The sequence below is a fragment of the Providencia sp. wls1943 genome, from assembly GCF_009706275.1.
Lineage (GTDB): Bacteria > Pseudomonadota > Gammaproteobacteria > Enterobacterales > Enterobacteriaceae > Providencia > Providencia zhijiangensis.
In genome coordinates this window covers 228,176-285,846 of the sequence record NZ_WLTU01000016.1, presented here as the reverse complement: position 1 = coordinate 285,846, position 57,671 = coordinate 228,176, and the positions used below count along the sequence as shown (strand labels likewise).

Genomic DNA, 57,671 nt, shown 5'->3' with positions numbered 1-57,671 from the left:
AATATACCCTTGAGCGCGTTGGGATTGAGGTGTTTAAGGCTGAAGTGGAAAAACGTGCCGGCGTGCAGTTTGAGGCGATTCGCCCTTACCAATTTACGGAGCGTGGCGATCAAATTGGCTGGCTTAAGGGGATTGATAACTGCTGGCATTTAACCTTGTTTGTGGAGAATGGGCGCTTAATCGACTTAGCGGATAAACCGTTAAAAACTGGCGTCGCCGAAATCGCTAAAATCCATAAAGGGGATTTTCGCCTGACGGCCAATCAGAACTTAATTGTGGCGGGGATTGCGGAAGAAGACAAAGCGATAATAGAGAAAATTGCCATTGAGCACGGATTGATGAGCAGTGAAGTGACGCGCCAGCGTGAAAACTCGATGGCGTGTGTCTCTTTCCCAACCTGCCCGTTAGCGATGGCGGAAGCGGAGCGATTTTTGCCGGAGTTCGTCACGCAAGTTGAAAACATCATGGCAGCGCATCACGTGGCGGATGAACATATTGTTTTACGGGTTACGGGCTGCCCAAATGGCTGTGGTCGCGCGATGCTGGCGGAAGTGGGATTGGTGGGTAAAGCCCTCGACCGTTATAACTTGCATTTAGGTGGAAACCGCATCGGTACGCGTATTCCTCGAATGTATAAGGAAAATATCAGCAGCACAGAAATTTTAGCCATCATGGATGAGCTGATTGGTCGCTGGGCCGTTGAGCGTCAACAGAATGAAGGTTTTGGTGACTACCTGATCCGCGCTAACGTCGTGAAGCCGGTACTCAACTCAGCTATCGATTTTTACGAGGTTAAGGAGGCGGTATGAGCCGACTTCAATTAGCGCAAGTTCAGCCGTTAGATAAACAGGCTCAAGTCGCTTATTTAGCGGAATTCAACACGCAACTTGAAGAGATGACCGCGCTAGCCCGCATTGAGTGGGCAGTGGAACATCTTCCGACTGAATTTGTGTTGTCATCAAGCTTTGGCATCCAAGGTGCTTTGGCGCTGCACTTAGTCACGCAAGTGGCGCCAAATATTCCTGTGATTCTGACGGATACGGGTTATCTATTTCCCGAAACGTATCAGTTTATTGAGCAGCTTACGGAACGCCTGAATTTAAACTTGAAAGTGTATCGAGCGGCGACGAGCCCTGCATGGCAAGAAGCCATTCATGGGCAGTTATGGACTCAAGGGATTGAGGGCATTGAGCGGTATAACCAATTGAACAAAGTGGAGCCTATGACGCGGGCGCTGCATGAACTGCAGGCGCAAAGCTGGTTTTCAGGATTAAGGCGGGAACAATCGGCGAGCCGTTCTGAGTTACCCGTACTGAGTATTGGGCGCGGGATCTTTAAAATTCTGCCGGTGATTGATTGGAGTAATAAAGATGTATATCAGTACCTGACCAAACATAATTTACCCTACCATCCATTATGGGAAAAAGGGTATTTATCAGTGGGGGATACCCATACCAGCCGTCCGTGGGAGCCGGGAATGAGCGAAGAACAGACCCGTTTCTTTGGCTTAAAGCGAGAATGCGGGCTGCATGAAAATTAATGCTTTTTAAGAAAACTAAAGACTTCATTTAAATAATTAATTACTTGCATTACTAATAAGTAGAAAGTTAATTTATTTGTGTAATAACAAAGGGATACCTTTATCTAAATTAAGGGTGTCCCTTTATTGTTTATTTATACAAAATCGCGGGAGATAGGCTTAATTTACTGGGTTTTCCTCACTTTATTTAGCTTATGCCTTTCTGTTCCTATTCATGCTTTTTTGTCATTTCAAAGTGACCAATTCAGGCCATATAGTCAATTTCATTGCTCTTATAATTAAAATGTTGGATGGAAGCGATATATGGATTACTTACCCTTATTTGTGAGTGTGCGAGAAAGACAAGTTGTCTTGATTGGCGGCGGTGTGGTCGCGGCACGTAAAGCCGAATTATTATTGAAAGCCCATGCCTCGCTGGTGGTGATTTCCCCTGAACTTTGCGAAAGCTTACAGTTAGCTTATCAACAAAAACAATTGCACTGGGTGCAGCAGCCTTATCAAGCTTATCACCTTGATGATGCTTACTTGGTGATTGCTGCTACGGATGACCAAGCGCTCAATGAGAAAGTTTTTCATGATGCGCAACAGCGCCATATTTTTGTCAATGTGGTGGATGACCAGCCCCTATGTTCCTTTATTGTGCCTTCGATTATCGACCGTTCTCCCATTATGGTGGCGATTTCATCGGGTGGAACCGCACCTGTCTTAGCCAAATTATTACGAGAAAAACTGGAAACCTTGCTGCCGACATCGCTGGGCAAAATGGCGGAAATTGCAGGGCGTTGGCGTGAGCGCGTTAAGCAAAATTTGACTAAGCTCAGTGAGCGTAAACGTTTTTGGGAATTGAGTTTTAGCGGGCGCTTTGCCTCTTTAGTGGAAAGAGGACAACTGGATGATGCCGAGAAGCAGCTTGAGCAACAGTTAGCAACGCCGGATAACCAAGGGGAGCTAACCTTAGTGGGGGCGGGGCCGGGTGATGCGGGGCTATTAACACTCAAAGGGCTGAGAGTACTGCAAAACGCGGATGTGGTGCTGTATGACCATTTAGTGAGCACGGAAATCCTTGACCTTGTTCGCCGTGATGCAGACAAAGTCTGTGTAGGTAAACGAGCAGGAAATCACAGCGTTTCCCAAGAGGAAACCAATCGGTTGATCGTCAACTATGCCCAGCAAGGCAAAAAGGTGGTGCGCTTAAAAGGCGGGGATCCGTTTATTTTTGGTCGTGGTGGTGAAGAGTTGCAAGTTGCTGCCGAGGCTAACATCCCTTTTCAAGTCGTACCTGGCATCACTGCCGCTATTGGTGCGGCGGCTTATGCAGGGATCCCGCTAACCCACAGAGAACACGCGCAGAGTATCACGTTTATTACCGGACATTGCCGACAAGAGGGGGCTGAGTTGGATTGGCAAGCATTAGCACGCGGTCATCAAACACTGGCTATCTACATGGGCACTGTGACAGCTGCCAATATTCGCCAGCAGCTTATTCAATATGGGCGTCATCGAGATACCCCCGTTGCGGTGATTGGTTGTGGGACTCGGCAAAATCAAAAAGTGATTGTGGGGGCTTTGCATGAATTGGAGTCATTGGCTCAGCAAGCGCCAGCCCCTGCATTAATCGTCATTGGTGAAGTGGCGGCATTACATCAACAGCTGGCGTGGTTTGGTCAGCAACCCGAAACCATCCAATGGCGCTCAGCCGTGCTGGAATTGGCTTAATCGAGGAGTAAATCGTGAACGAAAAAAAATTAACCCACTTACAGCAATTAGAAGCGGAAAGTATTCATATTATTCGTGAAGTGGCGGCGGAATTTGCGAATCCCGTGATGCTCTATTCCATTGGTAAGGACTCATCCGTGATGCTGCATTTGGCTCGAAAAGCGTTCTATCCTGGCACGATCCCTTTCCCGTTGCTGCATGTGGATACTGGATGGAAATTTCGTGAAATGTACCAGTTCCGTGATGAGACGGCGAAAAAATACGGTTTTGAATTATTGATCCACCGAAATCCTGAAGGGGAGCGTCTCGGCATCAACCCGTTTGTTCATGGTAGCGCAAAACATACCGACATCATGAAAACCGAAGGATTAAAGCAGGCGTTAGATAAATATGGTTTTGATGCTGCGTTCGGTGGGGCTAGGCGTGATGAAGAAAAATCACGCGCAAAAGAACGAATTTATTCATTCCGTGACCGCTCGCATCGCTGGGATCCGAAAAACCAACGACCGGAGCTTTGGCACAATTACAACGGACAAATTAATAAAGGGGAAAGCATCCGCGTTTTCCCGCTATCCAATTGGACTGAACTGGATATTTGGCAATATATCTACTTGGAAAACATCGACATTGTCCCACTCTATTTTGCAGATGAACGCCCTGTGATTGAACGAGATGGCACCTTAATCATGGTGGATGATGGGCGCATAGAGCTAAAAGCGGGAGAGGTTATTGCCAAGAAAAAAGTCCGATTTCGCACATTAGGCTGCTGGCCATTGACGGGAGCTGTGCCGTCGAATGCCAGCACGCTACCGGAAATTATCGAAGAGATGTTGCTATCCACCACCAGTGAACGCCAAGGGCGTTTGATTGATAGTGACCAATCGGCCTCTATGGAGCTGAAAAAGCGCCAAGGCTATTTTTAATTAATCGGTGAGGAGAGCAACATCATGGCTGAATTCGTGTATAACGACGCAATGGCGCATCAAATTCAACAGCAAGGTGGCGTGGAAGCTTACTTGCAGGCTCAGCAACATAAGGGGTTATTGCGGTTTCTCACCTGCGGTAACGTGGATGATGGGAAAAGTACCTTGATTGGGCGCTTGCTGCATGATACTCAACAAATCTACCAAGACCAATTATCCGTTTTACAAAGCGACAGTAAGCGAATTGGCACTCAAGGTGAGAAATTAGATCTGGCTTTGCTGGTGGATGGATTAGCCGCTGAACGTGAACAGGGGATCACCATCGATGTGGCATATCGCTATTTTTCGACGGAAAAACGCAAGTTTATCATCGCGGATACTCCTGGACATGAACAATATACCCGCAATATGGCGACAGGCGCATCAACGTGCTCGTTATCTATTTTGCTGATCGATGCTCGAAAAGGCATTCAAGAGCAAACGCGACGCCACAGTTTTATTAGTACGTTGCTGGGGATCCGCCACTTGATCGTCGCGGTGAATAAAATGGATCTGGTGGATTATAGTCAGTCCGTGTTTGAGAAAATACAGCAAGATTACCAGCAATTTGCTCAGCAACTTCCGGTCGATTTAAACGTCTGGTTTGTGCCGATTTCGGCACTGGATGGGGATAATATCGTCTCTCCAAGCGAGAATTTGCCGTGGTATCAAGGGGAAACGCTATTGTCGTTGCTGGAAACGGTGAAAGTCACTCAGACGGTCGCTAAGCAGCCGTTACGCTTCCCAGTGCAATATGTGAATCGCCCAAACTTAGATTTTCGTGGCTACAGTGGCACCGTATCATCGGGGGTTATACAGGTAGGGCAACGAGTGAAAGTACTACCTTCAGGAAACGTTTCAACCATCAAAGAGATTGTGACATTTTCCGGTAACCCGACTTCAGCCATTGCGGGTGAGGCGATTACTATAGTACTGAACGATGAAATTGATATCAGTCGTGGCGATTTAATTGTCGCTGAAAACGAAGAGTTACTTGCTAGCCAGCACGCCTTAGTGGATGTGGTGTGGATGTCAGAGCAGCCTCTGGTGCAAGGGCAACAAGTGGATATTAAAGTGGCAGGTAAGCGCAGCCGAGGCAAAGCTGAAAACATTCAATATCAAGTGGATGTGAATAATTTAACTCAGAAAGTGGCCACGGAGCTGCCATTGAATGGCATCGGTTTGGTGGAATTTTCATTCGATGAGCCGTTACTACTGGAAAATTACCAAAATAATGGAGATACCGGTGGGATGATTTTAATTGATAGGCTAACCAACGTAACGGTAGGGGCAGGGCTAGTTCGAGAAGCGCAAGCTGAAGAAACGGTGCACCGTGGTGAGTTTAGCCAATTCGAAATTGAACTTAACCAACTAATCCGCCGCCACTTCCCTCATTGGGGTGCTCGTGATGTGCTAGGTGGGAAGTAACGTTATGGATACACTGAAAAATGGCCTATCGGAGAATATTGTTTGGCATTCCCATAATGTGACTCGGCAATGGCGAGAGCAGCACAATGGTCACAAAGGCGCGGTGCTGTGGTTTACGGGGTTATCGGGGTCCGGAAAGTCCACTTTGGCGGGGGCGATAGAGACACAATTGGCGAGCTTAGAGATCAAAACTTATCTTCTTGATGGGGATAATGTTCGTCATGGATTATGTCGTGACCTCGGGTTTAGTGACGCAGATCGACAGGAAAATATTCGGCGGATTGGCGAGGTTGCCAAGTTAATGGTGGATGCGGGGCTGATTGTGGCTACGGCGTTTATTTCGCCCTATCAAGAAGATAGACAGCGAGTTCGCGAACTATTTGAGCCCGATCAGTTCTATGAGCTGTATGTGGATACGCCTATTGAGGTTTGTGAAAAGAGAGATCCCAAAGGGTTATATCAGCAAGCACGAGCAGGAAAAATTACCCATTTCACGGGGATTGATTCGCCTTATCAACCACCACAAAATCCAGAATTACACCTTGATGGTCTGCGCCCTATCCATGATTCTTTAGCGCAGGTGATTCAACTGCTGCAACAGCGAAATATCATTTCTATAGCAAATTGATTTTACTTAAATATCATCCTTTTCTACATTTATAGGGAATTGGATGATATTTAATTTCTTCTAGCGCGAACAATTCTGACTTTTTTAGACAATATTTGCATCGCAGTAGCGTCACGCGCTCAGTTATGGGATGATTAGCAAATCATTTCAGGGGGCAAGATGGGTAAATTAACGCTACTATTAATTGCGATATTAGCTTGGTTACAATATTCCTTATGGTTAGGCAAAAATGGCATCCATGACTATGTCAAAGTCAAGGATGATGTTGCTGCGCAGGAAATTGTGAATACGCGTTTAAAACAGCGTAATGAGCAGCTATTTGCAGAAATCAATGACTTGAATGATGGTCAGGATGCAATTGAAGAGCGCGCACGTAGCGAGCTAGGCATGTTAAAGCCTGGGGAATCATTCTATCGAATGGTCAAAGATCGTAATAATCCACCGTCATCTCAATAATCATCGTGTAGGGTAGACCACACCCAAGAGCCTGATAATTTCTGATGTAAGATTCGAATCATGATAAATCCAAGAATATCCAGCGCAGTACCGATTGTTGCGCTGATACCCGCTGCGGGAGTGGGCAGTCGTATGAATGCGGATTGCCCAAAGCAATATTTGTCGGTCGCAGGGAAAACCATTATTGAGCACACCATTGACGCCTTATTGCGTAGTGGAGACGTACAAAAAATCGTGGTTGCATTAAGTGCCGAAGATGATTATTTCCATCACCTCGATATAGCCAAAGACCCTCGCGTCATCACAGTTATCGGGGGGAAAGAGCGTGCAGATTCAGTATTATCAGGATTAAACTATCTGGTTTCGCAACCTGAGTATGATGATGCTTGGGTATTGGTGCATGATGCGGCGCGTCCATGTCTGCATTTAGATGATTTAAATACTATTATTCAATTAGCTACTCAGAATGATTGTTGTGGGGGCATACTGGCGGCTCCAGTTCGAGATACGATGAAGCGGGGCGTGGAGGGAACGCAAAGTATTTCCCATACTGTTGAGCGAGAAGCGCTCTGGCATGCCTTAACACCGCAGTTTTTCCCATTAGTATTACTACGTGACTGTTTAGATAAAGCATTGAAAGAAAATGCAGTAATCACGGATGAGGCTTCCGCACTTGAGCATTGCGGTTATCAACCGATATTAGTATCGGGACGAGCTGATAACCTTAAGGTGACGCGGCCAGAGGACTTGGCGCTGGCGGAATTTTATCTTTCAAGAATGAAATCATAAGGAAAAAAAATGAGAATCGGACACGGTTTTGATGTGCATAAGTTTGGCGGAGAAGGCCCTATCGTTATTGGTGGCGTTCGCATTCCTTACGAACAAGGTCTTATCGCACATTCGGATGGTGATGTGGTCTTACACGCGCTGACAGACGCCATTTTAGGTGCTGCAGCACTTGGGGATATCGGAAAATTATTCCCAGATACTGACCCTGCTTATAAAGGCGCGGATAGCCGAGTATTACTCAGAGAAGCCTTTTGCCAAGTACGTAAAAAAGGGTATTTAATTGGCAATATCGACGTCACTATCATGGCGCAAGCACCAAAAATGTTGCCGCATATCCCACAAATGCGCGTGAATATCGCCGAAGATCTCGAATGCCACATGGACGACGTCAATGTGAAAGCAACCACCACAGAACAATTGGGTTTTGTGGGGCGAAAAGAAGGGATTGCTTGCGCCGCTGTGGTTTTACTTATCAAAGATAATAGTAATGAAAGTTATGAATGTTCAGTACCTGCATGGTAAACCCCTCTCTTCAGGGACATTAAAAAGTATTCCTGAGGATTTCGTGGTGAAAGAAGATTTGGGTTTTGAGCTTGATGGTGAAGGCGAACACGTTATGGTTCGCGTCGAAAAAACAGGCTGCAATACATTATTTGTTGCGGAACAACTGGCAAAGTTTGCTAAAATTTCAGCAAGAGCAGTCAGTTATGCGGGACTAAAAGACAGGCATGCGGTGACGGAGCAGTGGTTCTGTCTGCAAATGCCGGGTAAAGACACGCCCGATTTTTCGGCTTGGCAGCTTGAAGGGTGCCGTGTGTTAGCGGTCACTCGCCAGAAACGTAAATTACGCATTGGTTCCTTAAAAGGGAATCAATTCGAAGTGACATTGCGGGATATTACGGACGCCGATGATGTAGAACAACGCCTACAAAAAGTGGCTGATTTAGGTGTTCCGAACTATTTTGGCGAACAACGTTTTGGTCGAGATGGGCAAAACTTGGTTCAAGCTCGCCGCTGGGCAAATCAAGAAATTACAGTACGTGAACGAAATAAACGCAGTTTTTATCTCTCTGCCGCGCGAAGTGCTATGTTTAATGATATCGCCAGTGCGAGAATTGCGAATAATACGGCGCAGCACGCGATGTTGGGAGATGCCTTGCAACTCACAGGGAGAGGAAGTTGGTTTGTGGCGACGGCAGAAGAGTTAGACTCTCTGCAAGCGCGTTTACAATCTGCTGAGTTAAGTGTGACAGCGCCGCTTCCTGGGGATGGCGATTTAGGCACTCAAAATGATGCCTTAGCTTTCGAGACTCACTGTTTACAAGATTATCAGCCATTTATGGCACTAATGAAAAGTGAGCGAGTTTCTCCAGCGAGACGAGCTGTACTGGTTAAGCCGCAAAATCTGCAATGGCAGTGGCTAGACTCGTCAACCGTAAAGCTGTGCTTTTTCCTGAATTCAGGCAGCTTTGCCACGAGTGTTGTACGCGAAATTATTAATCAGGATTGTATTGATGCTGAACATATTATTGAGTAACGATGATGGCGTATCGGCGCCGGGGATTCAAACTCTGGCAGCGGCATTGCGCCAACATTATCATGTGCAGGTGATTGCACCCGATCGCAACCGTAGTGGTGCTTCAAATGCATTAACCTTGGATAGACCATTAAAAATCCAAACATTAAGTAATGGTGATCTCGCTGTACAAGAAGGCACTCCAACGGATTGTGTGTATATCGGGGTGAATAAAGTTGTGCGTCCTCGCCCTGATATTGTGGTGTCTGGAATCAACTGTGGCCCAAATCTCGGGGACGATGTGATTTATTCTGGTACCGTTGCGGCGGCAACAGAAGGACGTCACTTAGGTTTACCGTCTATTGCGGTTTCATTGGATGGCGATGTGCATTATGAAACGGCGGCCAAGGTAACGTGCGATATCCTCACTATGCTGCAAAAAAATCCATTGCGTGCGGGCAATATCTTGAATATCAATGTGCCAGATATTCCTTATGAGGAGCTAAAAGGAATTAAAGTTACCCGCTGTGGCAGCCGTCATGCGGCATCTGAGGTTTATAATCTAGAAGATCCTCGCGGTAATATGCTGTATTGGTTAGGGCCGGTTGGGGAAATTCGTGATGCAGGCCCGGGTACGGATTTTGAAGCGGTACAAAATGGCTATGTTTCGATAACGCCGTTACAAGTGGATTTAACGTCTTATAAAACTCAGGCTGTATTAGAAGAGTGGCTAGATAAGTCAGGAGTGAAGGCAAAATGAAAATTGGGCTCATGAAAGAACTGCTGGCACAGTTGCGCCAACAGGGAATTCACGATGAGCGCCTATTAGACGCGCTCGCGCTAGTTCCTCGCGAACGGTTTGTTGACGAAGCGCTCTCTCATAAAGCCTACGATAATATCCCATTACCAATTGGTCATGGACAGACCATTTCACAGCCGTATATTGTTGCAAAAATGACTGCATTATTGGCGGTCAAACCGACGGATCATGTGCTGGAGATTGGCACGGGATCTGGGTATCAAACGGCGGTTTTGGCTCATCTTTGCGAGCATGTGTATTCAGTCGAAAGAGTTAAAAGCTTGCAGTGGACGGCAAAACGTCGCTTTAAGTTGTTAGATTTACATAATATTTCTACTCGCCACGGTGATGGCTGGGAAGGCTGGCAATCGAAAGGCCCTTTTGATGGGATCATTGTTACCGCCGCACCTAGCGAAATTCCGTCATTGTTACTTAAGCAGTTAAAAGACGGTGGGCGCCTCGTGCTCCCTGTCGGTGACAAAGATCAGGCTCTGAAATTAATTACCCGTCGCGGTAATGACTATCACACTAATGTGATTGAAAAAGTGCGTTTTGTCCCTCTTGTTGCTGGCGATTTGAGCTAATAACCCTTTAAGTTATTTTGAATTAATGGGTTATTTCGCTCAAACTGTTAAGTGATAATCTCAATTTGTTATACTTTTGATACATTTAACTTGTCCATTATTTTATATTTCTGCTTTAATAAGCGAAATATTTTAAGATACTAATATTCAATAAGCATTAATTGCATTCTAACCCTTTAGTATCAGGTCAGATTTTTCTTCACGGGAGAAGAAATATGAAAATTGTTAGCCCAATAAACAGAATTCGATGGGCGGTTATCTTTTCATTTAGCGGTGCTTTATTAGCAGGATGCTCAACGCCTTATCATCCCGCAGCACCGATTTCGAGTGTGAATGATGGAGGTTCATCTAGCCAACAATCCGCACCAAGAACGGTGCCGAATCCTCCGTCCAATACTGGAATGAGCACGGCGATGCCTTCGGACAGACCTAATTTGTCGTCTAATAGTTCGATGGGAAATAATACCTCTAGACCTGTTTCAACCAGCAGCGATGGACGTATTGTTTATAACCGAGACTATGGCCGCATTTCTAAAGGAAGTTATAACGGAAATACCTACACCGTTCAGCGCGGTGATACTCTGTTCTATATCGCCTATATAACGGGTAATGATTTCCGTGAGTTAGCATCGAAAAATAACATTTCTGAACCATACAGCCTGAATGTAGGTCAGGTGATAAATATTGGTAATACAAATGTGAGCTCGATCACACAAACTGCGTCAAATAGTCAACAGCGCCCGGTTGATATTCAACCAACTAATGGGTATCCTGAAAATAGTAGCGGGCAGAATTCAGGTAAGATGTTGCCGAATAACAAGAAACCAGCCTCAACGGTTTCAACGACAACAGCGAGCCCAACCACTACGACTGCAACAGCAACAACAGGAAGTAGCACCAATAATTCGTCAATTAAATGGCGTTGGCCAGCTGATGGGAAGATGATTGAAGGCTTCTCTGATGCGCAAGGTGGAAACAAAGGTGTTGATATTGCTGGTTCTCGCGGTCAATCTGTTATTGCAGCTGCTCCTGGTAAAGTCGTATATGCTGGCAATGCACTGCGCGGATATGGAAATCTCATAATAATAAAACATAATGATGACTACTTAAGTGCCTACGCACATAACGATACGTTACTTGTGCGTGACCAACAGGATGTTGCTGAAGGTCAAAAAATAGCCACTATGGGTAGCACCGGAACAAGTTCTGTTCGTTTGCATTTTGAAATTCGTTATAAGGGAAAATCAGTAAACCCGTTGCGTTATTTACCGCAGCGATAAACTGGGCGGAGTGACACATTCCGTCCTCATTATCTTGGGTCGGAGTCACTGATGAGCCAAAGTTCGCTGAAAGTTAACGAGTTGTATAATGATCTCGATGAAAATGCGATGGATGAAGCATTTGATGAGAGTCAATTCAAAGAAGAGGATCTAGTTTCAGAACTGGATGAAGAAACGGAATTACTCCAAAGCGTGAGTCAACGCGTTTTGGACGCAACCCAAATTTATCTCAGTGAAATTGGATTCTCTCCACTCCTCACCGCAGAGGAAGAAGTTTTCTATGCTCGCAGAGCCCTTCGGGGAGATGTAGCATCGCGTCAGCGCATGATAGAAAGCAACCTTCGCTTAGTGGTAAAAATATCTCGCCGTTATAACAACCGAGGTCTTGCCTTACTCGATTTGATCGAAGAAGGAAATCTCGGGTTGATTCGTGCAGTTGAAAAGTTTGATCCCGAAAAAGGCTTCCGTTTTTCAACGTATGCGACTTGGTGGATCCGTCAAACGATTGAACGCGCTATCATGAATCAAACCCGAACAATCCGCCTACCGATTCATATCGTCAAAGAACTCAATATTTACCTTCGTACCGCCCGTGAACTTGCTCAAAAGCTCGATCACGAGCCAAGTCCTGAAGAGATAGCTGAGCAATTAGATAAACCTGTTGAAGATGTCAGCCGAATGCTACGTTTAAATGAGCGTATTACATCGGTTGATACGCCTATCGCAGGCGATTCTGAGAAGTCACTGCTGGAAGTATTATCGGATGATAATGATTCAGGACCTGAAAACACTATCCAAGATAACAACTTAAAAGAAAATATCGTTAAGTGGTTATATGAACTCAATCCGAAGCAACGTGAAGTTTTAGCGCGCCGTTTTGGTTTGTTGGGATATGAAGCGGAAACTCTGGAAGAGGTTGGGCGCGAAATTGGGCTCACTCGTGAAAGAGTTCGTCAAATTCAGGTAGAAGGTTTAAGGCGTTTAAAAGATATTTTACAAGGTGAAGATTTAACGCTGGAAGCGTTATTCAATATGTAATCTGCCGTGTTAAAACACATGAAGCCCCTGTTGTCGTTGATAACAGGGGCTTTTCTTTTTAGTTGCTGTGGAATTAATTAATCGGTACGCCGCTGTGGAACTTAAAGTCCTCGTCAGGCATTAAAATCAACTTAGCCTCAACTTCCCCATAAAAACGCACACGCTCAGTGATATCTGTTTTACTAATCAACTGAGCAAGTTGCAGATAATCCTGATAATGGCGCGCCTCTGAACGCAGTAATGAGGTATAAAAATTGGCAAGTTGCTCATCCAAGTGTGGCGCCAATTTAGCAAACCGCTCGCAAGAGCGCGCTTCAATATAAGCCCCAATAATGAGCTTATCTACCAAAGTTTTCGGATCATGAGGGTCTAAATGACTGAATAACCCTTTCGCGTAGCGACCTGCGGTGATCCCATCATACGCAATGTCCCGCTGATGCATAATCTCTAGCACTTGGTAAAAATGGTGCAATTCTTCTTTGATTAACAACACCATTTTATCAATCAAATCTTGGCTATATGGAGACTGTTTTTTCGCTAGGATCTGTTTTGATATTTGGTTCTTATTTTTCAATGTGTGAACATCACCAATGCGATCATACGCAAAGGCTTCATAGGGTTGGAACCACTCTAATAAAATCGCCGCACTTTCTTTATCTACTGCATATTTGCGAATTAAAAACATGGCACTTTGCGCGGCTTTTAATTCACACAGCAGATGATCCTTCAAAATCGTTGGTAAATTCTCTGACTGACTGGCTTTGTGGATCCACGCATCGGGCGTTTCACACTGCAAAAATTGTTTAATTGGCGCTAGTAATTCAGCGTACTCATCCATGCTACTTATCCATTTCCTTTAAACGATATAACCAATCAAGGGCTTGGCGCGGAGTTAGTTTGTCAGGGTCGATTTCCTCTAAAGCGGCTAATACTGGGGATGGTTCTTCTTCCACAGTCCCTAAGAAGCTCAGCTGAGCGCTATCCACATGACTCGCATTGGCATTATTGGAGATAACTTCCAGCTCTTTGAGTTTTTGCTTCGCGCGTTTGATCACTTCTTTTGGAACTCCAGCTAGTGAAGCCACGGCTAAACCGTAACTCTTGCTTGCTGCGCCATCTTGCACATTATGCATAAAGGCGATGGTATCACCGTGTTCAATCGCATCGAGGTGAATATTGACCGCACCTTCCAGCTTTTCCGGTAAGGTGGTTAATTCAAAATAGTGAGTTGCAAATAAGGTCATCGCTTTGATGCGATTAACTAAGTTTTCAGCACATGCCCACGCTAAAGAAAGTCCATCATAGGTAGATGTACCGCGACCAATTTCATCCATCAACACTAAGCTGTGTTCAGTGGCATTATGCAGAATATTCGCAGTTTCAGTCATCTCTACCATGAAGGTTGATCGTCCTGAAGCGAGATCATCGGATGCACCGACGCGCGTAAAAATACGATCAATAGGCCCAATGACGGCTTTACTGGCTGGCACAAAACTCCCGATATAAGCCAGTAAGGTGATCAGGGCAGTTTGGCGCATATAGGTACTTTTACCGCCCATATTGGGGCCTGTAATGATCAGCAAGCGGCGTTGTGGAGAAAGAGACAGCGGGTTAGAAATAAAAGGCTCACTAAGCACTTGCTCGACAACAGGGTGACGACCTTCAGTAATTTGAATACCGGGCTTGTCTGTTAATTGAGGACAGGCATAACCGAGGGTGTCTGCACGCTCTGCGAGAGTGGAAAGGACATCCAACTCAGCCAGCGCTTCGGCACTGGTTTGTAACGCGGCTAAATGTGGTAGCAGCATATCGAACAGTTCATCATACAAGGCTTTTTCGATAGCGAGCGCTTTGCCTTTTGATGTCAGTACTTTATCTTCATACTCTTTCAATTCAGGGATAATGTAGCGCTCCGCATTTTTCAGCGTTTGGCGACGAACATAATGAATTGGCGTGAGGTGGCTTTGTCCACGACTCACTTGAATGTAGTAACCATGTACCGCGTTATAGCCTACTTTTAGGGTATCGATACCCAGTTTTTCACGCTCACGAATTTCTAAGCGATCGAGGTAATCTGTTGCACCGTCTGCCAGCGCTCGCCATTCATCGAGTTCGCTGTTGTAACCTGGGGCAATGACGCCACCATCACGAACTAAAACTGGAGGAGCATCAACAATCGCTTTTTCGAGCAAGCTTTGCAGCTCATCGAATTGACCAATGCGTTGCGTTAGTGCAGCCAGGTAGCCGCAATCTGATTGCGCTAGAATTTGGTGAATATCATGATATTGCTGGAATGCATGGCGCATACGCGTTAAGTCGCGAGGGCGCGCTGAGCGTAATGCGAGACGAGCGAGTACACGTTCTAAATCACCAATCTGGCGAAGGAACGGTTGTAGCTCAAAGCCGTATTGTTGCAGTGCACCAATGGCTTGCTGGCGGTTGTTCAACACGGTGAGGTTACGCAATGGGGTATGAAGCCAGCGTTTTAGCATACGGCTTCCCATTGGGGTGACACACTTGTCCAAAATCGCGGCAAGGGTGTTTTCGGTGCCCCCAGCAAGGTTTTGGGTTAGCTCTAAATTTCGGCGAGTTGCAGCATCTAAAATTACATTATCTTGTTGTTTTTCCATGATAATGCTACGGATGTGCGGTAATGCAGTTCGCTGAGTATCTTTTACATATTGCAGCAAACAACCTGCCGCGCGTAAGGCTTTGTGGGCATTTTCAACGCCAAACCCGATTAAATCTTTGGTGCCAAATTGCAGGTTTAATTGCTGTTTTGCCGTGTCTAATTCATATTCCCATAATGGGCGGCGGCGTAAGCCTTTATTCAGTTCAATCAATGACATGCTCGCGAAATCTTCAGGATAAAGTAATTCCGCTGGGCGGGTACGCTGAAGCTCGGCTTTTAATGACTCTTCATCATCAATTTCACTGATGATAAAGCGACCGGATGTGATATCTAAGGTCGCAAAACCATAGCCTTGAGATTCTTGCCATACCGCTGCCAGTAAGTTGTCTTGGCGTTCATTGAGTAAGGCTTCATCGGTGATGGTACCCGGTGTTACGATACGTACCACTTGGCGCTCAACAGGGCCTTTACTGGTGGCAGGATCTCCAATTTGCTCGCAAATGGCGACAGATTCTCCCATCTGTACCAATCGGGCTAAATAGTTTTCGGCTGCATGGTGAGGAACGCCCGCCATCGGGATAGGTTGACCGGCAGATTGACCACGCTTGGTGAGAGAAATATCCAGTAACTGAGAGGCTTTTTTAGCATCATCAAAGAACAGTTCGTAAAAATCCCCCATACGATAAAACAGCAAAATATCGGGATGTTGAGCTTTGAGTTTTAAGTACTGCTGCATCATCGGCGTATGGGATTCGAAACTTTGATTTTCTGTCATGTTTTTAACTTGTTGAATATTTGATGTATTTATGGGCTTTTGACTTTCGGCGTAAACGCTATTTTATCTTGTTGTTAGGGTGAATTCGCGGAAAGCTGAAAGGGCGTTTGCGACCCTCATAGTAGCCCAGTTAAGGGAAAACTTGTACTGCTAATAACGGGGAATTTACCTCGCAATGTTATTACGTGATGAGTTGAGTTACATGAGTGGGAACAGTTACGCCAATTAGGTTGATGCCCGGTCACGGAGCTAAAAGAATAAAAGTAATATAAAAAGCAGGGTATTCTGGCGTAAACTCTGAATGCAGGCTTAATACGGTTTTATCCCGAGCCGTTAGCTGCAACTTGAAAGCTCTAGGGTATATGGTATCGTACGCGTCAGAAATACCTTTAAGAGAGCCCGTCACGGTGGAAAAAAAGAAAACCTTCCCGCAGCAGAAAAGCGGCTTGCACCCGCGTAACCGTCATCGCTCGCGCTATGATTTCCCGGCCCTGATCGCCAGTTGCCCTGCACTGGAGCCGTTCGTCAAACCGAACGCCTGGGGCGACATCTCGGTAGATTTTGCGGATCCTACGGCGGTTAAAATGCTCAACCGTGCGTTGCTGCAACATTTTTATGGCATCGAACACTGGGACATTCCCGCCGGTTATCTATGCCCACCGATCCCCGGTCGTGCCGACTATTTACACCATCTTGCTGACTTGCTGGCGACCAGCAACGGCGGTGAGATCCCTCGTGGTAAAGGCGTGGCTATCCTTGATGTGGGCGTTGGTGCCAACTGTATTTATCCGATCATTGGTCTGCGTGAATACGGCTGGCGTTTTACCGGTTCGGAGGTTGAACCAGTATCACTGAATGCGGCCAAAATGATCGTGGAGATGAATCCGACGCTGAGAAACGGCGTGCGTCTGCGTTTGCAAAAACAACCTGAATCTATTTTGAACGGCATCATCGGCGTGGCGGAGAAATTTGATGCCACACTGTGTAATCCACCGTTCCATAGCTCTGAACAGGAAGCACAAGCCAGCACCCGCCGCAAACTGCACAAGTTGGGTAAAGGTGAGGTAGCCGACACGCCGGTACAGAACTTTGGTGGCAAAAATAAAGAGCTATGGTGTGAAGGCGGTGAAGAAGCCTTTGTACGTAAAATGGTAGAGGAGAGCGTTAGTCTAGCGCAAAACTGCCTGTGGTTTACCTCGTTGATTTCTAAAAGCACGACACTGCCTTCGATTTATCATGCATTGAAGCTGGTGGGTGCGGCCGAAGTCCGTACCATTGAAATGGCGCAGGGGCAAAAAATCAGTCGCTTCGTGGCCTGGACTTTCCACGACGCACAACAGCAGGCCGCCTGGGCAGCAGAACGCTGGCGTTAATTTCTCTGGTGTCGGTTATTTAACTGGCACCGATAAAATTTCGCATTTCTTTTTCAATTTCTGCATGTTGCGTTATTCTCAACATATCTTCCTAAAACAAGCTTGTCTAACTTAAAAGTGTCTATCAAGTCGATGGCTATTCAGTTGTAACTCATTATAATTGTTCATAATGATGAAGGTATATTCAACATTTTCAGCGCTAACTTGATCCATGCCGTAGCCCGACGACTTGGATGGGATTCTTTCAACGTTGCTAGAGCCAGCTCATAAGCTAGAACAGGCTCCGTCACTGGAATAATGGAAAGCCCCTCAATATGATTCTTTTTCCACATACTTTCAGGGAGTAAGGTGATACCAACTCCTGCGCGCACCATCGCCATCACAAGATCTAAATGCCCACTGCGTCCTGCAATAATTGGTTTTTTGCCATAGATCCCGCACGCACTAACAACTAGCTCATTAATTCGAAAGCTATCTTGAAAAAAGATAAATGGCTCATTCAGAAGTTCTGCAAACTTAACGCTATTTTGAATGGCTAATGGGTGTTTTTCATTCACGAGTAGCATCAATCGGTCAGTAGCAAATCGATATAAATTAAATCGTTGTTCGTCAAATGGAGACATTACCGCTGCCGTTTCTACATCTCCTTTGAGCATGGCATTCATCATATGGTTTGAACTTAATTCAATGATCTGCAATTCGACTTGTGGATATTTCTGACTAAATGCCATGATGATATCGGCAAAATAGGTTGAAGCGATGACAGGGGGTAAACCGACCTTTAAGACCCCTATGAGTGGGCCTGATTTATCTTTTAATGCGTTATTAAGACTGTCGAATTGCGCCAAAATTTGCTGAGCATGGCGGAATAAAATCTCACCATCATCGGTAAGTTTCACGCCGTCGGTTTCGCGGAGCAGTAGGGTTACTTCAAGCTCTTGTTCTAATTTTTGAATGCTGCGGCTGATTGCTGGCTGGGTGACGTATAATTTATCCGCTGCTCGGCTAAAGTTATTTTGTTGTACTACTTCGACAAAATAGCGTAATCCTCGAATGTCCATCGTGACCTCTATGACATTTTGTTATAGCGATAATGATTATAAATAATTTCCGTTAATGCAATATTAGGACTAGTAATAATACAAAGCTGAATAATCAGCATAAATTATTATTAGGAATTACATTATGAAAACGGTTATCGAATATGTTCTGGAACGCTTGCAAGCACTGGGTATCAACGAAGTTTTTGGGGTCGCAGGGGATTACGCTTTTCCGATTGAAGATGCCGTTTGTGAAAGTGACTCATTGCGTTGGATTGGTAATTGTAATGAGTTAAATGCCGCTTATGCCGCGGATGGTTACGCAAGAATCAAAGGTGTTGCCGCACTTTCGACAACATTTGGCGTGGGGGAACTCAGTGCGTTGAATGGTCTTGCGGGGTCTTATGCTGAGCATTTACCTGTCTTCCATCTGGTGGGCATGCCAGCGAGTGGTGTTCAGAAAAACCATCGTCTTGTTCACCACACTTTAGGCAATGGTGATTTTGATGTGTTTTATCAAATGAGTCAGCATTTGAGCTGTGCTTATGCGATATTAACCCCTGAAAATTGCATTGATGAAACCGAGCGATTAATTGCAGCAGCCCTAAAAGAACGTCGCCCTGTCTATATGGGGTTCCCATCTGATTACGCGGTGATGCCTGTCATTGCTAATGGGAAACATAAAAAAGCTGAGTCACAGAAAAGTGATGCGCAGTCACTCAATGCCGCAGTGAATGCCATTTTAGAGAAGCTCAATGCTAGCCAAAAAGCCTGTATTATTCCGGGGATTTTGACTGCGCGGTTAGGCTATTCGGATGATGTGCAGGCAATTATTGATAAGACAGGCCTGCCGTATGCCACGATGTTTATGGACAAAAGTATTGTGAGTGAATCTAACCCGACGTATATGGGAATTTATAATGGCAAACTAATGAATGTCCAAGTGGGCGAATTTGTTGAAAGTTGCGACTGCATTTTAGGCATTGGCGCGGTATTAACGGATTTTAACTCAGGCAGTTTTACGGCATCTATCTCCCCTGAGCAACGTATTAATATTTTAGCAGATCAGGTGAAAGTGGGTTCAGCGGTTTACCCAAATGTGATGATGAAAGAGGTATTAGATAAACTGCAAACATTAGTGCCTTCGTTAAAGCATCAAGGTATTGCGGCTCAAGGATTGGGTGAGCCTCGACAAGGTGATAACGGTCAAATTACCGCACAATATCTGTATCCGCGCTTAGAGAAAATGTTCAAGGACGACGATATCGTGATTGCTGAAACAGGGACAGCATCAATGGGCTTGGGTTTTGCTTTACTGCCTAAAGATGCTCAGTTTCATAACCAAACATTATGGGGATCAATTGGTTGGGCAACGCCAGCAGCATTTGGCGCAGCAATTGCAGCACCTAATAAGCGGGTGATCTTAGTGACCGGTGAAGGCTCCCATCAATTAACCGCGCAAGAAATTAGTCAGTTTGCACGTTTTGGATTAAAACCGATTATTTTTGTGCTCAATAATGATGGTTATTTAATTGAACGATTATTATGTAAAGAGCCAGAAGCTTACTACAACGACTTACCGCAGTGGAATTATGCACAATTACCTGCAGCATTAGGTTGCACTGATTGGTATTGCCAAAAAGTCACCACTTGCGATGAATTAGACGCTGCTATTAAACACGCTGAAGTGACGGATTCAGCCGTCTATATTGAGATGGTTATGGATAGATATGCAGCTTCAGATCTGGCCAAAAAATTAGGTAAGTCTGTGGCATCGTTATATTCGTTTTAACATCAGGCTGAGCCATATTTTTAGTGCTGATTTAAAACGTTAGAAATAGCATAAATAAAAGCAATTTATGCTAATTTTCGCACGATATTAAATTTGATATTCATCGCTACATTCTTTATTTTAATAGGTAAATATAATCTTATATTATCAGGTAAATAATATTCTTTTAACGATGCTCATAATTTAATTTTCTAAAAAAGAATGTATTTAAATGATGGCGTTATTTTAATAAGAGGTGATTTTGATGAATAAATTAAAAATAGCATTGGTTTCTTTGATGTTTTTAAGTCCATTTGCGATGAGTGCAACTGAGATTAATTATGTTCAGTCCATGGAAATGAAATTAGTTGGTAACATTAATATCGTAATGAATGCAGCGACAACAACGGATTATGTGAATGCAGTTTCACAAAAAGCGGATGAAGCGGGCGCAAAATACTTTATTATTACCTCAGTGAACTCTGAAGGTGAAGGTAACGATATTTCAATCAATGCTAGCTTATACAATAAATAGTCTATATTTATATTTTATGCGTCGTGATCCCCTGCACTTAAGTTGTCGTTAAGTGCAGTTTTTTTATACGCCATTCATTTTAGCCGCAAAGCTCCCACCTTATTGAATTACCAAGAATACAAACAAAAATTTAATTTTATCTGTGTTAAGATTTTAGCTAAAGATATCCATTATCAGTTGTTCAGGAAGGGATCTCAGTCTTATGTCTGAAGTATTAACTCAGTGGTTAATGGAATATGGCTATTGGGCTGTATTTCTTGGCGCGATGCTTGAAGGGGAAACGGCAGCTTTTCTATCGGGAGTGGCCGCACATAATCAATTACTCTCTTATCCTTTGACGATGTTATTTGCTGCGCTTGGTGGTGTCGTCAGTGACAATGTGCTTTTTTTTGTCGGGCGTTATGCGGGAGCGCGGGTATTGCCTAGATTTCAAAAACATCAAAGTAAGATTGTACGGGTTCAGCAGTTAATACAACGCCATGAAAATTGGATTATTATTGGGATCCGTTTTGCATATGGAATGAGAACGGTTGGACCGATTATTATTGGTGCTAGTAAGGTAAATCCGCTCAGATTTTTTGTATTAAATATCCTTGGCGGCGCGATTTGGGGATGTTTGATTGTTTCTATCGGATACTTTATCAGCTCACTTGTCTTAGCGCTCCCATTTCACCCACATTTCTCTTGGCTAGCTATCATTGTTTTGGTAATTGTTGGTGTTTGGTGGATCCGCCGGAGGCGACGCTGAGGCTCTTGTTGTTGATGATTGTGAGCCACCGTGGCCTAGGGTGGCTAAGCGTCATTATTTAAGATGTTTTGGTGTTTCTGCCCTGATTATCTTTCCCATTGCTTGCAGCAAATCTGAGGCTTCATATCTGTCGGTTACGATTTCAATATAGGCGGCAGTATCTATTCTTTCGAGTGTATTGAGAACTCGATCGAGTTCATCGCAAGTGGTGATTTTCTGACAATACCAATTTTTGCATCCAAGGGTTGCGGGAAGCTGAGCATAGTTCCAAGGGTGGACATCGTTGTAATAGGTCTCGGGTTCATGGCAGAAAAGGCGTTCAATTAAATAGCCATCATTATTGAGCACAAAAATAAGTGGTTTCAGCCCCCAGCGAGCAAATAAGCTAATTTCTTGCGCGGTTAATTGATGGGAGCCTTCGCCGGTAGCAAGGATCACGCGGCGATGAGGCGCTGCAAGTGCTGCACCTAGTGCCGCAGGGGTTGCCCAGCCAATCGAACCCCATAGGGATTGAGTTTGAAAAGACACTTCTTTAGGAAGAAGTGCAAAGCCTAATCCCATGGAAAATGTTCCTGTGTCCGCTATAACGATGTCATTTTGCTTAATAAATTGTTCAAATCGCGGGTATAAATAATCACTGGTTATTTTTCCGTTAGCATTACTGATTGGTTCACCTAGGCCGTGAACTTTTATTGAGTTGCTCGGAATAAATGTCAGAATATCTCTTAGCTCAGCAAGTAGTTCATAAATATAAACATCGGAATATCGAATTGCATCGATAACGACATAATTATCCATTATGTGGATCATATTATTTGTATCAAGATCTGCAGTGAAACACCCTGTGTTTACATCACTCATCATCGCGCCAATATTGAGAATACAATCGCAGCCTTCAATAAACTCAGCAATGGCTGGGTTCATTAAATGTCCACTGTACATGCCTATATATTGTGAGTGGGTTTCATTTAAAACACCTTTATCCATAAACATTGTGGCATAAGGTAAGTGAGTGATTTTAATCAGTACTTCTACTTCTTTGACTAAGTCAAATCGTGATATGAGAGAACCCAGTAAGGCGCATGGGGATTCACTGTGGCTGAGTTTATTGACTATCAAACTGAGGACTTTTTTTAAGGTATCAGGACGACTACTTGGTAATGTGAACGGCTTGATACTCTGTACTACGATGCGTTTCACGGCATGATCAGCAGGTATGCCAATATAAACAGGGCGCCTTTGAGCAAAAGCCTGAGCGATTAAACGGGTCATTTCACTGACACAGTTTTCTGGTGTCAAAATCGCGTGAGCACACGAAAAGGATTGAGCAACTTTATAAAATACCTCGAAATCACCATCACCTAAAGTATGGTGCATAATAGGTTGATTTTTTTGGATATGGCTGGCAGGCATTCCGACTAAATGAAAAATAGGTAATCTTTCTGCATACGCCCCTGCAATGCCATTTAATGCACTGAGTTCTCCAACTGCGAAGGTTGTTGCGAGTGCCGCAAACCCTTTTACGCGAGCGTAACCATCTGCGGCATAGGCCGCATTTAATTCATTGCAGTTTCCTACCCAACGTAAATTTTGGGAGGCACAGACGGCATCATTAATAGGAAAGGCATAATCACCTGCAACACCAAAAATATCATTAATACCGAGTGCTTGTAATCTGGATAAAACATGTTCAATAACAGTTTGGATCATGTGATTTCTCCATATTAGAATCATTCAACAAAATAAAAAATAAATTTATTTTTAATTTTTAGGTGATTATTTTATTTTTGTATACTGATAATAGTAGCTGGAATATCAAATGTGGGAGTGTTTTTTTTATAAGAAATGATAATAAAAAGAATATTGACGCAGTGAAATGTACGAAAAGGATGTAAAAAAAGATAAAAAAGGCATCCAAGAGAATAAATTTAATCTTTTGAATGCCCTAGGTGAAGCGAATATTAGCGTTGTGCTGCGGTCACCATCACTTCAACGAGTACTTGCTCACGTGCCATATTCGCTTCAACAGCGGCGCGAGCAGGGCTAAATTCAGCTGGCATCCAAGTTTCCCAAACGGTATTAAAGTCAGCAAAATCACGCTTCATATCTTTTATCCACACTTGAGCAGATAAAATACGGGTTTTGTCGCTATTACTAGCGGCTAATAATGCATCAATTTTGTTTAATACATCTTGGGTTTGAGCGGTAATATCCCCGGTTAAATCCGTAGGCACTTGTCCAGATAAGTAAACTAATCCAGCATATTCAACGCTGTCTGCTAAGCGTGGTTTTGGGTTATTACGTTTAATGGACATTAATTACCTCGTTAATCCTTCTAGTGAAATAGGGGAGCGTTGCTGGGTAATGAGCTGAGTTAATATCTCTGCGCTACCCGCTGCTAATGTAAAACCTAAACTGCCGTGACCCACATTGAGCCATAAGTTGCTGTGTGTAGTTTTGCCTAACATTGGCGGTCCCTTTGGTGTTGACGGACGTAAACCGCACCATGTTTCTGCTTCATCAATTTTAGGTAAATTCGGGAATGTTTTTTTAATAATGTTTTTTAATGCAGAAATTCTGTTTTCTCGTAATCCAAATTTGTCATAACCAATATCGACCATGGCCGCGATGCGTAATTGATCATTAAGTTTGGCGTAGACAATTTTATTGCCATAGTCGGTCACGCTAAGTTTAGGAACAATATGTGCCATTTGTGGATATTCCACACTGAGGCTGTAGCCTTTTAAACCGAGAATTGGCACATCAATGCCAAGGGGCTTTAATAACTCACGGCTACCATTGCCTGCGCAAATCACCACATCATCCGCTTGAATTGTGCCTTGATTTGTTTCTACACCCGTAATGGTATTGCCATGCTTAATAAAGGATTTGACCGAGTGCTCAAGACACAATGTAAATTGTGGCTGTGTTGATAAATAAGCCAGAATATTTTTGCAGAATAAATAACAATCAGCGGTTTCATCATCGGGCGCGTAAATCGCGCCAACTAGTTGTGATTGGATATTCTTTAATGCAGGCTCTAATTCAACGATTTCATCCGCATTCAGGACTTTTTGAAATTCCTTATCCACGGTTTCACTGGCTTTTTTAAAGCTAGATTGCTCGCGATGGATAATTAATTTTCCTGATTTTTCCCAAGCGAAATCAGCAATATCACCATTCGTACGCCAAGTATTCATGACATTTTGACTGAGTAGTGATAATCGTAATAAATGAGCGCCATTAATTTTATTGGTTGTGCGGTTACAGGCTAAGGTGAATTGGGTCATCCAAGAAAGCTGCTGTAATGTAAAATCGATTCTCAAATTTAATGGGGAATCATTTTTACCCATCCAGCGTAAGCCTTGTAATGGAACGCCTGCATCTGCAAGTGGCGAAACATAGCGATAACTTAATTGTCCACCATTGGCAAAGCTGGTTTCCATGCCAACGTCAGAATCAGATTCAATTAATGTGACGGTTTGACCTGCTTTAATTAAAGCATATGCAGTACTTAATCCAATCACTCCAGCACCGATCACTACCACATGTTTAGTCATAATATTCCGCAACCAATAATAACGTAGGAGTTATCATTTAACGGCGAATAGTCAGACTAAACAATTGAGTTTTCATCACTGGAGTATAACTTTTGGTTAACTACTGCGTTGCGTTTTTTTAGTATTAATGACAAGGTGTTTACATAATTTTGTGCGGCTTTTGTGAGCGGTCTATCCGCGCGATGGAAAACGGATACAGCTAAATGCAAGTTCTCTTTAAGCGGGTAGATCATCGATTCTGGCAAGGTATGTTCCGCAGAAAAAATGTCGGTAATACTGCAACCTAGGCCAGCACGAACGAACTCCGCCGCCATGTGGTAGGTGTGTACGCTGATATTGGATTCTTGGAACTCATGTCTCTGCTGTAGCAGTTGAGAGAGGGAGTCGGAGCCTGGGTGGATCCAGCGGTCTTGATCAATATCCACCAGTGAAACGGGAGATTTTACGGGAGTCTGGCTATCCACATAGACGAGTGGAATATCAGCAACAGGCAATACGGTGATCCCACCTTCAATCGCCAAATTAAATGCAATACCGATATCAAGATCTTGCTGCGTTAATAATTGCAAAATATCCGTGGTGTGATGGGTTCCAATAGTGAGTTTTATATTCGGGTGTTTTTTAATAAATAGCGCGGTGACTTCAGGCACTAGGTTAAGGCCAAGACTAGGTAAACAGCCAATCGCTAATTTCCCTTGTGGGTTTCTGGATAAATTCTGTGCCAAAATTCTGAGTCTATCTAAATTCTGATAAACCTCTTTCGCCTCTTCAAATAATAAATTGGCTTCATCTGTTGGCAGTAATTTCCCTCGGATCCGTTGGAATAAAACGAGCCCCAATTGCTGTTCAGCATGTTTGAGGGCTTTACTCGCCGCTGGCTGGGAAATATGCAGAACTTCTGCTGCGCGAGTGAGTGAACCGCAGGTCATCACTGCATAAAAGATATCAAGGTGCCTTAACTTCATTATTGGTCGTCCATGGTTAGAACTTGGTAATACTTTGCATTTTTTCTTATTCTACAGAAAAAAATGCCATGGATCCGATATCGAGGTCACTTACCAGAAATGAAAAATGCCAGCTCATATACTTTTGGTTATGAGCCGGCATGTGCTATCAAGGATTATGCGATGGCTGCGCCTAATTCAATATATAACTTGATGATGATACTGTTGGTGATATCCACCAAGAACGCACCGACCATCGGTACCACTAAGAAGGCTTTGTGTGATGGGCTGAATGCACGAGTAACGGTCTGCATGTTAGCGATTGCCGTTGGCGTTGCCCCCATCCCGAACCCACAGTGACCCGCACTGATAACGACAGCATCATAGTCACTGCCCATCATCTTGAAGGTGACAAAGCAGGCGAATAACACCATCACAACGGTTTGTACCGCAATAATGATTAATACTGGACCCGCCATGCTAGCTAATTGACCAAACTTCAATGACATTAGCGCAATAGCAAGGAATAACGAGAGCGCCACGCTACCTAAAACGTCAACAGTCGGCTCGAAAACTTCATGTTTAAACACGTGAGTTAAGACGTTACGGATGATGATACCGACAAATAAACACCAAACGAAAGTCGGTAAGTGCATTGGCGTATCTTTTACTAACTCACTGATATAGCTACCCGCAACGATACAGATAATCAGCATTGAAATGGTTTCAATGATGTTATTGGCGTTGATTTTTCTTTTTACCGTTGGTTGTTCAAATGCTTCAAGGATGGTCTCTTTTTCTTGTTCGGTCGCTTTTGGAATGGTCACTTTTTTCAGTAAGTGGCGAGCGACAGGCCCCCCGACTAGTCCACCTAGAACCAGACCCATAGTCGCACACGCCATCGCCAGCTCAACAGCGCCTGTTACGCCATATTTATCGGCAAGGATAGGACCCCAAGCACCGGCGTTACCGTGACCACCTGTTAAGGTGATTGAACCTGCAATCAGACCGATAAATGGACTTTCGTTTAGCATCACTGCCATACCCATGCCGACAGCGTTTTGGATCACAATCAAGATGGTTACAGCAAGTGTTAAAATAACGAGAGGTTTCCCGCCTTTTATTAATCGCGAAAAATCTGAACTTAAACCAATTGATGAGAAGAAGGCGATCATCAATGTGCTTTGTAATGAGGTATCAAACGAGAAAGTATAGCCTGCCGCTTTATCAACAATTAATAAAACGATAGCAACAATAAATCCGCCGACAACAGCATCAGGAATATGGTTTTTCTGTAGAAAAGGGCTGATTTTCACCACAATCATCCCAATAAGCAGCGCTAAGCATGCAAACAATAGCGTATAGCTGGCATCTAGGGTCATTATTTTTACCTCACATTTATTTACCAGAGCATTCACTTTTGCGATTTAACATTAGTGTTAAATTAAATTACTTTGCTTAACTTTTGTTTAACAATGAGTTTTATTGGGGTTGCTATAACTTTTAGTTAAGTAAATCGTATGAAAAAATCACTTTTATTGATTGGTTTAAGTCATTACTAGAGGGTTATTAAATTAATAAAATTACTAAACATTACCTATTGCATTGATTTAATAGGATATTTAAATTTCTCTCATCTACTGAGAAAATTACGTAATTTTGCTGTCTCTTTTCGAGCATCAGCGCTGGCGTTAAGTCGTGGTAATTGTTGGAAATGTGATGGGCGGCATAAAAGCCGCTATATTGTTAATGAATGTTAAGAAATTGCAACGTAACTCACGTTTTAGCCAGTTTTGATGACGATGAATCTGCTTTTTGTGCGACAAATTAAGACTGAAATTAGTATAAAGACCAATATTCTTAAGTACCTTTCATGCTTTATATGGATTAAATCTCAGAGGGCAGTATTTATTCCCATTGTATTGTTATCATCGAAACAAGATGTTTATTTAACTAATTGTATTTAATGATAATTAAAAAATAGAGTGGATTTTATTAATGCCCTAGTGCTCGGATGAGTCAATATTCTTCATTGTAGGGATTGGTTATGATGGGCGTTAATTCAGGTATCTTAATTAGGGTATTTTAAATGAAGAAAACCATTCGCCAAGTGACTTTTGATTTACTACGTCAACTGAACATTACCACTATTTTTGGGAATCCCGGCTCGACGGAAGAAACATTCTTAAAAGATTTTCCGAGCGATTTTCGTTATATCCAAACATTGCATGAAGCTTCTGCCGTTGCAGCCGCAGATGGTTATGCCCAAGGCATGCGCAAAGTGGCGATGGTCAACCTGCATACCTCTGCGGGGCTAAGTAATGGGATGAGTAATATTCTGACCGCTTATATGAACCGTACGCCACTGATTATCACGGCGGGTAACCAAACCCGTGAAATGTTGCTGATGGAGCCTTGGCTAACCAATATTGAGCCTGAAACTCTTCCAAAGCCATGGGTTAAGTGGAGCTATCAGCCTGAGCGTGCGGAAGATGTCCCTGCTGCGTTTATGCGAGCATATGCGATGGCACTTCAACCACCAGCAGGCCCCGTTTTCTTATCAATCCCCCTTGACGATTGGGATAAACCAGCCATTGCCCAAGAGGCGGTTGTTCGTGAAGTTTCCCAGCGCATAGGCTATGACCCTGTTCGTTTACAAGCGTTTGCCGATGCGTTTAATGCCGCCAAAAATCCAGTATTAATTTATGGCTCCGCCATTGCGCGGGGGGAAGGCTGGGACGCGGGCATTGCATTAGCCGAAAAATTGAATGTGCCTGTTTGGGCGGCGCCAGCATCGGAACGTCCGCCATTCCCTGAAACTCATCCGTTGTATGCAGGTGGGTTGCCTTTTGCTATGGGGCCGCTGTCAGACAAGTTGAAAGGACATGATTTGGCGTTGATTATTGGGGCGCCTGTTTTCCGTTATTATCCTTATGTAGCAGGAAGTTATTTACCAGATGGAATGCGTTTACTGCACATTACCGATGATCCTATCGAGGTAGGAAGAGCACCCGTTGGCGACAGCTTACTCAGTGATGCGGTATTGGCCATTGAAGGACTGACATCGTTAGTGAATGCCAGAACGGCCTCGAAAAATAAGGTTGAGAAACAGTCTCATGGTATGGCTACACATCCTGCTGCGCCTGAGGTGAAAGGAAATTCAACGGTATTAAGTGCAGCGCAGCTGTTTAAAGCACTGAGAGACGTTTCCCCGAAAGAGACAATATTAGTGGAGGAGTCGCCATCAAACCTTGGCGAGTTGCACCGTGAATGGCCAATCGATGCACCGGATTCTTTCTATACCTTTGCCAGTGGATCATTAGGTTGGAACTTACCAGCAAGCGTGGGAATTGCCTTAGCGGAAAAAGACAGTGGCCGACACCGCCCTGTGATGTCGATTATTGGCGATGGCTCGATGCAATACTCGATTCAAGGGCTATGGAGCGCTGCACAACATAATTTACCGATTGTGTTTGTGATCCCACGAAATAGCGAATATGCCATTTTAAAATCTTTCGCGGTGTTAGAAGAGACGCCGGGGGTTCCTGGGCTGGATATTCCAAACTTGGATATTGTGGCATTGGGTAAAGGTTATGGTTGCACGGCGTTAAAAGCCACGACGGTGGATGAGGTCAAAGCGGCTTGCCGTGAGGCATTTAAGCGCCAAGGTCCAACGGTGATCGAAGTGCCTATTCAGCCTCAAATTCCACCACTGATTTAATCTGCAGATTTAAATCAGAGACAGATAGAAAAATAGCCTCAAATAGAGGCTATTTTAATAAAGAGGGGAGCAGACTTAGTGCTTCACTAACGTTGAGAAGTAATACACTAATGGTACCGCGAGGATCCACAGGCTGATTGGGATTTCTCGCCACTTGCCTGCCACGGCTTTAATCAAGATATAGAACAGTAACCCGCCTGCAATCCCTGTACCGAAGCTATTCGCGATTAACGTGATCATCACCATCATTAATACTGGCAGGCCGTCGGTAAAGTTAGCTAAATCCACTTTACGTAATCCGCTGAACATATTTAAGCCAATTAAAATCAATGCAGGTGCGGTGGCTTGTGCTGGGATCATTAATGCGATTGGGGTGAACAGTAACATTAGCAGGAACATGAACGCCGCCGCTAATGCGGTCATACCGGTTTTACCGCCTGCTTCTGCGGCTGCTGAAGATTCAATTAATGCGGTTGCTGCTGGGATACCCACCATTGGACCTAACGCTGCTGCGATAGAATCCACAATAAACGGGCGATTGATATTCGGCATGTTGCCTTCTTTATCCAGTAATCCAGCTTCGCCACCAACCGCTAATGTGGTTCCCATGGTGGAGAAAAATTCCGCTGCGAAGAACACGAATAAGAAAGGTAAGAAGGCGATGTTTAAGGCGCCAATTAAATCTACCTGACCTAAGACTGGAGCAATAGAATGCGGCATGCCGATAAAGCTTTCGGGTAACTTTGTGACGCCAAACGGAATGCCCAGTATAGTAGCGAACAAAATGGCCCATAAGATCCCACCAGGAATACGGCGAGCCTGTAATGCGATAGCCACAAAGAAACCTGCGAGAGCCACTAAGGCACCCGGAGAGAGAAAATCCCCCAGCATTAATGCGTTAGTTTTTGGGTTGGCTAATACTAAACCAGCATTACGAAAGCCCAATACTGCCACAAACAGGCCGATAGAGGCCGTTAAGCCCAACTTAATGGATTGTGGAACGGAGCGAGTTACTACTTCACGCAAACCAAATTTGGTTAACAGGAAAAATAAAATTCCAGACCAGCAGGCGATACCTAAACCGATTTGCCAATCAATCCCTTCACTACCTGCAAGGGTGATCCCTACTAACACCGAGCCACCAATACCGGGACCCACAATAAAAGGCAGGTTGGCGTAGAACGCCATTAATAGGCTAGCGAGTACAAATACGATGATAGTGCCTGTGGTCGCTGCGCCTTTATCCATACCGCCTGCGGCTAACAGGCCGGGAATAACCACCAGCAAATAGGCAGCTGCAAGGAACCCTGTGGCTCCGGCGAGGCATTCTGTTCTGATTGAACTACCACGTTCACGCAGCGCAAAACGCCTTTCTAACCAACTCCCTGATGTTGGCTGATGAAGAGAATCGTTAGCCATTAATTGGCGCTCCTATCATTATTTTTTATTGGATGAGTATTTTTACTACAGTTATCGCTTTCGGTACGTTCTAAGACGGCATCAACTATCTGGCGGGTGGTACCGCAAGTCAGTCCTAAATCGGTTAAATGAGGGCCTGCATTACAAGCAAGGCAAGTACCTTCAATGGCTTTGAATACGCGATACGGAGGTTCCCAGTCAGCAATCTGGCTGCTCAATTCTCTGAGTTGACGAAATTGTTCTGCCAGCTCAGGTGCAGGTAATTCCGATAGCATACCTGCAATTGGCATGGCCACATGAGCAAGGATCTTGCCGTCTTGAACTAATGCCATACCGCCACCGCTTTCAATCAGTAGATTGGCAGCCATCGCCATATCGTTGGCATCACGCCCGAGCACGACAAGGTTATGGGAATCATGGGAATAGCTGGTGGCAATGGCGCCTCGTAATTCTCCCCATCCTTTTAGTAAGGCAATTTGTGGTTTGGCATCATGGCGTCCATGGCGATGTTGTACACGGATCAAACTAAATTCATCTGGCAGTTGCACGATACCGTTTTCGACTTGAACATCGACCTCTCCCCACTGAGTAAAGCGGGCCCCGCTAATATGGCGTAAGCGTGCAGTGCCATTTTGCAGGTCAGCTAATTGAAGCTGGCAATCTTGGGGGGAGATTGGCGTCAGGTGCATAGTATCGCATGGCGGTAAAATCGTATTTTCAGTGGTAATTGGCGAAATAAGTTGCCCATTTTCTGCCACTTTTTTGCCGTCGACATAAACTTGCAGAGCTTTTAAGGTATCGAGTGAATCAAGAACTACTAAGTTGGCGCGGCGACCTGCGGCTATCAAACCTAAGTCGTTGCGCTGTAGGCGAATTGCGCCATTGAGTGTCGCAAAGCGCAACACATCAGTCGCTTTCATACCGTGCTCAATTAATAAATTCAGCAGCGCAATCACTCCGCCTTTTTCAATCAATATGTCTGGCGGAACATCGTCTGTGCATACCGCGATTTGTGAGGATAAATGAGGCAGTGTTTGTAATGCCGCCACAATTTCAGGGAGCAGATACGGGTGAGAGCCACGAATTTCCAGTGTTAGCCCAGCACGTAATTTTTCGAGGGCATCTTCCGCTGAAGTAAGCTCATGATCTGAAGTGACGCCAGCAGCGAGATAGGCTTGTAAATCAGCGCCTTTTAACCCGCGGGCATGACCTTCAATGATTTTGCCGGAGTTTAATCCTGCATCGAGGATCTCTTCCATGCGTTCGCTGCCATTTAGCACGCCGAACATATCCATCACTTCTGCCACACCTCGTACTTCTGGCCAGCTCAGCATAGTGGACATCTCTTGTCCTGCGAAGTCTGCACCTGACATTTCTAAACCGGGAGTTGACGGCACAGAAGAGGGGGCAGCAACCATCACATCAAGCGGCAAATTACGGCTAGCATCAATGGCATAGCGTACGCCATCTAATCCCAATACGTTGGCAAGTTCGTGGGGATCCCAAAATACGGCTGTGGTGCCTTGTGTGAGGACAATTTCAGCATAACGAGCAGGAGGAAGGTGAGAGCTTTCTAAATGAACGTGGGTATCAATAAAACCTGGAGAAATAAATTTTCCCGATAAATTATGGGCTTCATGACTATCAGTACGACTTCCCGTTGGATGTACGCTGGCGATCAGTCCTTCAACAATACCGATATCTGCAGGTCGAATTTCCCCAGTGGCCATATCGATAATATTGGCGTTAGTGAGTAAAAGATCAAAAGGCACTTCGCCTTTTGCGGCTTGTACGGCGCGACGTCGAGTTTGATTTGTTAGCTTCATAAAACACCATCTCAAAGATTTATGCCGCTACTTTATGAGCAAGGCAAACGTTTGCCAAGATGATAAAATTTATCGAATCATAAAGAGAGGTTATAATGCGGCGCATCATGATAAGAATGACGATCCGATTTGCGAGGAAATACAATGACTGAGCCATGGCAGCGCCTTCCGGCATTAACATTAAAGCAGTTGCAATATTTTGTGACTCTTGCACATCTGCGTCATTTTACCGAAACCGCAAATCGCTTAGCGGTGAGCCAGCCTGCATTGAGCAGCGCGATACGGCAGATTGAAACCGTGATTGGCGGCAAGTTAATTAACCGCACAGCGGCGTCAGTGACGTTGACAGAGTTAGGCGCCGCAATTTTACCCCATGCGGAGCGTATTTTAAGTGTTTCTCACCGAGGCTTCAGTGATATTCAAAAAATTATCGAGGAGGGGGGCGATGGCACATTGCGTATTGGATTGGTTCCTTCTGTCAGTTCGTTATTATTCCCGATTATTCCTGAGCAATTACAGCAACATTTTCCTAAGCTGAATGTGGAATTTTATGACCAAACCAATGATGCATTAGTAAATAAATTGGTGAATAACGAAATTGATTTTGGAATAGGCGTATTGGATAGCTCCGTTCCTGAAGAGTTAACTTTATATCCTTTACAAGATGACCCATTTGTTGCGGTGATCCACTGTGATGAATTTATTTCAGATAATGCATTTCATCTGCCGTGGAAGCTGTTAAATAACCGTGATATTGCCATGTTTTCGAAAGGAAATATTAATCGACTAGTGAGCGCAACAATTGAAAGTAATCGTTTTAATATTAATCCGCGTTATCAAGTCGATTATATTGAAACCTTATATGGATTAGTCAGGTCGAAATTAGCGATTGGCATTTTACCTCAGTTATACACGGTGCATTTACGGGATCCGGAACTAAAAGTTTTACAGTTACAACAACCCGCATTAATGCGCTCAATATCTTTAATGCGTAATAACCAAACGCTAACGCCAATGATGGAATCCGTTTTTCAGCTATTATTTAGAGCATTACGTCGTACGCCTACTCATCAATCTTAATTTTACAGCGCACTTCTATATCAGATTTTTTATAGTTCATTATGATTGTTTGATTTTCAACAAGTAAGAAGTATTAAGCACTAATCGTAAAACTATTTTTATTGAGATGAATAAGATTACCTCCCTTGACTGTTTATTTTTTGGTCTGTTTTTTTGATGTGTAATATGTTGAGGATATACATGAAAGCTATATTGAAAGTCAGCCTGCTCACGACAGTAATGCTATTGATTACTGCTTGTGGTGATCTTGATCTTATGGGAAATAAAGGAAAGTTTTATTATAGCAATCCGACAGAAAACACGATTTCCTTTAAAGTGGACGGTAAAGATTATCAGGTCGAACCTAGCCAGTATGGCTCAGTATCATTAGCTAGTGGTGAACATACGCTTGAAGATGATGCCGGTCATGTCACCAAATTTATGGTGTTTGAACATAATTCCGGTGGGATCCTAAACCCTAATCAAGGGGTGTATTACACGTTCTCGGAAGTGTATACCGAACAAGGTAAATATAAGGGTTATCAGCCAACGTCGCGAAATGTCACTATTTATGGGCACGAATTAAGCTTACCCATTAAAAGCAGTAATGCCGTGGTGATTGATGGCAATTTATTCCGTTGTACTTACCCAATTGGCAAAGCGTTGCCGGGGGCAGAAAATAAGCAATACAAGCAAGAAGATATTAAATCAAAATGTTTTGATCAATCAGAGTTAATTGAATATTTTGCAAACGAACACGATCAAAATTTAGTGCCTAATTCACCGCAAAATGAAGAGAATAATTCGATTAGTCAGCATTTAAGTTATCAAATTCCTCAAGTGGCTTTCCGTGATCCACAGGTTCAATCGGTGGCAAATGAGATTATCGCGCTAACAGAAACGCTGAAAAATGCGAACAAAGTCGATATTCATCAAGACTTGAATAAGCAATATCATCAATTAACTGTTCAGTTAGTGGAAACGTATACTGAAAGTCCTTCCAGTCATGTGGCTGAGGAATATATAAAATTGGATGGGTTTATTAAAGAAATAAACAAACTCAGAAATTATGGTGTGTGGGTAAGATAAGTCTATTCCATTAAGTTTATCTGAGCGCCTTTATAATTAAGAATTTGCTTATAAATTAAGCAGAGTAATCTTATGTGATATCCCGTTGAAACACGGAAACTAAGAGATAGTTTTGTTAGGATAATATTATAAAGAGGCTCAGTGATGAATTTATTTAAGACTTCATTTTTTACTGCAATATCTGCTGCATTCCTACTCTTTTTTTCCAGCGCCTCTGGCGCTAAATCCATTGTTGAACCCGTTAAAGATACTGAAGTATTAGACTTAGTGTTTATCTTGGATAAAAGCGGTTCTATGTCAGGATTTGAATCTGACACTGTCGGTGGATATAACAGCGTACTGACAGAAAATAGAAATAAAGCGGGTAAAACCTTTATTACCACTGTGTTGTTTAATAATAAAACCAGTTTATTACACAATAGAGAACCCATTGATAAAGTTAAAAACCTCACGCTAGATGACTATTCTGTCGGTGGCAATACCGCTTTATTAGATGCCATTGGCGATACCATGGTGAAAATGCGTGAGAATAGAAAAATCACCAAGAACAATAATGTTTTGTTTGTGATTATTACTGATGGTGAAGAGAACAGTAGCACCAAATATAGTCAGGCTAAGATTAAATCTATGATTAAATCTGCAGAAGTTGAAGATAAGTGGGACTTTATTTTCTTAGGTGCCAATATTGATGCGATTACGGCTGCGGATAATATCGGCATTAAGAGTTCGAATGCCACAGGTTATGTTCAAGATGGCAAGGGTTACGATAAGGCATATAAAGCAGTCAATAAAGCCGTAGAAGCCAAACAGAATGCTGCACCAATATCAGAGGAATGGAAACAGGAAGTTGAGCAAGACGCGAAGGATCGCAAAAAATAAGAAGATAATAAAATCAGTCTGTAAATAAGCGTGCTAGAAGCCCCGAAATAATATTCGGGGCTTTTTTATGGCGCTATTTAGTGGCTTTCAGCGCGGCAAATAACCCTTTAGCAAGTTGGTCTTGCTCGGATTGAATGCCAGGTAAAACGAAATAGTAACCCCCTCCAAACGGTTTAATGTAGCGCTCCAGTGGTTCGCCATTTAACCGTTTTTGAGTATCAATAAAGCCGGTTTTTAAATTCTTTTGATATGAAACGAAAATCAGCCCCATATCCAGAGCGCCGTTATCGGTTAAGCCAAGAGAGTAGCTGTAACTACGGCGACGTAACTTGGCGGTATGGCGAGTTGGATTTCTTGGTTCGGCACGGCGCATATGGGAGTCAAATAAGACGCGGTCACCATGAGGATCTTTGTCGAACGCGGGGTCATCCATTTCGTGCTTCATCCCCATTGGTGCGCCAGTTGCTTTATGGCGACCAAAGTCATTTTCTTGGTCTTCTAGCGGTGTTCTATCCCAAAACTCGAGATTAAAACGAATTAGGCGAACCGCTTGGTAGGTACCGCCGACACACCATGCTGGCTCTTTGCTGTCTTCAGTGACCCAAATCAGCTCATCCATTAATTTGCTGTCGTCGGCTGGCGCATTACCGGTACCATCTTTAAAGCCAAATAAATTAATTGGAGTAGAGCGTTTATCAATATCCCTTGAGGGTAAGAACCCATCGATTTTCCAGAGTGGGAACCAATAAGGTGAAGTGTGGCGGAGAATATCGCGCAGCGCATAAATTACGCTTTCTTGGCTATTGGCACATATTTGCAGCACCACATCACCACCACACCATTTGTCTTCTAAACGGTCGTTCGGGAAGCTGGTCATTTTCACCAATTGGCTCGGCTTAAGCTTTTCTAATCCAAAGCGTGAATCGAATAAGCTATCGCCCAAGGAGACCGTGACACTCAAAGCGTCAGGCTGAATAAGCGTTCCTAAAATCCCAGACTCTGCGGGAGGCATTTTATCATTCTGATTCGGCGTAGATTTTTGTACTTGGGTCAGAAAGGCAATGCGTTGAGTTAATACAGTGAACAGCGTTTGCAGCTTATCAAGGGTCGTCGACGTGATTCGAAAAGCGATAAACGAGGCATTTTTCTGTTCTGGGGTTAACACGCCCGCTTGGTGTGAACCTAAATAATTGATGCTTTTGTCATAAGTCAGCTCGCAATCCGCAATGGATGCTTTAGCACTGAGGGCTGGAGCGGCAAGGATAGCGCCCCCCATGACTAAGGTTTTTAGCGCATGTCGGCGAGATACTTTAGATTGAGAAAACCCCAAAGGTTGTGACTCGCTTTTTAGTTTAGCTTGCATAAATTTATGCCTTAATATTTATAGTAAACATCAACATCTAACTGAGCGCGTAATGTGGCGAGCAGTTCAGCTTGTTGCGTTAACAGGGAATAGAGCGCCATTTTGTCTTGTTGTTTTAGTTGGCTATAAGGCGCGTATTGACCTTTAGCTAATTGATATGACTGCACTATTTTATTAATTTTCTGATCATTTTCTTTTATTTGATCAAGGGTTTTGGATTCAATAAACGGGCTGATAACCTCGATGATGGCTTGAGAACCCTTGGCATTTGCCGCCATATCCGACAGGTCAGAGAGACTATAAATATTCTCTTGCCCCGACAGTTTTGTTTCGAGGATCATCTCCATAAAATCGGCTGAAGCTTGCACCAGTTTCGGAATTTCAATGGTTTCAGTCAGCACGCGCTTTTGTAAATCTTTCCCTTTTAATAACAGCTCATCAGATGCTGGCAGCGCCGCTTTGAGATCTTGCTTTGCAAATAAAAGGTATTCAACCAAGTGAAATCCCACGAAGCGGTAATCTTTTTCTTTATCTAGAAAATAATCTGCACGAGGGTTGATGGTTCGGTCGGTATTACCAAATAATACAATGACCGGACGCACGGTTTCATAGTGCTGGTGGGCTTGTATATAGGCCGCTTTCGCCTGCGCTAATTGACCTTTTTGCACACTTTGATTGAGTTTTTCTAATTGCACTACCATTTCACTTAACTCCGTGTTGACGAAGGATAAGTATTCTTGAATGGCGGGTTGATATTTTTCAGGGGTGGGAATATCCCCCTTAGCAATGATGATGTTGTCCCCTGTTTGCACAGGGGAGCGTAGGGCTTTGCCATAGGCAGTCGATGCCACGAGTGAAGCGACGATTACGCTAATGGCTAAGCGGGTGATTTTACGCATTTTGTAAGTTCCGTTTAGCGGCATGTTTTTTGCTCCAAACAAACAGTGCGAGGATCACAATCCAATAGACAACAAAGGTGATGACACTGAGCCAAATTGGCTGTGAACGGTATGCAAAGAATGATGAGATAAAGTTGCCAACCACACCGGAGTCATCCAGTAATGCGCTGGTATCCCATGCTGGGTAGATTAAAAATTCAGGAATTGGATAGTCAAACTCAATCATTAAGTTTGAAATCTCTTCAACGCCACGGAGCAGTAAGGAGAGGGCGAGGAACAGTAAAATCACACCAGTGACTTTAAAGAAAATTTTCCATGAAATAATTCGGTTAGTTAATAAGAAGGCATACAGAGTCATACCCGCAATAACGATACCCGCGGCAACTTCAAAGATAAATTCGTTAGCATTTTCAGCGGTTAACGACATGATAAAACTGGAAAGGAAAACGACAATTTCGCTGCCTTCACGGGCAATCGCGATGGCGATAATCAAGGTCGCTCCCCACCAACTGTGGTGTTCGGCATTACGATTGATACCTGATTCCAGCTCTTTTTTCATCGAGCCGCCGCTTTTGTTCATCCAATAGACCATTTGAACAATCAAGATACAGGCGAGGATCTCCATGACTATCATGAAAATAGATTGCCCGGTGTCATCAAGGACATTAAATACGCCGTAAATTAATAGAGCCAGTAAGATGGACATAGCGATGCCTAGCCCAACACCGCCCCAGAGGAATTTCATCCCATTACGAGCATCAGGGTGGCGTTTGATCCACGCATAGATGATGCCGATAACTAATAGCGCTTCAAAACTTTCGCGCCAAACTACAAAGAGAACTTGTCCCATGTTGAATCCTACTCTTTAGCGATGATCTCGCCTTTTGGATGTGACAGATGGAAATCGTCGAAAAATGTGTAACTACCTGGTTTTAAAGGTGCAATAACCACCACTGAACTGGCGCCAGGGGCTAATACTTTTTCTTTGCGCAGTTGCAGACTTTCAAACTCTGCGGGTTCAGTGCCTGTATTGGTAATTTTGATACGAATAATGGTTTTCGCAGGCACTTCCAGAACGCGTGGGATTAAATCCCCATTTTTCATTTCTAATTCAACAGTATATTTTTCGGCGCTTAAGGCTGATTGCGGAAGTAATGCGCAAATAAAAACCAGTAAAAAGCTGAGTAATGTTTTCATTGTTGGCTCAAACTTATTGAAAATTAAGAGTTCCTTACTAGCGAAAAAGGGCTCGCGCGGAATATTACCCCCGCGAAAGCCCTCAGCGCATCATTGAAAAATTAGTAACTGCCTTTGCGACCTATGCCGGCATAGTCAAAGTCCCAAGAGACTTCAAACGGTTCGAACCAAGGCGCAACCCCAGTTTCTTTATCAATGTGACGACCGAAAGCAGCTTGTTGATTGTGTGATGGTGGGTAAATTTTATAAGTAACGCGATATTTACCATTACCATCCAGTTTAATATTTTCACCGTAGTGAGGACCATCGCTTGCGACCATCGGCATAAAGGTACCTGATTGAGTCTGTGGCTTATCGCCCAGCTTGGTGACGGTATATTCGACAGTTAAGTAAGGCATCCAATCGCCTTCTGCAAAGCCGTTAGGGTTATCTTCTACGGCGTGGATGTCGGCTTCTAAGTGAACGTCGGCTTTATCCGCTGGCAGGTGAGCCATCTTGTGATGACCTTCTTCGGTGTCCATGGTGATAGGCTGTAAATAAACACCTTGGATTTCCATGCCGTTTTTAATGACTGGGTGACCGAGAGGATACTCTTGAGCAAAGGCGGATAGAGAGAATAAGGCTAAGCCTGAAACGGCTGCCTGATAAGCGAATTTCATTGTGACATCCTTACCTGAATGAAGTTAGAAGCATAATGATAATCATTACTATTAATCAAAAACAAGCAGAATGTTTTAGGCTTATATCCAATCCTTACTATGAATATATTTAAATTTAATATTAATCAAAGTGTTAATGCTTTCTTTTTTAGTGATAAAAAATAAGTATTAGAAAGGTGACTTGCTTCAGACACCGTAGTGGGTTTCACATGCTATAGTCGAAACGTTGATCGGTATTTATTAGGTATAAAATCGAGGTACTGGAGATGCAAAAACGTTATTTGGATTGTTCCGCTTCTGAAATTGTAAAAATGAATAAGAAAAGCTTACTGGAAGCGATTAAAGCTAGCGAAGGGCGATTACTGGTGAGTGAAACTATTGGGACTATTCAGCCGGTCTTGATGAATGTCACCAATGCGGAACTGGCAGCAAGCCAAGGTGCCGACATTTTGCTATTGAATGTTTTTGATGTGAATAATCCTGTGATGCAAGGTTTACCAGAAGGCATTGCACCCGATGACATTATCCGTACCTTAAAGCACTTAACAGGACGTGCGATTGGTGTGAATTTGGAACCTGTTCCTGCAGGGTTTAATAATCCCCATCAAGATAAACAGTGGAAAATTTCTGAAGGACGTTTGGCTACCGTCAAAAATGCCCTGAAATTAAAGCAGATGGGGGCAGATATTATTGTCCTGACCGGGAATCCGGGGAATGGCGTCACCAATCAAGAAATCAACCAAAGCCTTAAAGAACTCAAAGCGGTGGTGGGGGAAGATATCGTTCTTATTACGGGAAAAATGCATGCAGCGGGAGTCCTCAATGCGTCTGCTGAGCAGTTAATTACCGAAGAGGATATTCATTCCTTTATTAAGAGTGGTGCGGATATTATTTTATTGCCAGCACCGGGAACTGTTCCGGGAATATCGTCGGAATTTGTGCAGAAAATGGTGAGTTATTGCCATTCTCAGCGAGTGATGACCATGACGGCGATTGGCACGTCCCAAGAAGGGGCAGACCTGCAAACCATCCGCCAGATTGCTTTAATGTGTAAAATGGCAGGAACAGATTTACATCATATTGGTGACTCGGGTTATAACGGCATTGCCTTGCCAGAGAATATTTTGAATTACAGTATTGTGATACGCGGTGTTAGACACACCTATTCCCGTATCGCCCGCTCAATTAACCGCTAATTTTTGCTGTTTTTCTGAGTGAAATTCCTGCGCTAGAAATGGCGCGGGAATTTCGTTCTAAATGTCATTTCCACCGCCAAAAAAATATACAATTCCCGCTATACTTCAGGTAAAATCCAGCCCATTTTTTAAAACAATATCTATAACATAATAAAGAAGTGAGCTATGTCGCAAAATACGAATTCAGTGCCAAAGATTGGCTTTGTTTCACTTGGCTGCCCAAAAAACCTCGTTGATTCAGAGCGTATCCTAACGGAGCTGCGTACTGATGGTTACCAAGTCGTCCCTAGCTATGACGATGCCGATCTGGTTATCGTGAATACCTGTGGCTTTATTGATAGTGCCGTTCAAGAATCGTTAGAAGCTATCGGCGAAGCGTTGAACGAAAATGGTAAAGTGATTGTGACAGGGTGCCTGGGCGCAAAAGAGAACCAAATCCGTGAAGTTCACCCGAAGGTATTAGAAATTACGGGCCCACATAGTTATGAACAAGTGTTAAATCACGTTCACCACTATGTGCCAAAACCAGAGCATGATCCGTTCTTTAGTTTAGTCCCAGAGCAAGGCGTAAAATTAACGCCAAAACATTATGCTTACTTAAAAATATCGGAAGGCTGTAACCACCGTTGCACTTTTTGCATCATTCCTTCGATGCGTGGTGACTTAGATAGCCGTGCCATTGGCGATGTACTAAATGAAGCCAAGCGTTTAGTGGAATCAGGTGTGAAAGAGTTACTGGTGATTTCTCAAGATACGTCTGCTTATGGTGTGGATGTTAAACACCGTACAGGGTTCTGGGATGGCCAGCCAGTAAAAACCAGCATGGTTGGATTATGTGAACAGTTAGCTTCTATGGGCGTTTGGGTTCGTCTGCATTACGTTTATCCATACCCACATGTTGATGATGTGATCCCATTAATGGCCGAAGGTAAAGTGTTACCTTATTTGGATATTCCATTACAGCACGCTAGCCCGAAAATTTTAAAACTGATGAAACGTCCGGGTGCGGTAGAAAGAACGTTAGAGCGTATTAAACGTTGGCGTGAAATTTGTCCTGAGTTGACATTGCGTTCGACGTTTATTGTTGGTTTCCCTGGTGAGACAGAAGAAGATTTTCAGATGCTATTGGATTTCTTACAAGAAGCTCGATTAGATAGAGTCGGTTGCTTTAAATACAGCCCAGTTGAAGGCGCAAAAGCGAATGAACTGGCTGATCAAGTCCCTGAAGAGGTTAAAGAAGAGCGTTATCATCGCTTTATGCAGCTTCAGCAAGAGATATCCACTCAGCGCTTACAAGAGAAAGTGGGTCGCGAGCTTTTAGTTATTATCGACGAGGTCGATGACGAAGGTGCTGTAGGCCGTAGTATGGCCGATGCGCCAGAAATTGACGGCATGGTGTACCTTAATGGCGAGTTTGATGTGAAAGCAGGGGATATCGTTAAAGTGCTGATTGAGCATGCTGATGAATATGACCTGTGGGGCACCGTTGTTAGCGAATAAAAAAATAGGCTATTATCTGGCTCAAAATTTAGCCTGCGGATCACTTTCGCAGGCTTTTTTCGATATAACCCACCATTTTGGGTTTTTTCTATTTTTCAAATACTTGATCTATATCATCCCGCCAAAATCTATCAAATCATAACTTGATCTAGGATATAAAACTTAACTGATAACTTGACATAATCAGGGAGAATACTTATCGAAGAATAAGGCTGATTATGACTATTGATTTTACAATTCCCAAACTCGCACAGCTTACAGAAAAATCGTCATGCTCCATTAATCCGGAGTTGTTGATACAACTGGCAAGTGAAGCCATCACTAGTGGCTTATCACCTATCCATGATTTCGACATTGAAGGAATGTTGTTGGATAAATACGGTCAAACCTTATGGTCTAAGCGTAAATCAGACAGCGGCGCTATGTTGCCATCTTGGATATTCTCTCAAATGCAGGTCACTTCGTTAGATGACCAGCCGATTAACTCACAAGGATATACTTATTATTTTGCCCCTATTTATGATGAAACGCGGTTGCTAGCCACGTTGGTATTACGTGGGGAGCCAACCAGCAGCAATATATTGTTAGCACTCACTCTTACCCTAGGGCGAGAAATCAGTGAAAAGTTGAAGTGTCACTTTTACTGGCAAAAACTTTCAGAGAAGACTCTCGGACATAATCTGTTCCATGACTTGAACATTCATGAAGTGGAAAAAGCGTTAATTATCGAAGCCGCGCTGGCTTACGGCGGAAAAATTCAGGAGATGCATCAAGCGTTAAATATGGGACGAACGACACTGTGGCGCAAGTTGAAGCAGTATCAGATTGATATTCGTGAATACAAGCTATAGCTCTGTCAATAAAAACAGTTCCGTCAATAAAAACAGTCCTGCCAATAAAAAAAGCTTCTACTGATTTTCAGCAGTAATGCTGAAAACGTTCGAAGCATTCAAATCACACAGCCTTACGGTAATCGCTAAGCCCAACATATCAATGTATATTGATTGTGGGCTCAGCCACGCCTTGCAGCGAAACGAAAGAGAAGAAATGAAAAAGAGCTAAGATTATCAACCTATCTTATCGATAAGTATGTTGATCTCAGTACGCTTTTTTTTAGGAATTGGTTTTAATTTGACGTTATAGGTTTTTATTTCAGTGAATACACACACTCACAGTTAGAGTAAATGGCTATGGGGATATATATAGGTTTATATTTTATTTTAAACTAAATATATTAATCTTATATTTAGCTATAAATGCGATTTTTGTTATTAATAACTAGAGTAACAGTTTCCTTGTATGAAAATGATAGTGCAATTTATTTAATTTTCCACTATTGATTAAAAAATAGTTATTTTAGGGTGGTAAATTAATAAAGCGAAATAGAATGCATAATCGTTATGCTAAGTTTGATAGTGAAAAATAGTTAACCGAATAGTTAAGTGGATAGCTAAGTGGATAGCTAAGTTAAATGATTAAACTAAATCGTTATCTAAATAAAAATCTAAATTTAATTATATTTTTCTGGATGTTCTCGAAGATGAAAAAATGCCTAATGATTTTTTGATAAACCATTAGGCAGGAAGGGGGGCTGGTGAATAAAGATAATTAAGCATTTGCAGAATAAGTATTAATATATTCATACTCTTGGATTAATTGAGGCAGTGATTTTATTCCTAGTTTCGTATAAATATTTGAACGGTGTACTTCTACGGTTCTTGGTGATAATGATAGTTTTTCAGCCGTTTCTCTGCTGGTGTTACCGTCTAAAATCATGTCCATGATTTCACGCTCTCTTGCAGAAAGACGGTCGAATTTATCGGCTAAATAGATATATTTTTTATGATTTTCATTTTGTTTATCAAAGTGTTCATTAGCTCCTTGAATAGCGCTTAGAAACACTCTGTCATCAAATGGAAATGCATAGAAATCAAAGGCTCCAGCCTTGAAACAGTCTCTGCATAGTGCCGCGGAAGGTTCTTCTGCGATGACAATAACAGGGACTACAGCTAAAGATTGAGTAAGATTTTTTAATTTATTAATATGACTTGAGTTATTGCCTACGAATAATAAAACACAATCCGTTGCATTCTCTTCTTTAGGGTAAGTATAAGTACTAATAAATACCTCTTCGTCATTATAGAATTTAAAAATAAAATCAAAAGATTCCATCTTTGATTTCAGTTTATTCTTAAAGACATTATCGTTTTCAACGATTACATGAATGGCGCTATTCATCACCAAACTCCTGTTAAACGGATTTGACATTAAAATTAACGTAGTTTAATAGAATGAGAATAATTTACCGATGAAAATGGCAATATATTTTCAACTATTCTTTTTTATAGATTATTGCTGAACGTAATTGATATAAAAAAAAGTACTAGTCTAATTTTAATATAAAAAAGAAACAAAAGTTAAAGTGTGTGTCAAAACGTAACATCTGTTTAATGTTTTGTAACAAGATAGAGTTTTAAGCTTGTCTTACGATTATTATGTTTTCTAGATAACATGAAAAAATGTTATTTAGCTAAGTAATAATATCGCAAAATGTTAGTCATAAAAAGCACTATTAGCAATTTTATGAAATTTAATTAATCATCTTTCTTGATAATTTTTATCTGTTTTTAAGTTTTGTGATGAAGTCATTAAAATTATCTCAGTAAAATTGCAAAGTACTCTAAAAAAGTGAGTGAATACACGTAATAATTACCTTAAAAAATATTGCACTATTGGTTTGTGTATCATTAATAGAAGTGTTTAGTGTGAATGAATTGGTCGATAACCTTAGTGATAGTTTGCACTTCAACCTACTATCTTTCCGTTATTGGCGTATTATAGAGAAGAAAAATCAACCAACACTTTCATACGGATAAATTATGTTGCTGCGTTCCGGGGTAGCATTAGCTATCTTTTCTTATATTCTTTGGGGGATAACCCCGCTGTTTTATCGGTTACTTCCAGATGCTCAAGCCATGGAATTACTGGCGCAACGACTGATTTGGTCTCTTCCGTTCTTATTTTTTATTCGGTTGCTTATCAAGAATAAATCCCTGTGGAAACAAGTGTGGGCAGATAAACGTTCAATTGTGCTATGTTTTTTTAGCTCCTCGATTATGGCGGTGTCGTGGACAACCTTCACTTATGCCTTAACCCATGGACAAGTACTGGCCGCGAGCTTGGGTTATTTTATTAATCCCTTATTTTCCATCTTGCTTGGGGTGATTTTTTTGCGAGAGCGCTTAGTTTTCGCAGAAAAACTCGCGGTGGTATTTATTTTCTCAGGCGTTGCCTACCAAATTATTCAATATGGGGAACTGCCCGTTTTAGCCTTAGTGATGGGAAGTGCCTTTGCGGTTTATGGTTTGATCCGTAAATTTATTCGTTTTGATGTTATCACCTCTCTGTTTTTAGAGGCGCTCTGGTTATTACCCCTAGCGGTTGGTATTACATGGTGGTTATCCGCACATGGAATGAGTGCGGTAGAAAATGGTGATTGGCAAACCAAAGTGCTGTACATGTTGGCGGCGCCTGTGACAATTATTCCATTACTCTTTTTCACTGCAGCGATTAAACGCACCACATTAACGGTGATTGGTTTAGCACAATATATAGAGCCAACAATTCAATTCTTGTTAGCCGTTTTCCTGTTTAATGAAATTTTCGATTGGGTCAAAGGTGTCAGCTTCACTTTGATTTGGATTGGCCTACTATTTTGTGTGTTAGCGCTGCTTCATAAACGCTATGGCAAAGGTGCGCGCCGCCAACCTTATGTGACCGGGCGAGATGAACCTCCTCAAATTTAACCTGTGATTTTAATCAATTAGCCTGTTTACGGAGAATACCGTCAGCAGGCTGCGCTTCTATTATGGTCAAAGCAAACGATTGCGTATATAATCCCTGCCATCTTTTTAGACATCATCTTTTATGTAGCAGCATTTATCTCTGGGGATATAAGGTCATTATCATGAGCCAATTAGGTACTGCACTTTGTTCTAGCGCGACAAAAGTTATGCTTCTCGGTTCGGGGGAGTTAGGTAAAGAAGTGGCGATTGAGTGCCAGCGTTTGGGTATTGAAGTGATTGCAGTGGATCGCTATGACAACGCACCCGCGATGCATGTTGCTCATCGCAGTTACACCATCAATATGTTGGATGGTGAAGCACTACGCCAACTTGTTGCGAGTGAGAAACCGGATTTTATCGTGCCTGAGATTGAAGCGATTGCCACCAAAACGTTGGTGGAACTCGAAAAGCAAGGTCAAAAAGTCGTGCCATCTGCTAATGCGGTTTACTTAACCATGAACCGTGAAGGGATCCGCCGTTTAGCAGCTGAAGAGCTACAGCTCCCAACCTCTGAATACCGCTTCGTGGAAACGAAAGCGGATTTTGAAGCCGCAGCCCATGAAATTGGCTTTCCCTGCATTGTAAAGCCAGTCATGAGCTCATCGGGGAAAGGGCAGAGCATCATTCGCTCCGCGGAGCAGCTTGATAGTGCGTGGAATTATTCCCAAGAAGGTGGACGTACAGGTCAAGGGCGCGTGATTGTTGAAAAAATGGTGAATTTCGATTTTGAAATTACCTTATTAACCATTAGCGCGGCAGACGGTGTGCATTTCTGCGCACCAGTGGGGCATCGCCAAGAAAAAGGTGATTATCGCGAATCTTGGCAGCCGCAAGCGATGAGTGACGTTGCGTTGCAAAAAGCACAGGACGTGGCGAAGAAAATTGTCACCGCTTTAGGTGGATTCGGTTTATTTGGTGTGGAGCTGTTTGTCTGTGGCGATGAGATCATTTTTAACGAAGTCTCTCCTCGTCCTCATGACACTGGCATGGTGACGTTGATTTCTCAAAACCTATCTGAATTCGCATTACATGTTCGTGCTTTCTTAGGCTTACCGATTGGCACTATTCGCCAGTATGGTGCGAGCGCATCGGCTGTGATTTTACCAGAGCTGCATAGTCGGAATGTGGTTTTTTCGGGCATTCATGAGGCACTTGATTCTGATATTCAATTGCGTTTATTTGGCAAACCGGAAATTGCGGGGGCTCGCCGTTTGGGGGTGGCGCTCGCGGTCGGAGATTCGATTGAGCAAGCCCTAGAGATGGCAAAAACAGCGGCGGCTCGAGTGAAAGTAACAGGATAGTGATTATCCCCCGCCATGTTAGGTTCTGGCGGGGGCTTTTTAGGGGATTATTGCCTATCTTCAATAATCATCGCGGCTGCACGCTCTGCAATCATGATGGTTGGCGCATTGGTATTGCCACTTGGGATTTCTGGCATCACCGAACAATCCACCACACGTAGTTTGTTGATCCCATGAACGCGAAGACGTAAATCCGTGACGGAATTTGCGGTATCGGTTCCCATACGACAAGTGCCAACAGGGTGATAAACCGTTTTACAGAAATTACGCACAAACTCTTCTAATTGCGCCTCATCATGCTGAACTTGGGCAGGCGGCATCAATGTATTTTTACTGACGGCTTGCAATGATGGCTGGCTTAATACTGCTAAACCGAATTTTACTGCACGTTTACAACCTGCCATATCTTCTGGTTCAGCCAAGTAATTCGCGTGAATTTTTAACGGATCTTGCGGGTTTTGGCTACGCAGTAAAATTTCCCCGCGAGACTTAGGTTGTAAGTAACCGACTTTCAGTGAGAAACCGTGAGCGGCAGGTAGCGGCTCCCCCGGCACATCATCCCAGCTATCTAAAATAGGCAAAAAGTGAATTTGCACATCTGGGCGACCTTGGTTGCAACTGTCTTTAAAGGCGGCGCCTTCTAAAACGTTCGAGGCGAGTAGCCCACAGCGAAATGCCATCCACTCAAAACCATGTTTGATAGCGGCAAAGCCTTGGTCGGCGCCAAATAAGCTGATTGGCTCTTTGGTGGTGACGTTGATGGACATATGCAAATGGTCGTGAAAGTTTTTGCCCACGGGTAAATTCGCTACGGTTTTGATCCCTAAAGAAGAAAGGTGTTCTTCAGGGCCGATACCAGAGAGCATCAATAACTTCGCTGATCCCATTGCGCCGGAACAAACCAACACTTCTTCACAGGCAAGGGCTTCGACTTCGTGACCATTTTTGCCTTGGTAAGCCACACCAATTGCTTGTCCATCGCGAATAATAATGCGATTAACTTGGGTATTAAGTTTGAGAGTTAAACGGTCGCTATTTGCCACTGATTTCAAATAGGTTTTGGAGGTGCTTGCTCTTTCCCCATTATGTGTGGTGGTTTGATAGAAACTGGTTCCTTGTTGGCTCTCTCCATTAAGGTCATTAACGTAAGGTAAACCATGTTCTTGAGCCGCTTGAATGAATGCCATCGAAAGTGGATGGCGATAACGGTTTTCACTGACGGGAAGAGGTCCTTCAGTGCCGTGGTATTCTCCGGTTAGGCTTTCATTGCGTTCGGCTTTTTTAAACCACGGTAGGACATCTTGATAGCCCCATCCTTCGCATCCATACTTTTGTGCCCAGTTATCATAATCCTGCTTTTGCCCGCGAATGTAGATCATGCCATTGACTGAACTGCTGCCCCCGAGCACGCGACCTTGAGCAATTTGCATTTTGCGGTTATTGGCGTGAGGTTCTGGTTCGGTTTCATAGGGCCAACTTTTTTGGGCAATAATTTTTGCTACGCCAGCTGGCATACGGATAAACATGTGGTTATCGCTACCGCCCGCTTCAATAAGCAGCACGCGAGCTTGGGTTTCTTGGATCAGGCGTGCGGCGAGAACACAACCTGCGGAGCCTGCACCGACAATAATATAGTCATATTTTTGTGTGCTCATTTCATTTCCTCATTGAACTTAACATTCAATCATCATTTAATTAACAATAACGCCTTTGAGTTATTAATGTATAAATAATGTTCTGTTATTGTGATTCACTTCAAAAATAATTTCCTATGTAACTATTTTTTGGTTTTCTCTAATTATTGTTATTTAAAAGGAAAATATAAATTTCATAATTATTTAGTTTTAAGTTTTATTTTATTAATAAGTTAATATTTTATTGGTTGAGGGTATCTATAGTGAAAAATAGTGTGGGAGAAAAGGGCATGAAAAAGACATATAAAAGCAATTGCGTGATTATCTGATACCCATTAGGAATGCTTTAAGGGATGCTGGGTGTCTAATAAAATGAGAGGCGCCTTTACGAATGAAAGCGATACTAATAAAAAGCATGCTGATGGGTTCTGTGTTGACGACGATGGCAGCTGCCATGCCACTCGAAGAACAGTTTCAGTTAATGGCGGAAGATGAAAGCGAAAAAATCCGCTGCTTTGAACCTTCTTCACCTTTCCTGTATTGCCTTAAAGGAAGCGTATATAAAAAAGGTGGTATCAGGCTCGTGGATAAGCAAGGTAATGAAGTGTATCAATTCTACTATTTTGATAATGGTCTTGACCCTGCAAGTGAAGGGCTATACCGAATTCGTCAAGGGGAAAAAATAGGTTATTCCAACGCACAAACTGGAGAGATTGTGATTGAGCCGATTTATGATTGTGCATATCCATTCGAAAATGGTAAAGCCAAGGTCGGCGAGAAGTGTGAGCGGCAAACCGACGGAGAACATCACTGGTGGATTGGGGGAGAATGGCAAGAAATTGTTAATCCGCTCAAGGGGGAAAATTAGCGTTTTATTCATGTATTACCCTCTGGGATTTAACAAAAGTCACAATTTAAACATGATTTTAAAAATTGCTTAACCTATTGAAATGGAAAATATTTGATACTCTGATCACATTTTTTGAGGGTTTGGCGACGTTTGAAAACCATTCACTGCAAAAAACTAACCGCTTAATTCTGTATGCCACCACTCAAGGTAACTTTTCGCTTTTCCTGATAGTAATTTCTTACCATACCCACTATGGCAGAACTCAATTTTTTACACTCAAAATCATTCAACCACTGCCTATTAAAAAATCATTTGTTATTCATCGAAAACGACTAAAAACAACGTTTTTCGCAGTTTAATAAACGGTAATCACGTATTAATGGCATGTTCGTTCTACCTCAGAAGGGTGTTCTATGAACAAAAATGGTATTTTAAAACACATTCCATGGATGATCCTCGGGATCATCGGTGCAATCTGTTTAGGAGTTGTCGCGCTAAGACGCGGCGAGCACATTAGTGCATTGTGGATCGTCGTCGCGTCTGTGGCGGTGTATCTGATTGCTTATCGCTACTACAGCTTATATATCGCTAAAAAAGTGATGAAGCTGGACGAAACGCGTGCGACACCAGCCGTCATTAATAATGACGGCTTAAACTATGTTCCAACCAATAAAAACGTTCTGTTTGGTCACCACTTTGCGGCTATCGCAGGGGCGGGTCCATTAGTTGGACCAGTATTGGCGGCTCAGGTGGGTTACTTACCGGGAACATTGTGGCTACTGGCAGGGGTTGTCCTTGCGGGGGCGGTACAGGACTTTATGGTACTGTTTATCTCCTCACGCCGTAACGGTGCATCCCTTGGTGAGATAGTTAAAGAAGAATTGGGTCCAATCCCTGGTACGCTAGCGCTGTTTGGCTGCTTCTTAATTATGATCATCATCCTGGCCGTATTGGCACTGATCGTGGTTAAGGCACTGGCAGAAAGCCCGTGGGGTGTATTCACAGTTTGCTCCACTGTGCCGATTGCGCTCTTTATGGGGATATACATGCGCTATATCCGACCGGGACGTGTGGGTGAAATTGCCGTTATCGGTATTGCACTGTTAGTCGCTTCTATTTGGTTTGGTGGTGTAATTGCTCATGACCCTTACTGGGGCCCAGCACTGACCTTTAAAGATACGACCATTACTTATGCTTTAGTCGGTTATGCGTTTGTTTCCGCATTACTGCCTGTATGGCTGATTCTGGCACCTCGTGACTATTTGGCAACATTCCTGAAAATCGGCGTTATCGTTGGTTTAGCGGTGGGTATTGTTATCCTGAACCCTGAACTGAAAATGCCAGCGGTGACACAGTTTGTTGATGGTTCTGGTCCAGTTTGGAAAGGTACACTGTTCCCATTCCTGTTCATCACCATTGCGTGTGGTGCGGTATCCGGTTTCCACGCCTTAATCTCTTCAGGTACGACGCCAAAACTGTTAGCGAACGAAAAAGACGCGCGTTACATCGGCTATGGTGCGATGTTAATGGAATCTTTCGTGGCTATCATGGCGTTAGTGGCCGCTTCTATCATCGAGCCAGGCTTATACTTTGCAATGAACACTCCACCATCAGCATTAGGTATCACTATGCCTAACCTGCATGAGCTGGGTGGCCCTGATGGCGCGGCAATTATGGCGCAACTGAAAGATGTGTCTGTTCATGCAGCAGCAACAGTCAGTTCATGGGGCTTTGTGATTTCGCCTGAACAAATCATGCAAACAGCAAAAGATATCGGTGAGCCTTCGATTCTGAACCGTGCGGGTGGTGCGCCAACCTTAGCTGTCGGTATTGCATTTGTATTCCACGAAATTATGCCTGCTGCCAATATGGGCTTCTGGTATCACTTCGGTATCCTGTTTGAAGCACTGTTTATCTTAACGGCACTGGATGCGGGTACCCGTTCTGGCCGCTTTATGCTGCAAGATTTACTGGGTAACTTCGTGCCATTCCTGAAGAAAACCGACTCTTTGTTTGCTGGGATCATTGGTACAGCAGGATGTGTAGGCTTATGGGGTTATTTACTGTATCAAGGCGTTGTTGACCCACTGGGCGGCGTTAAGAGCTTGTGGCCACTGTTCGGTATCTCCAACCAGATGCTGGCAGCGGTAGCGTTAGTCCTGAGTACGGTTGTATTAATTAAGATGAAACGCAGTAAATACATCTTAGTCACTGTGTTACCAGCGGTATGGTTATTAATCTGTACCACATGGGCACTGGGACTGAAATTATTCAGCGATAATCCTCAACTGGAAGGTTTCTTATACTTAGCGAAATCTTACAAAGAGAAAATCGCCGCGGGTGGTGCTGAGTTAACGGCACAAGAAATTACTAATATGAATCACATTATTATTAATAACTACACTAATGCGGGTCTGAGTATTCTGTTCTTAGTCGTGGTTTACGGTATTATCTTCTACGGTATCCGTGTGGGAATGAAAGCTCATAAAAACCCAAATCGTACAGATAAAGAAACCCCTTATGTCCCTGTTCCTAAAGAGGGTGTGAAAGTGTCATCTTCACACTAAGAGCAGAATAATGCATCGAGTTAAGTTTCACTCGAAACAGTAAGGGAAGCCCGACATTGTACGAAAACACAATGTCGGGCATTTTGCCTTTGGAGATGGTTATGTTTGGAAACTTGGGTAAAACGGGTAAATATTTAGGGCAGGCGGCGCGTATGCTGGTGGGGATCCCCGACTACGATACTTACGTGCAGCACATGAAAGATAATCACCCCGATAAACCTGTGATGACCTATAAAGAGTTTTTTCGTGAACGACAAGATGCTCGCTATGGCGGCAGTGGTAAAGGCGGATTTCGCTGCTGTTAACGAACTTTCTTATCAATGAATGGCATGATGAGGGCAATAATGAAACCAATCAATGTAACGATTTTAACGGGCTTTTTGGGGGCAGGAAAAACCACGCTATTGAGCCACATTCTCAACGCGGATCATGGTCATAAAATTGCCGTGATCGAGAATGAATTTGGCGAAGTGCCGATTGATAATGCGTTGATTGGCGACCGTGCCACACAAATTACTACCTTAAGTAATGGCTGTATTTGTTGCAGTCGTTCTAATGAATTAGAAAATGCGCTGTTGGATTTATTGGATGGTTTAGACAGCGGCAAACTCGATTTTGAGCGTTTAGTGATTGAGTGTACAGGAATGGCAGATCCAGGTCCCATTACACAAACATTTTTCTCTCATGAAGTGCTGTGCGAGCGTTATTTATTGGATGGGATTATTACCTTGGTGGATGCGGTTCATGCGGATAAGCAACTTAATGATTTCGCCATTGCTCAAGCGCAAATTGGCTATGCTGACCGAATTCTTCTCACCAAAACCGACATTGAGCCAAATACCGATGTACTGATTGAGCGTTTGCAGCGCATTAATGCCCGAGCACCGATTTATCCAGTGGTTCATGGGGATATTAATTTAGATTTGCTGCTAGATATTGAAGGCTTTTTGTTGGATTCAAAACTCAATGTTAAGCAACCGACGTTCCGTTTTGCTCCTAAGCAGCAAAATGAGGTGGGATCGATTGTGCTGGAGTTTGATTATCCGGTTGAGTTAATGGCCGTCTCCCAAGTGATGGAAGATTTGCTGCTCAGTTTTGCGGATAATTTATTACGTTATAAGGGCATTTTGTCCATCGTCGACGAGCCAAAGCGCCTGTTATTCCAAGGCGTCCAGCGCCTTTATAGCGCCGATTGGGACAGAGATTGGGGTGAAGATGAAACGCGCAGCAGCGTCCTCGTTTTCATCGGCATCGACCTTCCAGAAGCCGAAATCCGCGAAAAATTCGCTGCACTAGAAACTCAATAAAAACTCAATAAAAACAAAGAAGAAGCTAACAGAAGATTCTAATTCAAAGATATTCGAGTTGTCGCAAGGCGGTAATCGAGTTAAGGGCTAGGAGCATACATAAGTATGTGACTAGCCTTAACGAGTGCAACCAACACAGCGACAGCTCGAAGAGCGAAGAATTAGCGAGCCTTCGAGGACATTATTTCGATTATTTGAATATCCGTATGCCGCATTGAACCTGCCGCCAACGAACACAAATTCGCAATCGACTGATCCACATCATCCGATACAATCCCGTCCGAGCCTCTTACACAGCTATTATCTAGCGCCATCAGTACCGCTTTGTATGCCGCACTTGCGCTGGTGGAAACTTTCATCGCACAGCTGTTGGATGCTCCATCACAGATCATGCCGCTGACGTCGCCGATCATGCTAGAGATTGCCATTGCCACCACTTCATAGCGAGCTTCTAATAACCATGCAATCCCTGCTGCAGCACCCATTGCTGCGGTGGTTGCCGCACATAATGCAGAAAGTGCAGGCAGTTGGTTATGAATATAAATGGCCATTAAATGGGATAGCATCAGCGCACGAGCTAACTGTTCTTCGGTAGATTGCAGGTAATCTGCAGTGACGACAACCGGCATGGTGGCAGCAATACCTTGGTTACCGGAACCAGAATTACTCATGGCGGGCAGTACCGCACCGCCCATACGTGCATCTGAGGCTGCCGTTGTGCGGATCATAATTTCGGATAATAAATCTTTGGACAATAAACCGCGGTCACGTTGAGCCTGCAACGTTTTACCAATATGCAGGCCGTAGCTATTGCGCAAACCTTCTTGAGATAACGCATCATTTAAGTGTGCGGCTTCAAGAATGAAACGAATATCGTCTAAGGGTGCTTGAGTTGCGAATTCATAAACCGCCTTAGCGGTGACTTTCGGTAAGCTGACATCGGTACCACAATCAACGGGATCCCTATTTTCTGTTTTATTCTCTGTAATATCGAACAGAACCTGATCACCGTGGATAATTTTGACAATATGCGTGTGAGAGCCTGCGATAATCACCGTGGCAGAATCATTTTCGCTGTAGGCTGTCGCTTCTGAATAAACAACATCATCACAAGGGGACTTAATATCAACGGTGATGGAACCGTCCGCGAGCATCGCTTTACTGCGTGCAATTGCTTCAGGTGATGCTGATTTTAATACTTCTAACCCAGCGTCGGCATCACCACCCACAGCGCCTAGCGCTGCGGCAATCGGTAATCCCACCATTCCGGTTCCCGGAACGGTGACGCCCATACCATTTTTCATGAGATTAGGGGATACAAATGCGGCAACGCGGATCACTGGCGATGACAGATAAGACGCTGCTTTTGCCGCTGCATAAGCAAGGGAAATGGGTTCAGTACAACCCAGAGCAGGTTTAACGTCTTGTTTGACGGCATTGATAAAATATTGCCAGAGAAGTTCTTCAGTTTGCGTTGCCATGGTGATATCCCTAAAAGTCATGTGGTGATGGAATTATTTTAATGAAGAGGACGGAGAAAAACTTCACAATGTTTATGGATAAATGGGGATAAGAGAGAAAAATTATCTCTGATATGATTTGTTTGGGGTAAATATTTTTAAATATGATGCCGATCACAAAAATCCTACCTATTTTCATAGGTAGGATACGGTGAACTTAGCTTTCTAAATCGAGGCGTTTACTTTGCCATTTACGTGAACGCCAGCGCCACGCATTGGTGAGCCCGCGAACCCACTCATCGACAAAGAATCCAATCCAGATACCGATTAACCCCATTTCCATTTTTATGCCAAGGAAGTAGCCCAATGGAATGGCGATCCCCCACATAAAGAGTACGGCGGTTAATAATGGGAATTTCGCATCACCAGAGGCGCGAAGGGCGTTTACCATGACGATGTTGATAGTACGTCCCGGCTCTAAGAATACGGATAATAAGAAAATTGGCAGCAATAACTGAATGATGCCTTGATCGTCCGTTAAGCTTTCGAGGATTGGTGCGCGGAATAACCAGAACACAAACACCACGCCGATAGTGACGTAAAAGCCCCATTTCAAACTCTTAAACGCACGGCGATAGGCATCTTCAAAGCGCTTAGCGCCCACTAAATGCCCGACCATAATCTCATTACCAATACTGATGGAAATTCCAAACAGCATAATAAATAGCGAAAGTTGGAAATAGAGGGTTTGCGCTGCAAGGGCGGTTTCACCCATTAAGCCGATAAAGGCGGATGCGGTCATAAAGTGCAGGATCCACACCAAGTTTTCGCCAGCGGCAGGTAAACCAATATGCAGGATTTTGCTGAGCATTTTACTGGACCAACGGATCAGCATCATTGGGGTAAATTTGATTCTTAGCCCATAGAACAGCAGGCAGAACAGTAAAATGACCGCCACAACGCGTCCAACCACCGTTGACCATGCAACGCCTTCCAGACCATATTGCGGTAAACCAAAGAAGCCATACAGCACAATCATGTTACCAATTACGGTAATGATGTTGGCAATCAGAGTGACCCACATCGCTGGCTGAGCTTTACCATAAACGCGTAAACAAGCCGCGAGAATGATGGAGATCGCTTCTGGAATTAAACAGATACCCAAAATGTGTAAATACGCATACCCATCATCCATTAAGTGGGATGGGGTATTCATAATGGTCAGAATTTTGTAGCCAAAAAAGAGCGCAATTAAGGCGCTGGAAAAACCTAATATAAAGTTAAAGGCGATGGAAATATGAATCGCTTGGCTGGCTTTATCACGGCGGCCAGCACCCAGATATTGGGCGATAACGACGCTACATCCCACGCTAATAAAGTTAAAGATAGTAATAAATAGGTCAAAAACCTGATTCCCAACCCCCATTGCAGCGAGGTAGGCAGTCGATACATGGCTCACCATATAGGTATTAATTAATAAGGTGGCCAAATGAAGGAAAATATCAATAAAGATTGGCCAACTGAGGGAATAGAGTGACCTCTCAGTGACATCGGGCTGATGCATTAAGAACCTTTGTATTCGTTGAAATTAGAGAAAAGAACGAGATTTGCTCGGATTCTACCTCTAATTGATAAAGTAACCTAGTAATAAAAGCCGGAACTTTTTAGATAATTAAGCTTTGTTTAATCTATATAAATTTGTTATTGATATGCATCTTGTATTTGAAATATGACATCAGAATGACTGAGGAGTCACAATGACAAAAATTAAAACAGCAATAGTGGG

Annotated in this window: 51 protein-coding genes (2 of these 51 running past the window's edge); 32 read left to right on the top strand and 19 right to left on the bottom strand. The window is 43.4% G+C overall.

Annotated features, from left to right (window positions below):
- From cysI to rpoS, 14 genes are all read left to right on the top strand, one after another.
- A protein-coding gene (gene cysI / locus GKR48_RS07455; RefSeq protein WP_154627620.1) for an assimilatory sulfite reductase (NADPH) hemoprotein subunit crosses the window boundary here: on the top strand, positions 1–809 show its 3' end. 937 nt of this gene lie to the left of the window's left edge; the window shows 809 of its 1,746 coding nt (coding positions 938–1,746); the start codon falls outside the window, past its left edge; its stop codon occupies positions 807–809.
- The gene (locus tag GKR48_RS07450; protein ID WP_154627619.1) at positions 806–1,540 is read left to right on the top strand and encodes a phosphoadenylyl-sulfate reductase; all 735 of its coding nucleotides are present in this window, start codon (positions 806–808) and stop codon (positions 1,538–1,540) included. The genes cysI and GKR48_RS07450 overlap by 4 nt, the downstream gene beginning before the upstream one ends.
- A 303-nt stretch (positions 1,541–1,843) precedes the next feature.
- On the top strand, positions 1,844–3,256 hold the full coding sequence (cysG, locus tag GKR48_RS07445; protein ID WP_154627618.1) for a siroheme synthase CysG: 1,413 nt from the start codon (positions 1,844–1,846) through the stop codon (positions 3,254–3,256).
- 14 nt (positions 3,257–3,270) lie between these two features.
- On the top strand, positions 3,271–4,179 hold the full coding sequence (gene cysD, locus GKR48_RS07440) for a sulfate adenylyltransferase subunit CysD (RefSeq protein WP_036955774.1): 909 nt from the start codon (positions 3,271–3,273) through the stop codon (positions 4,177–4,179).
- A 24-nt stretch (positions 4,180–4,203) separates the two neighbouring features.
- Positions 4,204–5,646, top strand: a complete 1,443-nt coding sequence (gene cysN / locus GKR48_RS07435) for a sulfate adenylyltransferase subunit CysN (protein ID WP_154627617.1) — start codon at positions 4,204–4,206, stop codon at positions 5,644–5,646.
- Between the two features lie 4 nt (positions 5,647–5,650).
- The gene (gene cysC, locus GKR48_RS07430) at positions 5,651–6,274 is read left to right on the top strand and encodes an adenylyl-sulfate kinase (protein ID WP_154627616.1); all 624 of its coding nucleotides are present in this window, start codon (positions 5,651–5,653) and stop codon (positions 6,272–6,274) included.
- Between the two features lie 159 nt (positions 6,275–6,433).
- On the top strand, positions 6,434–6,730 hold the full coding sequence (gene ftsB / locus GKR48_RS07425; protein WP_154627615.1) for a cell division protein FtsB: 297 nt from the start codon (positions 6,434–6,436) through the stop codon (positions 6,728–6,730).
- A gap of 60 nt (positions 6,731–6,790) precedes the next feature.
- The gene (gene ispD / locus GKR48_RS07420) at positions 6,791–7,519 is read left to right on the top strand and encodes a 2-C-methyl-D-erythritol 4-phosphate cytidylyltransferase (RefSeq protein WP_154627614.1); all 729 of its coding nucleotides are present in this window, start codon (positions 6,791–6,793) and stop codon (positions 7,517–7,519) included.
- A 9-nt stretch (positions 7,520–7,528) separates the two neighbouring features.
- Positions 7,529–8,041, top strand: coding sequence for a 2-C-methyl-D-erythritol 2,4-cyclodiphosphate synthase (gene ispF, locus GKR48_RS07415; RefSeq protein ID WP_108478380.1), 513 nt, complete (start codon positions 7,529–7,531; stop codon positions 8,039–8,041).
- Positions 8,007–9,056, top strand: coding sequence for a tRNA pseudouridine(13) synthase TruD (truD, locus tag GKR48_RS07410; protein ID WP_154627613.1), 1,050 nt, complete (start codon positions 8,007–8,009; stop codon positions 9,054–9,056). Before ispF ends, truD begins: the two co-directional genes overlap by 35 nt.
- The gene (surE, locus tag GKR48_RS07405) at positions 9,034–9,795 is read left to right on the top strand and encodes a 5'/3'-nucleotidase SurE (RefSeq protein WP_154602366.1); all 762 of its coding nucleotides are present in this window, start codon (positions 9,034–9,036) and stop codon (positions 9,793–9,795) included. Before truD ends, surE begins: the two co-directional genes overlap by 23 nt.
- The gene (locus GKR48_RS07400) at positions 9,792–10,418 is read left to right on the top strand and encodes a protein-L-isoaspartate(D-aspartate) O-methyltransferase (protein ID WP_006659377.1); all 627 of its coding nucleotides are present in this window, start codon (positions 9,792–9,794) and stop codon (positions 10,416–10,418) included. The genes surE and GKR48_RS07400 overlap by 4 nt, the downstream gene beginning before the upstream one ends.
- Positions 10,419–10,633: 215 nt before the next feature.
- Positions 10,634–11,698, top strand: a complete 1,065-nt coding sequence (gene nlpD, locus GKR48_RS07395; protein WP_154627612.1) for a murein hydrolase activator NlpD — start codon at positions 10,634–10,636, stop codon at positions 11,696–11,698.
- Positions 11,699–11,749: 51 nt separating this feature from the next.
- On the top strand, positions 11,750–12,736 hold the full coding sequence (gene rpoS, locus GKR48_RS07390; RefSeq protein WP_154627611.1) for an RNA polymerase sigma factor RpoS: 987 nt from the start codon (positions 11,750–11,752) through the stop codon (positions 12,734–12,736).
- Positions 12,737–12,809: 73 nt separating this feature from the next.
- Here rpoS and miaE read toward each other — a convergent pair whose 3' ends face one another.
- Positions 12,810–13,574, bottom strand: a complete 765-nt coding sequence (gene miaE, locus GKR48_RS07385; protein ID WP_154627610.1) for a tRNA isopentenyl-2-thiomethyl-A-37 hydroxylase MiaE — start codon at positions 13,572–13,574, stop codon at positions 12,810–12,812.
- A gap of 1 nt (position 13,575) precedes the next feature.
- Positions 13,576–16,143 carry a DNA mismatch repair protein MutS gene (gene mutS, locus GKR48_RS07380; protein WP_154627609.1) on the bottom strand — a complete coding sequence of 856 codons (2,568 nt, stop codon included), beginning with the start codon at positions 16,141–16,143 and terminating at the stop codon, positions 13,576–13,578.
- Between the two features lie 407 nt (positions 16,144–16,550).
- Between mutS and rlmF the strand changes: the two genes are divergently transcribed.
- Entirely contained in the window at positions 16,551–17,516 is a 966-nt protein-coding gene (gene rlmF, locus GKR48_RS07375) for a 23S rRNA (adenine(1618)-N(6))-methyltransferase RlmF (RefSeq protein WP_272521363.1), read from the top strand.
- Positions 17,517–17,680: 164 nt separating this feature from the next.
- On the opposite strand, the gene GKR48_RS07370 is transcribed toward rlmF, so the two are convergent.
- Positions 17,681–18,577 (bottom strand): LysR family transcriptional regulator, encoded by an 897-nt coding sequence (locus tag GKR48_RS07370; protein ID WP_154627607.1) that lies wholly within the window; start codon positions 18,575–18,577, stop codon positions 17,681–17,683.
- 124 nt (positions 18,578–18,701) lie between these two features.
- Between GKR48_RS07370 and GKR48_RS07365 the strand changes: the two genes are divergently transcribed.
- The 3 genes from GKR48_RS07365 to GKR48_RS07355 all read left to right on the top strand — a co-directional run bounded on the left by GKR48_RS07365 (position 18,702) and on the right by GKR48_RS07355 (position 21,610).
- Positions 18,702–20,348 (top strand): alpha-keto acid decarboxylase family protein, encoded by a 1,647-nt coding sequence (locus GKR48_RS07365; RefSeq protein WP_154627606.1) that lies wholly within the window; start codon positions 18,702–18,704, stop codon positions 20,346–20,348.
- Between the two features lie 244 nt (positions 20,349–20,592).
- A complete protein-coding gene (locus tag GKR48_RS07360; protein ID WP_108478370.1) occupies positions 20,593–20,862 on the top strand; it encodes a DUF1471 domain-containing protein in 270 nt (89 codons plus the stop codon).
- Between the two features lie 202 nt (positions 20,863–21,064).
- A complete protein-coding gene (locus GKR48_RS07355; protein WP_154627605.1) occupies positions 21,065–21,610 on the top strand; it encodes a VTT domain-containing protein in 546 nt (181 codons plus the stop codon).
- A gap of 54 nt (positions 21,611–21,664) precedes the next feature.
- Here GKR48_RS07355 and GKR48_RS07350 read toward each other — a convergent pair whose 3' ends face one another.
- The 5 genes from GKR48_RS07350 to gltS all read right to left on the bottom strand — a co-directional run bounded on the left by GKR48_RS07350 (position 21,665) and on the right by gltS (position 27,496).
- Complete coding sequence (locus tag GKR48_RS07350; protein ID WP_154627604.1) at positions 21,665–23,320, bottom strand: alpha-keto acid decarboxylase family protein; 1,656 nt, start codon at positions 23,318–23,320, stop codon at positions 21,665–21,667.
- Positions 23,321–23,571: 251 nt separating this feature from the next.
- Positions 23,572–23,925 carry a RidA family protein gene (locus tag GKR48_RS07345; protein ID WP_154627603.1) on the bottom strand — a complete coding sequence of 118 codons (354 nt, stop codon included), beginning with the start codon at positions 23,923–23,925 and terminating at the stop codon, positions 23,572–23,574.
- A gap of 3 nt (positions 23,926–23,928) precedes the next feature.
- Positions 23,929–25,170 carry a D-amino acid dehydrogenase gene (locus tag GKR48_RS07340; RefSeq protein ID WP_154627602.1) on the bottom strand — a complete coding sequence of 414 codons (1,242 nt, stop codon included), beginning with the start codon at positions 25,168–25,170 and terminating at the stop codon, positions 23,929–23,931.
- Between the two features lie 56 nt (positions 25,171–25,226).
- The gene (locus tag GKR48_RS07335; RefSeq protein ID WP_154627601.1) at positions 25,227–26,135 is read right to left on the bottom strand and encodes a LysR family transcriptional regulator; all 909 of its coding nucleotides are present in this window, start codon (positions 26,133–26,135) and stop codon (positions 25,227–25,229) included.
- Positions 26,136–26,290: 155 nt separating this feature from the next.
- On the bottom strand, positions 26,291–27,496 hold the full coding sequence (gene gltS, locus GKR48_RS07330; RefSeq protein WP_154627600.1) for a sodium/glutamate symporter: 1,206 nt from the start codon (positions 27,494–27,496) through the stop codon (positions 26,291–26,293).
- A gap of 707 nt (positions 27,497–28,203) precedes the next feature.
- Here gltS and mdlC point away from each other — a divergent pair.
- Entirely contained in the window at positions 28,204–29,835 is a 1,632-nt protein-coding gene (gene mdlC / locus GKR48_RS07325) for a benzoylformate decarboxylase (protein ID WP_154627599.1), read from the top strand.
- A 75-nt stretch (positions 29,836–29,910) separates the two neighbouring features.
- Here mdlC and GKR48_RS07320 read toward each other — a convergent pair whose 3' ends face one another.
- A complete protein-coding gene (locus tag GKR48_RS07320; RefSeq protein WP_154602381.1) occupies positions 29,911–31,254 on the bottom strand; it encodes an NCS2 family permease in 1,344 nt (447 codons plus the stop codon).
- A complete protein-coding gene (locus GKR48_RS07315; protein WP_154627598.1) occupies positions 31,254–33,080 on the bottom strand; it encodes an adenine deaminase in 1,827 nt (608 codons plus the stop codon). Before GKR48_RS07315 ends, GKR48_RS07320 begins: the two co-directional genes overlap by 1 nt.
- A gap of 144 nt (positions 33,081–33,224) precedes the next feature.
- Between GKR48_RS07315 and GKR48_RS07310 the strand changes: the two genes are divergently transcribed.
- The 3 genes from GKR48_RS07310 to GKR48_RS07300 all read left to right on the top strand — a co-directional run bounded on the left by GKR48_RS07310 (position 33,225) and on the right by GKR48_RS07300 (position 36,107).
- Entirely contained in the window at positions 33,225–34,160 is a 936-nt protein-coding gene (locus GKR48_RS07310; protein ID WP_154627597.1) for a LysR family transcriptional regulator, read from the top strand.
- Between the two features lie 180 nt (positions 34,161–34,340).
- Positions 34,341–35,228: a hypothetical protein gene (locus tag GKR48_RS07305; RefSeq protein WP_154627596.1), complete on the top strand. Its 888-nt coding sequence runs from the start codon at positions 34,341–34,343 to the stop codon at positions 35,226–35,228.
- 144 nt (positions 35,229–35,372) lie between these two features.
- The gene (locus GKR48_RS07300) at positions 35,373–36,107 is read left to right on the top strand and encodes a vWA domain-containing protein (protein WP_154627595.1); all 735 of its coding nucleotides are present in this window, start codon (positions 35,373–35,375) and stop codon (positions 36,105–36,107) included.
- Between the two features lie 73 nt (positions 36,108–36,180).
- On the opposite strand, the gene efeB is transcribed toward GKR48_RS07300, so the two are convergent.
- The 5 genes from efeB to GKR48_RS07275 all read right to left on the bottom strand — a co-directional run bounded on the left by efeB (position 36,181) and on the right by GKR48_RS07275 (position 40,225).
- Positions 36,181–37,470, bottom strand: coding sequence for an iron uptake transporter deferrochelatase/peroxidase subunit (efeB, locus tag GKR48_RS07295; protein ID WP_154627594.1), 1,290 nt, complete (start codon positions 37,468–37,470; stop codon positions 36,181–36,183).
- Positions 37,471–37,481: 11 nt separating this feature from the next.
- Positions 37,482–38,369: an EfeM/EfeO family lipoprotein gene (locus GKR48_RS07290; protein ID WP_154627593.1), complete on the bottom strand. Its 888-nt coding sequence runs from the start codon at positions 38,367–38,369 to the stop codon at positions 37,482–37,484.
- Entirely contained in the window at positions 38,362–39,219 is an 858-nt protein-coding gene (locus GKR48_RS07285; RefSeq protein ID WP_154627592.1) for an FTR1 family iron permease, read from the bottom strand. Before GKR48_RS07285 ends, GKR48_RS07290 begins: the two co-directional genes overlap by 8 nt.
- Positions 39,220–39,227: 8 nt before the next feature.
- Positions 39,228–39,566 carry a cupredoxin domain-containing protein gene (locus GKR48_RS07280; RefSeq protein ID WP_036955670.1) on the bottom strand — a complete coding sequence of 113 codons (339 nt, stop codon included), beginning with the start codon at positions 39,564–39,566 and terminating at the stop codon, positions 39,228–39,230.
- A 101-nt stretch (positions 39,567–39,667) separates the two neighbouring features.
- Positions 39,668–40,225 (bottom strand): iron transporter, encoded by a 558-nt coding sequence (locus tag GKR48_RS07275; RefSeq protein WP_036955660.1) that lies wholly within the window; start codon positions 40,223–40,225, stop codon positions 39,668–39,670.
- Positions 40,226–40,491: 266 nt separating this feature from the next.
- Here GKR48_RS07275 and GKR48_RS07270 point away from each other — a divergent pair, with 266 nt between their 5' ends.
- From GKR48_RS07270 to GKR48_RS07260, 3 genes are all read left to right on the top strand, one after another.
- On the top strand, positions 40,492–41,421 hold the full coding sequence (locus GKR48_RS07270) for a DUF7916 family protein (protein WP_154627591.1): 930 nt from the start codon (positions 40,492–40,494) through the stop codon (positions 41,419–41,421).
- A gap of 165 nt (positions 41,422–41,586) precedes the next feature.
- Entirely contained in the window at positions 41,587–42,921 is a 1,335-nt protein-coding gene (gene rimO / locus GKR48_RS07265; protein ID WP_154627590.1) for a 30S ribosomal protein S12 methylthiotransferase RimO, read from the top strand.
- A gap of 218 nt (positions 42,922–43,139) precedes the next feature.
- Positions 43,140–43,772 (top strand): helix-turn-helix domain-containing protein, encoded by a 633-nt coding sequence (locus GKR48_RS07260; protein WP_154627589.1) that lies wholly within the window; start codon positions 43,140–43,142, stop codon positions 43,770–43,772.
- Positions 43,773–44,529: 757 nt separating this feature from the next.
- On the opposite strand, the gene GKR48_RS07255 is transcribed toward GKR48_RS07260, so the two are convergent.
- The gene (locus GKR48_RS07255; protein WP_154627588.1) at positions 44,530–45,159 is read right to left on the bottom strand and encodes a response regulator transcription factor; all 630 of its coding nucleotides are present in this window, start codon (positions 45,157–45,159) and stop codon (positions 44,530–44,532) included.
- A 641-nt stretch (positions 45,160–45,800) separates the two neighbouring features.
- Here GKR48_RS07255 and rarD point away from each other — a divergent pair.
- On the top strand, positions 45,801–46,727 hold the full coding sequence (gene rarD / locus GKR48_RS07250) for an EamA family transporter RarD (protein WP_154627587.1): 927 nt from the start codon (positions 45,801–45,803) through the stop codon (positions 46,725–46,727).
- A 161-nt stretch (positions 46,728–46,888) separates the two neighbouring features.
- Entirely contained in the window at positions 46,889–48,067 is a 1,179-nt protein-coding gene (gene purT, locus GKR48_RS07245) for a formate-dependent phosphoribosylglycinamide formyltransferase (protein WP_154627586.1), read from the top strand.
- A gap of 47 nt (positions 48,068–48,114) precedes the next feature.
- Here purT and GKR48_RS07240 read toward each other — a convergent pair whose 3' ends face one another.
- On the bottom strand, positions 48,115–49,722 hold the full coding sequence (locus GKR48_RS07240) for a GMC family oxidoreductase (RefSeq protein ID WP_154627585.1): 1,608 nt from the start codon (positions 49,720–49,722) through the stop codon (positions 48,115–48,117).
- A gap of 370 nt (positions 49,723–50,092) precedes the next feature.
- Between GKR48_RS07240 and GKR48_RS07235 the strand changes: the two genes are divergently transcribed.
- The 4 genes from GKR48_RS07235 to yjiA all read left to right on the top strand — a co-directional run bounded on the left by GKR48_RS07235 (position 50,093) and on the right by yjiA (position 54,425).
- Positions 50,093–50,569 carry a WG repeat-containing protein gene (locus GKR48_RS07235; protein WP_154627584.1) on the top strand — a complete coding sequence of 159 codons (477 nt, stop codon included), beginning with the start codon at positions 50,093–50,095 and terminating at the stop codon, positions 50,567–50,569.
- A gap of 395 nt (positions 50,570–50,964) precedes the next feature.
- On the top strand, positions 50,965–53,118 hold the full coding sequence (locus GKR48_RS07230) for a carbon starvation CstA family protein (protein ID WP_036955633.1): 2,154 nt from the start codon (positions 50,965–50,967) through the stop codon (positions 53,116–53,118).
- 101 nt (positions 53,119–53,219) lie between these two features.
- A complete protein-coding gene (locus GKR48_RS07225; RefSeq protein ID WP_036955629.1) occupies positions 53,220–53,423 on the top strand; it encodes a YbdD/YjiX family protein in 204 nt (67 codons plus the stop codon).
- 39 nt (positions 53,424–53,462) lie between these two features.
- Positions 53,463–54,425: a GTPase gene (gene yjiA / locus GKR48_RS07220; protein WP_154627583.1), complete on the top strand. Its 963-nt coding sequence runs from the start codon at positions 53,463–53,465 to the stop codon at positions 54,423–54,425.
- 161 nt (positions 54,426–54,586) lie between these two features.
- Here the strand turns inward: yjiA and GKR48_RS07215 are convergent, their stop codons facing one another.
- Positions 54,587–55,906, bottom strand: a complete 1,320-nt coding sequence (locus GKR48_RS07215) for an L-cysteine desulfidase family protein (protein ID WP_154627582.1) — start codon at positions 55,904–55,906, stop codon at positions 54,587–54,589.
- Positions 55,907–56,102: 196 nt separating this feature from the next.
- Positions 56,103–57,449 (bottom strand): MATE family efflux transporter, encoded by a 1,347-nt coding sequence (locus GKR48_RS07210; RefSeq protein ID WP_154602402.1) that lies wholly within the window; start codon positions 57,447–57,449, stop codon positions 56,103–56,105.
- Between the two features lie 193 nt (positions 57,450–57,642).
- On the opposite strand from GKR48_RS07210, the gene GKR48_RS07205 reads away from it, so the two are divergent.
- On the top strand, positions 57,643–57,671 hold the beginning of the coding sequence (locus tag GKR48_RS07205; protein WP_154627581.1) for a diaminopimelate dehydrogenase. The gene runs 868 nt beyond the window's last position; the window shows 29 of its 897 coding nt (coding positions 1–29); it begins with the start codon at positions 57,643–57,645; the stop codon falls past the right edge of the window.

Excerpts from the sequence above, each read along its gene's own strand:
- GKR48_RS07260 (WP_154627589.1), top strand. The coding sequence starts at position 43,140 with ATGACTATTGATTTTACAATTCCCAAACTCGCACAGCTTACAGAAAAA.
- GKR48_RS07210 (WP_154602402.1), bottom strand. The coding sequence starts at position 57,449 with ATGCATCAGCCCGATGTCACTGAGAGGTCACTCTATTCCCTCAGTTGG.
- GKR48_RS07310 (WP_154627597.1), top strand. The coding sequence starts at position 33,225 with ATGACTGAGCCATGGCAGCGCCTTCCGGCATTAACATTAAAGCAGTTG.
- GKR48_RS07335 (WP_154627601.1), bottom strand. The coding sequence starts at position 26,135 with ATGAAGTTAAGGCACCTTGATATCTTTTATGCAGTGATGACCTGCGGT.
- efeB (WP_154627594.1), bottom strand. The coding sequence starts at position 37,470 with ATGCAAGCTAAACTAAAAAGCGAGTCACAACCTTTGGGGTTTTCTCAA.
- GKR48_RS07280 (WP_036955670.1), bottom strand. The coding sequence starts at position 39,566 with ATGAAAACATTACTCAGCTTTTTACTGGTTTTTATTTGCGCATTACTT.
- GKR48_RS07365 (WP_154627606.1), top strand. The coding sequence starts at position 18,702 with ATGAAAACGGTTATCGAATATGTTCTGGAACGCTTGCAAGCACTGGGT.
- GKR48_RS07255 (WP_154627588.1), bottom strand. The coding sequence starts at position 45,159 with ATGAATAGCGCCATTCATGTAATCGTTGAAAACGATAATGTCTTTAAG.
- surE (WP_154602366.1), top strand. The coding sequence starts at position 9,034 with ATGCTGAACATATTATTGAGTAACGATGATGGCGTATCGGCGCCGGGG.
- yjiA (WP_154627583.1), top strand. The coding sequence starts at position 53,463 with ATGAAACCAATCAATGTAACGATTTTAACGGGCTTTTTGGGGGCAGGA.
- GKR48_RS07450 (WP_154627619.1), top strand. The coding sequence starts at position 806 with ATGAGCCGACTTCAATTAGCGCAAGTTCAGCCGTTAGATAAACAGGCT.
- GKR48_RS07285 (WP_154627592.1), bottom strand. The coding sequence starts at position 39,219 with ATGGGACAAGTTCTCTTTGTAGTTTGGCGCGAAAGTTTTGAAGCGCTA.
- nlpD (WP_154627612.1), top strand. The coding sequence starts at position 10,634 with ATGAAAATTGTTAGCCCAATAAACAGAATTCGATGGGCGGTTATCTTT.
- GKR48_RS07230 (WP_036955633.1), top strand. The coding sequence starts at position 50,965 with ATGAACAAAAATGGTATTTTAAAACACATTCCATGGATGATCCTCGGG.
- GKR48_RS07270 (WP_154627591.1), top strand. The coding sequence starts at position 40,492 with ATGCAAAAACGTTATTTGGATTGTTCCGCTTCTGAAATTGTAAAAATG.
- gltS (WP_154627600.1), bottom strand. The coding sequence starts at position 27,496 with ATGACCCTAGATGCCAGCTATACGCTATTGTTTGCATGCTTAGCGCTG.
- GKR48_RS07355 (WP_154627605.1), top strand. The coding sequence starts at position 21,065 with ATGTCTGAAGTATTAACTCAGTGGTTAATGGAATATGGCTATTGGGCT.
- rimO (WP_154627590.1), top strand. The coding sequence starts at position 41,587 with ATGTCGCAAAATACGAATTCAGTGCCAAAGATTGGCTTTGTTTCACTT.
- truD (WP_154627613.1), top strand. The coding sequence starts at position 8,007 with ATGAAAGTTATGAATGTTCAGTACCTGCATGGTAAACCCCTCTCTTCA.
- GKR48_RS07290 (WP_154627593.1), bottom strand. The coding sequence starts at position 38,369 with ATGCGTAAAATCACCCGCTTAGCCATTAGCGTAATCGTCGCTTCACTC.
- GKR48_RS07235 (WP_154627584.1), top strand. The coding sequence starts at position 50,093 with ATGAAAGCGATACTAATAAAAAGCATGCTGATGGGTTCTGTGTTGACG.
- rpoS (WP_154627611.1), top strand. The coding sequence starts at position 11,750 with ATGAGCCAAAGTTCGCTGAAAGTTAACGAGTTGTATAATGATCTCGAT.
- GKR48_RS07275 (WP_036955660.1), bottom strand. The coding sequence starts at position 40,225 with ATGAAATTCGCTTATCAGGCAGCCGTTTCAGGCTTAGCCTTATTCTCT.
- miaE (WP_154627610.1), bottom strand. The coding sequence starts at position 13,574 with ATGGATGAGTACGCTGAATTACTAGCGCCAATTAAACAATTTTTGCAG.
- GKR48_RS07360 (WP_108478370.1), top strand. The coding sequence starts at position 20,593 with ATGAATAAATTAAAAATAGCATTGGTTTCTTTGATGTTTTTAAGTCCA.
- purT (WP_154627586.1), top strand. The coding sequence starts at position 46,889 with ATGAGCCAATTAGGTACTGCACTTTGTTCTAGCGCGACAAAAGTTATG.
- GKR48_RS07215 (WP_154627582.1), bottom strand. The coding sequence starts at position 55,906 with ATGGCAACGCAAACTGAAGAACTTCTCTGGCAATATTTTATCAATGCC.
- ispD (WP_154627614.1), top strand. The coding sequence starts at position 6,791 with ATGATAAATCCAAGAATATCCAGCGCAGTACCGATTGTTGCGCTGATA.
- GKR48_RS07320 (WP_154602381.1), bottom strand. The coding sequence starts at position 31,254 with ATGGCTAACGATTCTCTTCATCAGCCAACATCAGGGAGTTGGTTAGAA.
- GKR48_RS07225 (WP_036955629.1), top strand. The coding sequence starts at position 53,220 with ATGTTTGGAAACTTGGGTAAAACGGGTAAATATTTAGGGCAGGCGGCG.
- cysN (WP_154627617.1), top strand. The coding sequence starts at position 4,204 with ATGGCTGAATTCGTGTATAACGACGCAATGGCGCATCAAATTCAACAG.
- mdlC (WP_154627599.1), top strand. The coding sequence starts at position 28,204 with ATGAAGAAAACCATTCGCCAAGTGACTTTTGATTTACTACGTCAACTG.
- GKR48_RS07315 (WP_154627598.1), bottom strand. The coding sequence starts at position 33,080 with ATGAAGCTAACAAATCAAACTCGACGTCGCGCCGTACAAGCCGCAAAA.
- cysC (WP_154627616.1), top strand. The coding sequence starts at position 5,651 with ATGGATACACTGAAAAATGGCCTATCGGAGAATATTGTTTGGCATTCC.
- ispF (WP_108478380.1), top strand. The coding sequence starts at position 7,529 with ATGAGAATCGGACACGGTTTTGATGTGCATAAGTTTGGCGGAGAAGGC.
- GKR48_RS07370 (WP_154627607.1), bottom strand. The coding sequence starts at position 18,577 with ATGGACATTCGAGGATTACGCTATTTTGTCGAAGTAGTACAACAAAAT.
- mutS (WP_154627609.1), bottom strand. The coding sequence starts at position 16,143 with ATGACAGAAAATCAAAGTTTCGAATCCCATACGCCGATGATGCAGCAG.
- ftsB (WP_154627615.1), top strand. The coding sequence starts at position 6,434 with ATGGGTAAATTAACGCTACTATTAATTGCGATATTAGCTTGGTTACAA.
- cysG (WP_154627618.1), top strand. The coding sequence starts at position 1,844 with ATGGATTACTTACCCTTATTTGTGAGTGTGCGAGAAAGACAAGTTGTC.
- GKR48_RS07350 (WP_154627604.1), bottom strand. The coding sequence starts at position 23,320 with ATGATCCAAACTGTTATTGAACATGTTTTATCCAGATTACAAGCACTC.
- GKR48_RS07400 (WP_006659377.1), top strand. The coding sequence starts at position 9,792 with ATGAAAATTGGGCTCATGAAAGAACTGCTGGCACAGTTGCGCCAACAG.
- GKR48_RS07240 (WP_154627585.1), bottom strand. The coding sequence starts at position 49,722 with ATGAGCACACAAAAATATGACTATATTATTGTCGGTGCAGGCTCCGCA.
- GKR48_RS07340 (WP_154627602.1), bottom strand. The coding sequence starts at position 25,170 with ATGACTAAACATGTGGTAGTGATCGGTGCTGGAGTGATTGGATTAAGT.
- GKR48_RS07305 (WP_154627596.1), top strand. The coding sequence starts at position 34,341 with ATGAAAGCTATATTGAAAGTCAGCCTGCTCACGACAGTAATGCTATTG.
- GKR48_RS07300 (WP_154627595.1), top strand. The coding sequence starts at position 35,373 with ATGAATTTATTTAAGACTTCATTTTTTACTGCAATATCTGCTGCATTC.
- GKR48_RS07345 (WP_154627603.1), bottom strand. The coding sequence starts at position 23,925 with ATGTCCATTAAACGTAATAACCCAAAACCACGCTTAGCAGACAGCGTT.
- rarD (WP_154627587.1), top strand. The coding sequence starts at position 45,801 with ATGTTGCTGCGTTCCGGGGTAGCATTAGCTATCTTTTCTTATATTCTT.